The organism is Arthrobacter sp. Y3221157 (assembly GCF_059089865.1).
Map to the genome: position 1 here is coordinate 1 of NZ_JBNHFD010000001.1, position 55,636 is coordinate 55,636.

The 55,636-nt window shown below is 65.9% G+C and carries 54 protein-coding genes and 1 pseudogene (1 of these 55 cut by a window edge); 22 read left to right on the top strand and 33 right to left on the bottom strand.

All coding sequences use genetic code 11. The features are described 5' to 3' along the window. Together AC5RTT_RS00005 and AC5RTT_RS00010 are read right to left on the bottom strand one after the other, a co-directional pair. A pseudogene (locus AC5RTT_RS00005) lies at nt 1-98 on the bottom strand (type II secretion system F family protein); the annotation flags it as partial. Between the two features lie 144 nt (nt 99-242). Beyond that, nucleotides 243-938 (bottom strand): TetR/AcrR family transcriptional regulator, encoded by a 696-nt coding sequence (locus tag AC5RTT_RS00010; protein WP_494143454.1) that lies wholly within the window; start codon nt 936-938, stop codon nt 243-245. A 139-nt stretch (nt 939-1,077) separates the two neighbouring features. On the opposite strand from AC5RTT_RS00010, the gene AC5RTT_RS00015 reads away from it, so the two are divergent. Both AC5RTT_RS00015 and AC5RTT_RS00020 read left to right on the top strand, forming a co-directional pair. Continuing rightward, nucleotides 1,078-2,466, top strand: a complete 1,389-nt coding sequence (locus tag AC5RTT_RS00015; protein WP_494143455.1) for a flavin monoamine oxidase family protein — start codon at nt 1,078-1,080, stop codon at nt 2,464-2,466. A 69-nt stretch (nt 2,467-2,535) separates the two neighbouring features. Then, on the top strand, nt 2,536-3,018 hold the full coding sequence (locus AC5RTT_RS00020; protein WP_494143456.1) for a pyridoxamine 5'-phosphate oxidase family protein: 483 nt from the start codon (nt 2,536-2,538) through the stop codon (nt 3,016-3,018). A gap of 52 nt (nt 3,019-3,070) precedes the next feature. Here AC5RTT_RS00020 and AC5RTT_RS00025 read toward each other — a convergent pair whose 3' ends face one another. Beyond that, nucleotides 3,071-3,673 (bottom strand): DUF6919 domain-containing protein, encoded by a 603-nt coding sequence (locus AC5RTT_RS00025; protein WP_494143457.1) that lies wholly within the window; start codon nt 3,671-3,673, stop codon nt 3,071-3,073. A 66-nt stretch (nt 3,674-3,739) separates the two neighbouring features. Beyond that, a complete protein-coding gene (locus tag AC5RTT_RS00030) occupies nt 3,740-4,342 on the bottom strand; it encodes a hypothetical protein (protein ID WP_494143458.1) in 603 nt (200 codons plus the stop codon). Nucleotides 4,343-4,480: 138 nt separating this feature from the next. On the opposite strand from AC5RTT_RS00030, the gene AC5RTT_RS00035 reads away from it, so the two are divergent. After that, on the top strand, nt 4,481-4,861 hold the full coding sequence (locus tag AC5RTT_RS00035) for a VOC family protein (RefSeq protein WP_494143459.1): 381 nt from the start codon (nt 4,481-4,483) through the stop codon (nt 4,859-4,861). Nucleotides 4,862-4,944: 83 nt separating this feature from the next. Here the strand turns inward: AC5RTT_RS00035 and AC5RTT_RS00040 are convergent, their stop codons facing one another. Beyond that, nucleotides 4,945-5,349, bottom strand: a complete 405-nt coding sequence (locus tag AC5RTT_RS00040; protein WP_133350243.1) for a DUF5997 family protein — start codon at nt 5,347-5,349, stop codon at nt 4,945-4,947. Here AC5RTT_RS00040 and AC5RTT_RS00045 point away from each other — a divergent pair. After that, the gene (locus AC5RTT_RS00045; protein WP_494143460.1) at nt 5,312-6,145 is read left to right on the top strand and encodes a LysR family transcriptional regulator substrate-binding protein; all 834 of its coding nucleotides are present in this window, start codon (nt 5,312-5,314) and stop codon (nt 6,143-6,145) included. The two genes, AC5RTT_RS00040 and AC5RTT_RS00045, sit on opposite strands and share 38 nt — an antisense overlap. Before the next feature lie 210 nt (nt 6,146-6,355). Here the strand turns inward: AC5RTT_RS00045 and AC5RTT_RS00050 are convergent, their stop codons facing one another. The 3 genes from AC5RTT_RS00050 to AC5RTT_RS00060 are packed head-to-tail and all read right to left on the bottom strand — an operon-like array spanning nt 6,356 to nt 8,303. After that, on the bottom strand, nt 6,356-7,018 hold the full coding sequence (locus AC5RTT_RS00050) for a DUF3618 domain-containing protein (RefSeq protein ID WP_494143461.1): 663 nt from the start codon (nt 7,016-7,018) through the stop codon (nt 6,356-6,358). After that, nucleotides 7,015-7,446 carry a phage holin family protein gene (locus AC5RTT_RS00055; RefSeq protein ID WP_494143462.1) on the bottom strand — a complete coding sequence of 144 codons (432 nt, stop codon included), beginning with the start codon at nt 7,444-7,446 and terminating at the stop codon, nt 7,015-7,017. The genes AC5RTT_RS00050 and AC5RTT_RS00055 overlap by 4 nt, the downstream gene beginning before the upstream one ends. Next, complete coding sequence (locus AC5RTT_RS00060) at nt 7,443-8,303, bottom strand: hypothetical protein (RefSeq protein ID WP_494143463.1); 861 nt, start codon at nt 8,301-8,303, stop codon at nt 7,443-7,445. Before AC5RTT_RS00060 ends, AC5RTT_RS00055 begins: the two co-directional genes overlap by 4 nt. Before the next feature lie 260 nt (nt 8,304-8,563). Here AC5RTT_RS00060 and AC5RTT_RS00065 point away from each other — a divergent pair, with 260 nt between their 5' ends. Next, nucleotides 8,564-9,178: a MarR family winged helix-turn-helix transcriptional regulator gene (locus AC5RTT_RS00065; protein ID WP_494143464.1), complete on the top strand. Its 615-nt coding sequence runs from the start codon at nt 8,564-8,566 to the stop codon at nt 9,176-9,178. 52 nt (nt 9,179-9,230) lie between these two features. Here the strand turns inward: AC5RTT_RS00065 and AC5RTT_RS00070 are convergent, their stop codons facing one another. From AC5RTT_RS00070 to AC5RTT_RS00115, 10 genes are all read right to left on the bottom strand, one after another. Next, nucleotides 9,231-10,379: a baeRF2 domain-containing protein gene (locus AC5RTT_RS00070; protein WP_494143465.1), complete on the bottom strand. Its 1,149-nt coding sequence runs from the start codon at nt 10,377-10,379 to the stop codon at nt 9,231-9,233. Further along, entirely contained in the window at nt 10,376-10,591 is a 216-nt protein-coding gene (locus tag AC5RTT_RS00075) for a hypothetical protein (RefSeq protein WP_494143466.1), read from the bottom strand. The genes AC5RTT_RS00070 and AC5RTT_RS00075 overlap by 4 nt, the downstream gene beginning before the upstream one ends. A gap of 105 nt (nt 10,592-10,696) precedes the next feature. Next, nucleotides 10,697-11,032: a hypothetical protein gene (locus AC5RTT_RS00080; protein ID WP_494143467.1), complete on the bottom strand. Its 336-nt coding sequence runs from the start codon at nt 11,030-11,032 to the stop codon at nt 10,697-10,699. 47 nt (nt 11,033-11,079) lie between these two features. Next, nucleotides 11,080-12,336, bottom strand: a complete 1,257-nt coding sequence (locus tag AC5RTT_RS00085) for a D-arabinono-1,4-lactone oxidase (RefSeq protein WP_494143609.1) — start codon at nt 12,334-12,336, stop codon at nt 11,080-11,082. Nucleotides 12,337-13,219: 883 nt separating this feature from the next. Then, nucleotides 13,220-14,980, bottom strand: coding sequence for an amidase (locus AC5RTT_RS00090; protein ID WP_494143468.1), 1,761 nt, complete (start codon nt 14,978-14,980; stop codon nt 13,220-13,222). Then, entirely contained in the window at nt 14,977-16,059 is a 1,083-nt protein-coding gene (locus AC5RTT_RS00095; RefSeq protein ID WP_494143469.1) for an agmatine deiminase family protein, read from the bottom strand. The genes AC5RTT_RS00090 and AC5RTT_RS00095 overlap by 4 nt, the downstream gene beginning before the upstream one ends. A gap of 45 nt (nt 16,060-16,104) precedes the next feature. Continuing rightward, the gene (locus tag AC5RTT_RS00100) at nt 16,105-17,811 is read right to left on the bottom strand and encodes an amidohydrolase (RefSeq protein WP_494143470.1); all 1,707 of its coding nucleotides are present in this window, start codon (nt 17,809-17,811) and stop codon (nt 16,105-16,107) included. After that, entirely contained in the window at nt 17,811-19,043 is a 1,233-nt protein-coding gene (locus AC5RTT_RS00105) for an MFS transporter (protein WP_494143471.1), read from the bottom strand. The genes AC5RTT_RS00100 and AC5RTT_RS00105 overlap by 1 nt, the downstream gene beginning before the upstream one ends. A 105-nt stretch (nt 19,044-19,148) precedes the next feature. Continuing rightward, nucleotides 19,149-19,772 (bottom strand): TetR/AcrR family transcriptional regulator, encoded by a 624-nt coding sequence (locus tag AC5RTT_RS00110; RefSeq protein ID WP_494143472.1) that lies wholly within the window; start codon nt 19,770-19,772, stop codon nt 19,149-19,151. A gap of 27 nt (nt 19,773-19,799) precedes the next feature. Continuing rightward, nucleotides 19,800-20,513 carry an alpha/beta fold hydrolase gene (locus AC5RTT_RS00115; RefSeq protein WP_494143473.1) on the bottom strand — a complete coding sequence of 238 codons (714 nt, stop codon included), beginning with the start codon at nt 20,511-20,513 and terminating at the stop codon, nt 19,800-19,802. Between the two features lie 111 nt (nt 20,514-20,624). On the opposite strand from AC5RTT_RS00115, the gene AC5RTT_RS00120 reads away from it, so the two are divergent. Continuing rightward, nucleotides 20,625-22,199 (top strand): sodium-dependent transporter, encoded by a 1,575-nt coding sequence (locus AC5RTT_RS00120; protein WP_494143474.1) that lies wholly within the window; start codon nt 20,625-20,627, stop codon nt 22,197-22,199. After that, the gene (locus AC5RTT_RS00125; protein WP_082978922.1) at nt 22,196-22,333 is read left to right on the top strand and encodes a methionine/alanine import family NSS transporter small subunit; all 138 of its coding nucleotides are present in this window, start codon (nt 22,196-22,198) and stop codon (nt 22,331-22,333) included. The genes AC5RTT_RS00120 and AC5RTT_RS00125 overlap by 4 nt, the downstream gene beginning before the upstream one ends. 54 nt (nt 22,334-22,387) lie before the next feature. Here AC5RTT_RS00125 and AC5RTT_RS00130 read toward each other — a convergent pair whose 3' ends face one another. After that, nucleotides 22,388-23,845 (bottom strand): arabinan endo-1,5-alpha-L-arabinosidase, encoded by a 1,458-nt coding sequence (locus AC5RTT_RS00130; RefSeq protein WP_494143475.1) that lies wholly within the window; start codon nt 23,843-23,845, stop codon nt 22,388-22,390. A gap of 299 nt (nt 23,846-24,144) precedes the next feature. Here AC5RTT_RS00130 and AC5RTT_RS00135 point away from each other — a divergent pair, with 299 nt between their 5' ends. The 7 genes from AC5RTT_RS00135 (at nt 24,145) to AC5RTT_RS00165 (ending at nt 32,035) form a co-directional block, all read left to right on the top strand. Beyond that, nucleotides 24,145-25,476, top strand: coding sequence for an ABC transporter substrate-binding protein (locus tag AC5RTT_RS00135; protein ID WP_494143476.1), 1,332 nt, complete (start codon nt 24,145-24,147; stop codon nt 25,474-25,476). A gap of 17 nt (nt 25,477-25,493) precedes the next feature. Further along, entirely contained in the window at nt 25,494-26,402 is a 909-nt protein-coding gene (locus tag AC5RTT_RS00140; protein WP_494143477.1) for a carbohydrate ABC transporter permease, read from the top strand. Nucleotides 26,403-26,413: 11 nt separating this feature from the next. Continuing rightward, nucleotides 26,414-27,367: a carbohydrate ABC transporter permease gene (locus AC5RTT_RS00145; RefSeq protein WP_494143478.1), complete on the top strand. Its 954-nt coding sequence runs from the start codon at nt 26,414-26,416 to the stop codon at nt 27,365-27,367. Nucleotides 27,368-27,370: 3 nt separating this feature from the next. Further along, a complete protein-coding gene (locus AC5RTT_RS00150) occupies nt 27,371-28,729 on the top strand; it encodes an arabinan endo-1,5-alpha-L-arabinosidase (RefSeq protein ID WP_494143479.1) in 1,359 nt (452 codons plus the stop codon). Beyond that, the gene (locus AC5RTT_RS00155) at nt 28,722-29,363 is read left to right on the top strand and encodes a YesL family protein (RefSeq protein ID WP_494143480.1); all 642 of its coding nucleotides are present in this window, start codon (nt 28,722-28,724) and stop codon (nt 29,361-29,363) included. The genes AC5RTT_RS00150 and AC5RTT_RS00155 overlap by 8 nt, the downstream gene beginning before the upstream one ends. Before the next feature lie 121 nt (nt 29,364-29,484). Then, nucleotides 29,485-30,990 (top strand): arabinosylfuranosidase ArfA, encoded by a 1,506-nt coding sequence (arfA, locus tag AC5RTT_RS00160; RefSeq protein WP_494143610.1) that lies wholly within the window; start codon nt 29,485-29,487, stop codon nt 30,988-30,990. Nucleotide 30,991: 1 nt separating this feature from the next. After that, nucleotides 30,992-32,035 (top strand): arabinan endo-1,5-alpha-L-arabinosidase, encoded by a 1,044-nt coding sequence (locus AC5RTT_RS00165; protein ID WP_494143611.1) that lies wholly within the window; start codon nt 30,992-30,994, stop codon nt 32,033-32,035. Between the two features lie 2 nt (nt 32,036-32,037). On the opposite strand, the gene AC5RTT_RS00170 is transcribed toward AC5RTT_RS00165, so the two are convergent. The 3 genes from AC5RTT_RS00170 to AC5RTT_RS00180 form a co-directional block, all read right to left on the bottom strand. After that, a complete protein-coding gene (locus tag AC5RTT_RS00170; RefSeq protein WP_494143481.1) occupies nt 32,038-33,066 on the bottom strand; it encodes a LacI family DNA-binding transcriptional regulator in 1,029 nt (342 codons plus the stop codon). A 95-nt stretch (nt 33,067-33,161) separates the two neighbouring features. Continuing rightward, complete coding sequence (rsgA, locus tag AC5RTT_RS00175; RefSeq protein WP_494143482.1) at nt 33,162-34,325, bottom strand: ribosome small subunit-dependent GTPase A; 1,164 nt, start codon at nt 34,323-34,325, stop codon at nt 33,162-33,164. A 237-nt stretch (nt 34,326-34,562) separates the two neighbouring features. Further along, the gene (locus tag AC5RTT_RS00180) at nt 34,563-34,799 is read right to left on the bottom strand and encodes a zinc-ribbon domain-containing protein (RefSeq protein WP_494143483.1); all 237 of its coding nucleotides are present in this window, start codon (nt 34,797-34,799) and stop codon (nt 34,563-34,565) included. Between the two features lie 149 nt (nt 34,800-34,948). Between AC5RTT_RS00180 and AC5RTT_RS00185 the strand changes: the two genes are divergently transcribed. Further along, on the top strand, nt 34,949-36,100 hold the full coding sequence (locus tag AC5RTT_RS00185; protein WP_494143484.1) for a GGDEF domain-containing protein: 1,152 nt from the start codon (nt 34,949-34,951) through the stop codon (nt 36,098-36,100). 35 nt (nt 36,101-36,135) lie between these two features. On the opposite strand, the gene AC5RTT_RS00190 is transcribed toward AC5RTT_RS00185, so the two are convergent. Beyond that, the gene (locus AC5RTT_RS00190) at nt 36,136-37,242 is read right to left on the bottom strand and encodes a LacI family DNA-binding transcriptional regulator (RefSeq protein WP_494143485.1); all 1,107 of its coding nucleotides are present in this window, start codon (nt 37,240-37,242) and stop codon (nt 36,136-36,138) included. 173 nt (nt 37,243-37,415) lie between these two features. Between AC5RTT_RS00190 and AC5RTT_RS00195 the strand changes: the two genes are divergently transcribed. The 5 genes from AC5RTT_RS00195 to AC5RTT_RS00215 all read left to right on the top strand — a co-directional run bounded on the left by AC5RTT_RS00195 (nt 37,416) and on the right by AC5RTT_RS00215 (nt 42,168). Further along, on the top strand, nt 37,416-38,273 hold the full coding sequence (locus AC5RTT_RS00195) for an ABC transporter substrate-binding protein (protein ID WP_494011337.1): 858 nt from the start codon (nt 37,416-37,418) through the stop codon (nt 38,271-38,273). 79 nt (nt 38,274-38,352) lie between these two features. Next, nucleotides 38,353-39,141 carry an amino acid ABC transporter permease gene (locus AC5RTT_RS00200; protein ID WP_494011336.1) on the top strand — a complete coding sequence of 263 codons (789 nt, stop codon included), beginning with the start codon at nt 38,353-38,355 and terminating at the stop codon, nt 39,139-39,141. Continuing rightward, nucleotides 39,138-39,917: an amino acid ABC transporter ATP-binding protein gene (locus AC5RTT_RS00205; protein ID WP_494143486.1), complete on the top strand. Its 780-nt coding sequence runs from the start codon at nt 39,138-39,140 to the stop codon at nt 39,915-39,917. Before AC5RTT_RS00200 ends, AC5RTT_RS00205 begins: the two co-directional genes overlap by 4 nt. Then, on the top strand, nt 39,917-40,960 hold the full coding sequence (locus tag AC5RTT_RS00210; protein WP_494143487.1) for a Gfo/Idh/MocA family protein: 1,044 nt from the start codon (nt 39,917-39,919) through the stop codon (nt 40,958-40,960). The genes AC5RTT_RS00205 and AC5RTT_RS00210 overlap by 1 nt, the downstream gene beginning before the upstream one ends. A gap of 86 nt (nt 40,961-41,046) precedes the next feature. After that, nucleotides 41,047-42,168 carry an NAD(P)/FAD-dependent oxidoreductase gene (locus AC5RTT_RS00215; RefSeq protein ID WP_494143488.1) on the top strand — a complete coding sequence of 374 codons (1,122 nt, stop codon included), beginning with the start codon at nt 41,047-41,049 and terminating at the stop codon, nt 42,166-42,168. A 46-nt stretch (nt 42,169-42,214) separates the two neighbouring features. Here the strand turns inward: AC5RTT_RS00215 and AC5RTT_RS00220 are convergent, their stop codons facing one another. Next, nucleotides 42,215-43,741: a SulP family inorganic anion transporter gene (locus AC5RTT_RS00220; protein WP_494143489.1), complete on the bottom strand. Its 1,527-nt coding sequence runs from the start codon at nt 43,739-43,741 to the stop codon at nt 42,215-42,217. A gap of 289 nt (nt 43,742-44,030) precedes the next feature. Between AC5RTT_RS00220 and mptB the strand changes: the two genes are divergently transcribed. Continuing rightward, nucleotides 44,031-45,614 (top strand): polyprenol phosphomannose-dependent alpha 1,6 mannosyltransferase MptB, encoded by a 1,584-nt coding sequence (mptB, locus tag AC5RTT_RS00225; RefSeq protein WP_494143490.1) that lies wholly within the window; start codon nt 44,031-44,033, stop codon nt 45,612-45,614. 33 nt (nt 45,615-45,647) lie between these two features. Here the strand turns inward: mptB and AC5RTT_RS00230 are convergent, their stop codons facing one another. Together AC5RTT_RS00230 and AC5RTT_RS00235 are read right to left on the bottom strand one after the other, a co-directional pair. Beyond that, nucleotides 45,648-46,907, bottom strand: coding sequence for a glycosyltransferase 87 family protein (locus AC5RTT_RS00230; protein WP_494143491.1), 1,260 nt, complete (start codon nt 46,905-46,907; stop codon nt 45,648-45,650). Nucleotides 46,908-46,935: 28 nt separating this feature from the next. Continuing rightward, nucleotides 46,936-48,222, bottom strand: a complete 1,287-nt coding sequence (locus AC5RTT_RS00235) for a glycosyltransferase 87 family protein (protein WP_494143612.1) — start codon at nt 48,220-48,222, stop codon at nt 46,936-46,938. Between the two features lie 368 nt (nt 48,223-48,590). Between AC5RTT_RS00235 and AC5RTT_RS00240 the strand changes: the two genes are divergently transcribed. Next, nucleotides 48,591-48,794 (top strand): hypothetical protein, encoded by a 204-nt coding sequence (locus AC5RTT_RS00240; protein ID WP_494103650.1) that lies wholly within the window; start codon nt 48,591-48,593, stop codon nt 48,792-48,794. A gap of 49 nt (nt 48,795-48,843) precedes the next feature. On the opposite strand, the gene AC5RTT_RS00245 is transcribed toward AC5RTT_RS00240, so the two are convergent. The 7 genes from AC5RTT_RS00245 to prpB form a co-directional block, all read right to left on the bottom strand. Continuing rightward, entirely contained in the window at nt 48,844-49,101 is a 258-nt protein-coding gene (locus tag AC5RTT_RS00245) for a DUF3072 domain-containing protein (protein ID WP_494143492.1), read from the bottom strand. Nucleotides 49,102-49,751: 650 nt separating this feature from the next. Then, nucleotides 49,752-51,227 carry a Re/Si-specific NAD(P)(+) transhydrogenase subunit beta gene (gene pntB / locus AC5RTT_RS00250; protein WP_494143493.1) on the bottom strand — a complete coding sequence of 492 codons (1,476 nt, stop codon included), beginning with the start codon at nt 51,225-51,227 and terminating at the stop codon, nt 49,752-49,754. After that, entirely contained in the window at nt 51,224-52,777 is a 1,554-nt protein-coding gene (locus tag AC5RTT_RS00255; RefSeq protein ID WP_494143494.1) for a Re/Si-specific NAD(P)(+) transhydrogenase subunit alpha, read from the bottom strand. The genes pntB and AC5RTT_RS00255 overlap by 4 nt, the downstream gene beginning before the upstream one ends. A gap of 103 nt (nt 52,778-52,880) precedes the next feature. Next, on the bottom strand, nt 52,881-53,315 hold the full coding sequence (gene panD / locus AC5RTT_RS00260) for an aspartate 1-decarboxylase (RefSeq protein ID WP_494143495.1): 435 nt from the start codon (nt 53,313-53,315) through the stop codon (nt 52,881-52,883). A 113-nt stretch (nt 53,316-53,428) separates the two neighbouring features. Continuing rightward, entirely contained in the window at nt 53,429-53,659 is a 231-nt protein-coding gene (locus AC5RTT_RS00265) for a hypothetical protein (protein ID WP_494143496.1), read from the bottom strand. Nucleotides 53,660-53,803: 144 nt separating this feature from the next. Next, complete coding sequence (locus AC5RTT_RS00270) at nt 53,804-54,943, bottom strand: bifunctional 2-methylcitrate synthase/citrate synthase (RefSeq protein ID WP_494143497.1); 1,140 nt, start codon at nt 54,941-54,943, stop codon at nt 53,804-53,806. A gap of 27 nt (nt 54,944-54,970) precedes the next feature. Beyond that, nucleotides 54,971-55,636 carry the 3' portion of a methylisocitrate lyase gene (prpB, locus tag AC5RTT_RS00275; RefSeq protein ID WP_494143498.1) on the bottom strand. Its footprint extends 240 nt past the window's final position, so the window shows 666 of its 906 coding nt (coding positions 241-906); the start codon falls outside the window, past its right edge — the gene reads right to left on this strand; the stop codon is at nt 54,971-54,973.

Here is a 55,636-nt window from a genome sequence, read left to right on the forward strand (position 1 = left end):
TCCGCCGCGAGCGCCTTGATGTGGCCCTTGATCTCCGCGCGCTCGCGGATGGTTTCGTTGACCTGGTCCAGGACGTCGGCCAGGTTGCCGCCCACTTGGGACGCCACGTGCCTCCATGCCCTGACGGAGATTGGAGCGGTGATCGATGGCCTGTTGGATGAAGACGCCGATCTGGATGCGGGTATCCTCGGGGACGTCAGCTGCAACATCACGGATGGCAGCGGGACCCCCGGGCGCTAAGGTCAGCCCGCCTGCCCCCGCAGCGCCCCCAGCCCAGAGATGAGCGCCTCCAGCCCCAGGCCGAACGCAGTGTCGGCGGGGCGTGCGGGGCCGGCGGAACTGCGGACGGCGGCGGTGAAATGCGGGTTCGCCTCCGCCATGGACCCTGGCTCGAAAATGTCCCCGGGGGCGGTCACGTCATAGGCGGACCCGAAGATAAAGGACTCCAGGGCTACGATCGCGGACACAATCCGCTCCTCCGGAAAGCCTGCGTCCAGGAACCCCTTGCTCACCGTCTCGTACATCGCCAGGGTCTGCGGGGCGTCCGTCACCGGCAGCACGGCGATGACGGGAATCAGGGGCGTGTGCTCGGCAAAGACATCCCGGTAGCTCCACGCCCAGGTGCGCACGGCATCCTCCCAGGACTTCGAGCCGAACGCCGAGACGTCCACCAGTGACGTCAGGTGGTCTTCCACCAGCAGCAGCACGTCGCGCTTGGACGCCACGTGGTTGTACAGGGCCGACGGCGCCACCTCCAGCTGCTTCGCCAGCGCTGCCATGGTGAGCCCGTCATAGCCCTTCCGGCTGACCAGGTCCAGGGCCGCCGTCGTGATGCCTGCCTTGTCCAGCACCGCCGCCGATGGCCGGCCGGCCCGCCGGCGCCCCGTCCCCGCCCCGGTTCCCGTGGTGTGTCCTTCTTCGGCTGATACTGCCGGCATTCCTGCCCTTTCTTTGGTGGTCCCCAGCATTATTCCACCCGGGCACTTCCCGTCCCGGCCACAAGCAGCTATAGTTCTAATAAATGAACGACATTCATTTAGTGCTCCCGGTCACTTCGCGGGAGGCAGAGAGGACATCATGCTGAACCTGAACCGCGACGTCGTCGTCGTTGGAGCCGGTCCCTCCGGGCTCACCGCAGCCCGGGAGCTAAAAAAGGCGGGGCTATCTGTCGCCGTGCTCGAGGCCCGCGACCGCGTGGGCGGCCGCACCTGTACCGATACCGTGGACGGCGCCATGCTCGAAATCGGCGGCCAGTGGGTCTCCCCGGACCAGACCGTGCTCCTGGACCTCCTCGGCGAGCTCGGCCTGCGGACATACCCCCGCTACCGCCAGGGCGAATCCGTCTACATCGGCTCCGACGGCATTCCCGTCCGCTACACGGGCGACACCTTCCCGGTGGATCCCAACACCAAAGCCGAAATGGAGCGCCTGGTCGCATTGCTGGACGGGCTCGCCGCGGAAATCGGCGCCACCGAGCCCTGGGCCCACCCCAAAGCGCGGGAACTGGACACCATCTCCTTCCACCACTGGCTGCGGCAGAACTCCGCCAATGAGGAAGCCTGCAAGAACATCGGCCTCTTCATCGCCGGCGGCATGCTCACCAAGCCCGCTCACGCCTTCTCCACGTTGCAGGCCGTGCTGATGGCCGCCTCGGCCGGCTCATTCACCCACCTGACGGACGAGGACTTCATCCTCGACCGCCGCGTAGTGGGCGGCATGCAGCAGGTCTCGCTGCTGCTCGCGCAGGAGCTGGGCGACGACGTCGTCCTCAACACCCCGGTGCGCACCATCAACTGGGAGCCGGGCGCCGACGGCGGCCACCGCGTCACCGTCGAATCCGACCGCGCCACAGTCAACGCCCGCTTCGTGATCATGGCCGTCCCGCCCAACCTGTACTCGCGCGTCTCCTTCAACCCGCCGCTGCCTCGCCGGCAGCACCAGATGCACCAGCACCAGTCCCTGGGCCTGGTCATCAAGGTCCACGCCGTCTACGACCGTCCCTTCTGGCGGGACAAGGGCCTGTCAGGTACCGGCTTCGGCGCCAATGCCCTGGTGCAGGAGGTCTACGACAACACCAACCACGGCGACACCCGCGGCACCCTGGTGGGCTTCGTCTCGGACGAAAAGGCCGACGCCGTCTTCGAACTTGCTGCCGAGGACCGCAAGAAGGCAATCCTGGCCTCCATCGCCGGTTTCCTCGGCGACGAGGCACTCACGCCCGAGGTCTACTACGAGTCCGACTGGGGATCCGAGGAATGGACCCGCGGTGCCTACGCCGCCAGCTACGACCTGGGCGGCCTGCACCGCTACGGCAAGGACCAGCTGACCCCCGTCGGCCCCATCTACTGGGCCTCCTCCGACCTCGCCGCCGAAGGCTACCAGCACGTGGACGGCGCCATCCGGATCGGCCGCCAGACTGCTGCCCGGATCGCCGAAGTGGCAAGGGTGGCCGTCGCCGTCGGGTAGCCAATAAGCATGCTTACTAATAGGCTTGCCGGTGGGGAGCGTCCCCTATGCAGACAAGCGAGGTGAGACATGACTGACGCCCAGGGCATCAGCAAGGTTACGGACATCATCAACGGTTCCAAGATCGGGATGTTGACCACCATCAATGAAAAGGGCGCCCTTGTGAGCCGGCCGCTGGCCGTCCAGGAGGTTAAGGACGACGGCGACATGTGGTTCTTCACCGGCCTCGGCACCTCGCAGGTCGCCCACGTCCGGGCCGACGCGCGCGTCAACGTCGCCTTCGGCAAGAACACCGAGTGGGTTTCTGTGGCCGGGACCGCCCAGGTTGTGACCGACCGGGCCAAGATCCACGAGCTGTGGAACCAGGCGGTCGAAGCCTGGTTCCCGGACGGGCCGGACACCCCCGAGGTATGCCTGCTGCACGTCGATTCAGACTCCGCGGAGTACTGGACCAGCCCGGGCGGCACTGCCGCCACAGCGCTGCAGTGGGTGAAGTCCAAGGTCACCAACAGCCGCATGAGCGTCGGCGAAAGCGACACAGTGGAACTGTAAGTTTCCTGAAAGGGTAAAGGCGGGGCGGCAGCCCGCCTTTTTCTTTCCCCCGTTAGTCCCGCCCGGCCAGGGCGCCGAGCACCGCGGGAAGCAGTACGCCGTTGCGTCCCCACACAGGGTCGAGGATCTCCACGTACCAGGAGTCGGCAAGCAGTAGCGCCAGGGCGTCATTGGTCTCGTCGGCCCAATCGCGGATCTGGCCCTCGTCCACCGGGTTCTCGCTGGAGCCCAACACGGTGGTGATTTCCGTTCCGGCCAGGGTGACCGGGATGGACGCGCTGCTGGCCTCTCCCGGAGCGTGGGCCACCGTGACCAGGTCAGTCCGGGTGGACAGCGCCAGCAGGTCTCCGGCAACGGCAGCGCTGCAGAAGCCTGTCACGTACTCCCGCTGTGCAGCAGACTCGGTTTGAACGCCTGGCTGGGACTCCTTGGTGAACAGCCCGTTGCGGTTCAGTTCTGCCAGGGCTGCGGCAATGGGTCCGGTCTCCTCATCAAAGCCGGCCGCAAAGTGTCCGGGCTGGTAGGAGCTGCCGCCCTCGAGCCAGCGGGCGGTGAGCTCACCGGCGGCTTCCAGGGTGGTGGCCTGGCGCCACACCCCGCGGTCCTCGAGCAGCCGGCCGAACTGGTCGCGCTCCGGCAATTCCTCTGGCTTCATCTCCGGATGCTATCGCCGGTGCGGCGGAACCTTCCACCGCCCCGACACACCACTTAACGTCCGGTCCTACGCCTGCCCGGCGCGAATGCCGGCCGCCTGCTCGGCAGCGGCGAGTGAGGCAGCAAGGCGGGTGACGGCGTCGGGATAGTCCTGGTGCGCATGCACGCGCAGCTGGTCCGCGGTCCGCATCGCCTTGATGAACGCCGAGGTTTCCGGCAGGCGCACGTCCGTGAGGGCGGGATAGTCGATGCTGCACGCCGCGTCCAGCTCATAACGCCGCCATCTGGCAACAACTTCGTCGTGCCGCGCCGCGGCTGCCAGGTAGGCGGACTCCTGTTCGCGGCTGTTCTGCCGTGCCTGCCGCCGGCTGAGGTACCGCGGGGTTCCCCGGTAGGCGGCAACCGCTGCGGCCACCCCGGCCCCGCCCAGGAACAGGCCGGTCCAGGGGGAGACCAGCGTGGGGATTAAAAGCGCAGGGACAGCGACGCACGCGCCAAGGAACAGGTCCCAGAAGAGCTGGTCCGACCGTTCCGGCTGCCCGTCCCCGCCGGCAATGGCACGGCGCCGGACCACAAAGACGGTGGCGGCAATACTGCAGACCAGGACAGGCCCCGCAAGCAGCAGCGCCCACACCCCTTGGACCAGACCCTCAAACAAGGATTCCCCCATGGCTGACACCCGACCCTTAACTGCGCCCGGGCCGTGGAATCCCGGGCTGGTCATTTAATTGCACAGTGTCCGGCGTGCGGGGTCAATGGCTGGTCCCTGAGGTTCCCTGAAGCGGTACCGGCACGTACGGTGAGGAACATGAGACTCAAAATGTGCAGCATCCACGTCAAGGACCCCGCCGCCGCCCACACTTTTTACACCGGAACCCTGGGCTTCGAGACCCTGATGGCCATGCCGGAGTACAACCTGTTCATCATCAAGGACCCCGGCGCGGACGCTAGTTCGGTGGGCCTGCTCCTCGAACCCAGCGACAATCCGATCGCAGCCAACTATATGAGCGCGCTGCACGACGCCGGCCTCCCGGCCATCGTCTTTGGCGTCCCCGACGTTCGGGCGGAGTACGACCGCCTGGTCAATGAGGGCGTGGTGTTCCGGGGCGAACCTGCCGAGGATCCCTCAGGCATCAGCGCCGTGTTCGACGACGGCTGCGGCAACTTCGTCCAGCTGCACCAGGACTGACATTCCTTAAAGAACAGAGGCTTGTCCGCGGATCCGAGCCCACAAGGGGCAGACCAGCGGACAAGCCTCTGATGCGGGAGAACCTAGTTAGCCTGCGCGCGCGCTTTCTTTGCAGCCTTCTTCGCGGCCTCTTCCTTCACCCGCTGGGCTTCGGCGCGGACTGCGGCATGCGTGGCGCGCTCGGTGACCAGCCACTGCGGGGGAGCCTGGAGCAGCGCGGTGATTTCCGCCGTCGTGAGCGCTTCCTCAACGCCGCCGCGGGCGAGGCCGCTGATGGAGATGTTCAGCTTCTGCGCCACCACCGGGCGGGGGTGCGGGCCATTGCGGCGCAACTCTGCGAGCCACTCCGGCGGGTTGGCCTGGAGTTCGGCGAACTCCTCCCGGGTGATGGTTGATTCCTGGAACTCCTGCGGTGTTGCGGGCAGGTAGATGCCAAGTTTCTTGGCAACGGTGGCCGGCTTCATGGACTGGGAGTTTGCAGAGGTCATGCTTCAAGGGTATCCGGGCGGGCGGTACTGTGAAGACGTGCCCACTGACAACACCACCCCGCCCGACGCTTCCGAGGACTCCGACGCGGGGGAGCAGGCGGCGCCGCGGACCCTCCGCATTGCCTACGTGCCGGGGGTGACGCCCGGGAAATGGATCCGCCGCTGGGAAGAGCGGATGCCGGACATTCCGTTGCAGGCGTTCATGCACGACGGCGGCGCACACGTTGACGCTGTCCGCGGAGGCCTGGCGGATATGGCCTTTGTCCGGCTCCCCATTGAGCGTGACGGCCTGAGCGTCATTCCGCTCTACGAGGAGCAGCCGGTGGTGGTGGCTCCCAAGGGACACGAGATCTCCGTGTTCGAGGAGGTGGCGCTCGAAGACGTGGAGCAGGAGTCCTTTTTGGATGTTGCTGGCCTCGGCGGGCCGGAAGCCGCGCTCCAGATGGTTGCCGCGGGGGCCGGGCTGGTGGTCCTGCCCATGTCCGTCGCCCGCCATTTCAACGTTAAGGACACGGTGGCCCGCCGGCTCAACGGCGCCCCGGGAACCGGGATCGCCCTCGTCTGGCCAGCGGACGCCACGGACGAGGTCCTGGAGGAGTTCATCGGGATTGTCCGTGGGCGCACCGCCCAAAGCTCCCGCCAGCCGTCCGCCCAGCCGGCCAAGGTAAAGAAGGATCCCAAACCTGACCGCCGGGGCGGGGGAGCCCGGAAGCCGGCACCCAAGGTGGCCCAGCGCTATGCCCCCAACCCGGACAAGGGCCGCGGCAAGGGATCACGCAAAAAGGGCAAGCGCTAGCGCCGGACCGGGGCTAAACCTTAGTACCGGTTCCGCGGGGGAACCCGGCCAGCGCGGGCCTGCCGCGCCTTCCGGGCCCGCATGACGCGGCTAACGATGGTGGGAAGCAGGGCGAAAAGCAGCTTTTTCATGACGTTGTTGCTCCTTGGCTTAGGGCGGTAAAGCGAGGGCCGCCCTTCCGGACGGAAGAGCGGCCCTCGGCGGTTTGTCCTAGGTGTTTTGGACGTTGGTTTTGGCGTCGGTGGCGCGGTCCTTGACGTCGGTGGCGGCGTGCTGGCCTTCGGTTTTGACTGCCTGGGCTGCGTCGGTTGCGGTGGCCTTGACGTTTTCCATCGCTTCCTGGGCCGGTTCCTTGAGGTCCTGGACCATGTCTTTGGCGGCGTCGGTGACCTTGCCGGCCAGGGGCTGGGCTGCGGTTTTGAGCTGGTCCGCGGCTTGGCGTTCTTTCTGGCTCGGCGGGATCAGGGATGACACGAGCATCCCGGCGCCGAAGGCGATCAGACCCGCGGCCAGGGGGTTGCCCTGCGCCTTGGCTTTGACCTGGTCCGGTGCCTGGGAGATTGCGGTGCCGGCATCGGAGAACTTGGCGGAGACGTTGTCCTTGGCGCCGTGGAGGGATTCCCCGGTGCTGTGCAGGGCGTCGCTGGTGTGGCCGGTCCCGGAGTGCATGGTGTCCTGCACGCGGGTGGTGGCGTGGTCTGCTGCTCCCATGATTCTCTCCTTAACCCCGGTCACGGCGTCTTTGACCTTGTCGGTTTGGCGGTTGACGATGTTGGACGGGGTGACCTTGTCCGCGACGGCGTCCACGTTGGTGCCCAGCCGTGCGCGGGTTTCTTCTATGTTCTGGCGGATTGCGTCCGGGTTCTCGCTCATCGGTTGACCTCACCTGGTTTTAGGGTTGGGGGAATTTCGGAGAGTGTTTCGCCGGTCTGCGGCAGACCCTTGATCTGCTTGAGTTCCTTCCGGCCAATGCTGGCCAGGATCGCGGCGATGATGGCCCAGAGGACGGCAACAATCACGGCGGCCCAGCCCAGGGGCATCAGGGCGCCGAGGGCGAACATCAGGGCCAGGGACAGGAAGACCAGGACGAAGTGTCCCGCCACGCCGGCGCCGGCGAGCATGCCGGAGCCTTTCCCGGCGCGGGTGGCGGACTGTTTGAGTTCGGCCTTGGCCAGTTCCACTTCCTGGCGCATCAGGGTGGACAGGTCCCGGGTCACATCACCCAGGAGCTCGCCAAGGGAGGCGTTATCGGCTTTTTGATGCGCCTCCGTCGGCGGCGGCTCAGGAATCTGGCTACTCACAGCTGCCGTCCTTCCGTTGACCGGTAGGTGCCGTCGGCAGCACGGTAGCTGCCGTCCTCGTCCCGGTAAGGGTCATCCTCGAAGCGGAGCGGAGTGTCCTCTCTGGTACCCGCCGGCAGGGTGGAGGTGGATACCGGCGCCCCGCTGCCCACGGTCGGTTCCGTGAAGAGATCGTCGGTGCCCGCGGCGTAGACCGTCTCCTGGCGGAGCCGAGCTACGGGCGGGGTGCCGGAGTACTGCCCGGAAAGGCCGGCGCTGGGTCGTGTTGTCGACGAGGTTTCCGGGGCGCCTGCGGTCAGGCCACGGGTGAGGCGGCCGGCCAGGACGCCGGCACCGGCTGCCAGCAGCAGGAAGGTTCCGGGGCGGTTCCGGGCAAAGCGCTGGACTTCGGTCAGAAGGTCCCCCGGCTCCTTGTTCTCGAGCCAGGTGGCCATGGAGGAGGTGCGCTCAGCAGCCTGCCGGATAAGGTCGCTGGCCATGCCCTGCTGGTCCGGGGCGTCAGCCATGCTCTGCAGCTGGCCGGAGATGGTGCGGATCCCCTCGGCCGCCTTCTGCTGCTGCGTGCCGGCCTGGCTGCTCAGGCCCGTCTTGGCCTGGTGCAGCAGGTCCTGCGCGCTGTTCTTCGCCTCGGCAGCCACATTGGCAGCCTCACTCTTGGCCGTCTGGGCCACGCCCTGGGCTGCCGCTGCTGCGTCGCCTGCAACGTGTGAAGCCTCCTCCTTGGCCGCTTGGGTCTTGGAGGTTCCGGAGGTGTTCGCGGCAGTAGCGGTGAAGCTGGCGTCAGCTCCTGTGGCCTGTGTGGCGTATGGATCGGCCGGCGTGGTGTTCGGGGTCTGGGGCCATTGGTTCTCTGTCATCGGGCTCTCTTTCTCAAGGGTCAGCTGGCGATCAAGAACCAGCAGTGCTGGCGATTAGTAAGCATGGTTACTAACTAGATACTAAGCACACTTTGCTTTTGATGCGCAAGGGGCATTGGTTGCCACTTCTGATTTTTCGGGGGCCGGCACATGGGAGGATAGTAAGCCTACTTGCGAATATGATGCTAAGCATGCTTATTGTAGGAGCGTAGAGAAGCAGGCTCACCCGCCCATTGCCACCTACAGGAAGGCCACGGCCGATGACGAGCAACCTTGATCCCGACGCCCGGAACAGCTACCGCCTCATCACGTTGGCGGCGCGCCTGGTCCAGCGGCGGCAGGATGATGCGCTGGCTCATCTGGGCTTAACCCGGGCGGCTGTCATTGCGCTGGAAGGGCTGGCCGCGGGTCCCCTGAACCAGGAGCAGCTGGCCGAGGCTATCCGGGTGCAAAGCCAGACTCTTGGCCGGATCCTCGCCCGGCTGGAAGCAACGGGCCACATCACCAGGACCCGGCAGGCAACGGACCGCAGGCAGCTTAAAGTTGAACTTACCGAAGCCGGCTTCGCGGCCTTGGAAGCTGCCCGGCACGCCGAGATCAATGCCTACCCGGATGACCCCAGCATTGGCTGGAAAGTGCTACAGGACGAGTTGACCAAATTCGTCACTGCCCTGCCTGCAAGCCGGCACCCGGAAGTAGTCCCCTTCGTGGCACCCGACCACCGGACGCGCAGGCCGCACACGTCCAGGCCGGGGGGCCGGCGGGGTCCTGACCAGCCGCTGCCGTCGGAAGCGGGCCAGCCAATGGAGCCGCACCAGCAGCAAAATCCGGACCAGCAGCATGGACATGCCGCCGGTCCGGAAGGGAAGGCCTAGCACCGGTTGTCGTCCTCTTCCTAAGGCTGCCCGCTATGCTGGTTCAGCCCGGCTACCCGGTGGGTACGCCGGTGGGTACGGCCGGCCCAGTGGACCAGCGAAGCAGTGCGGCAACGTCCACGCCGTCCGGCAGGACGGAGCCGGGGACCAGCAGGACCCGTGCATCCGTCAATGCGGCTGCCCTCAGCAGTGCCGCAGGTGCGGGAACCTTCCCCAGCACTCCAGCGGCCAGGGACTCCTCTTCGGCAGTGGCCACCCAGGGTTCGGCATCAAGCGCCAGCAGGGTCCGCTCCGACAATGCGGCGTCATCCAGGATCAGGACATCCACCTGGGCCTGCTGCAGGGCGTGGACCACAGCCCCGATGCCGGTGGCCGACTCCGGATTCGCCTGGCCTTCCTGCGTGGCCAGCCGGTCCATGACCTCCTGCTGCTCGGCAGCCCAGAGTTCCGCGACGCGCTGGTTCACCTGATCGGTGAGTTGCTGTTCATCGGCCCCTGCCGTGTGCGTGTGGGAGTCGACCATCGAAACCAAGGCCTGCGTGGATTTCGAGAGCTGGTCCTGTACAAGTCCGCGGGCGCGGATGTCGCCTGCCAGGACCACCAGCCTGGCCCCGCTGTCACCGACGATCCTGTCGATCTCGCCGGCGACCTCGTCCGCGTTGCGGCGCCAGACGTCCTCCGTGTGGTGCTGGAACCGGAGGTGGGCCCAGCCCCCGCCCTGGAACTTGCTCACATGCTCTGTCTCACCCTGCACTTCCTGGGTGCTGGCAGGAGCGCCAGAACCGGCGTGGTACAACCTGATCTCCCCGTGTTCGCGGCTTACTTCCGCAACCACGTAAGGGAACTCTTCGGGCCGGTGTTTTACCAGCGGTAGCAGATCGGGAACCGGGTCCACGGAGATCCGTTCCGGCAGGACCAGCTCGCCGGGGAGGACCTCGTTAACCGCCGCCTTGCCCTGGTTGACCAGGACAAAGCGTGCCACCGGGGCCGGAACGCCGGCCGCAGGCGTCACGGCCTGTTCAATGGCGTCCAGATCCTGCGCCGCGGCTCCTTCGGACTGCAGCCGGGTCCGCAGATTGCCGGGCAGGACGTCCCCGGCTTCCAGGGTGTCCACCGTTCCAGTTCCCGCGTTGACGTAGGCGGTGCACCATGGCCCGGGCAGCCGGTACAGGTCAGCGTAACGCTTGAGGCTGCCCGTCACTGTTCTCCCTCCTCATCATCGAGGGGGTCCGGTGCGGCGACGGGGTTCAGTGCCTCCTGGACCTCGGAAGGATCCGTGCTGTCCGGAAACGGCTCGGTTTCGCGGAATTCTTCCGCGTGGGCCGGCTGGTTCCCCCGGACGGCCCCTTGGGTCTCGTGTTGCATCTGGTCATCCAGATTGGAACCGTGTTTGGCGTTGCCTCGTTCGGCCATGACGATCTCCTTCGCGCGTGATTAGTATCACAGGCTTACTAGTTCGTCATTTCACGGTAGCACCGCCGTGCGGGCGACTGAAGGGGGATTCAGCGGGCAATTCGCCTAAGCGGGGCAAGCGTCCTTCAGTGCCTGGACTGACTCTTCCGGCACCTGGTCGCCGGCCTGCGCAATGTCGCCCAGCGGCGTCGTAATTTCCGCGGAAACACCTGCCGCACGGGCTGCGGAGACCAGTCCGGCCAAGACCTGCTTGTCCTCCACGCTCACCAGGCCGTCCTGGACCACCGCACAGATCTGTCGGTTCACTTCGTCCGCGGCCGCCGTGGCAACCTTCGACGCGGCGTCACTGGCGGCATTGGTGGCGGCCTCCTCCACGGCACCGCAGCCGGCAAGCAGCAGCATCAGGGGGACGGCGGACAGGGCGGCAAGGCGGCGTTTCATTCTTCCAGCCTAGCCGCTGCTCCACCGCCGTCCCTGGCCGGGGCGTGTCAGCGCGAACTGGCCGCCGGCACACCGAGCACGCTGTCCAGCAGCCCGTTCCGGAACTTGCCGTCCGGGTCATGTGCTGCTGCCAGCGAGCGGAATCCGGCAAATCGGGGGTACAGCTGCTCCCAGTCGTGGCCGTCGGGTGAGAACAGCTTGCCCCAGTGCGGCCGGGCCCCGAACGGACGGAGCCGGTTCTCAAGTTCGGGAAGGAGGGCTTCCACCTCCGGCTGCAGGGGCTTCCAAGTGAAGTGCAAGGCGACGCTCTGCTGGCGGTAGAACGGGCTGAGCCAGAAATCGTCGGCCGCACCGGTGCGGATTTCCGAGACAAAAAGCAAGGGTGCCAGCTTGTCCGCCAGCCCCCGCAGCGCGTCGATGGCGGCGGGTGCGTGTTCCAGCGGAAGGATGAATTCGCTTTGCAGTTCCTCGCCCTTGCTGGGCGTGAACTCGTGGCGGAAGTGCGGCAACCGGTCAAGCCACGGACCGGCCTCGTCCAGCTGCTGTGTGCAGTTCTCTGCGGACATGTCCGGCAGCGGGTGCCGGGGCCGGGTGGCCGCCGTTGCGCCGAAGAGGTCGGCCAGGGGCGGTTCGTCATCCAGTGCCTTGAGCCAGACCTGACTGATGGCATCGCCGGCGTAGTTGGTGAAGAGGCTTACGCTGTAGGCGCTGGACACCAGGGCGGCGAAGTTTTCCAGCGCCCGGTCCCACGGCAGGTCCTCGAATACCCGCTGGCGCATCCGGAAGCTGGGCTGGACGGACAGCTCCAGGCCGGTGACGACGCCGAATGCCCCCAGTCCCACCACGGCGGCCAGGAACTCGTCGCCGTCCGCGTGGGACAGGGTGGCCACGTCACCGCCGGGCCGGACCAGCTCGATGGCCTGGACGGCGCCCGCCAGGGACTGGTTGCCAACGCCGGACCCGTGCGTGCCCGTCTGCACCGCCCCTGCCACCGATATGTGGGGCAAGGAAGCAAGATTATGGATGGCCAGGCCCTGCCCTTCCAGCGTGCGGCACAGCTCGCCATAACTGATGCCGCCGCTGACGCGGACTGTGCCTTTCGCCGAATCTGGCTCGATCTGCCGGGGCAGGGCGTCCAGCATAACGTGCACGCCGTCCGTGTCGCCCACCCGGTTGAAGGAGTGCCGGGACCCCAGCGCCTTCACCCGGGGCGAGCGGGCAACAACCTCGGCCAGTGCGGCCACGGACCCGGGCCGCTGCACCTCGCGGGATGAGTAGTCGAGGTTTCCTGCCCAGTTCTTCATAAAGTCGGCTTTCGGTCGGCGGGGATGGCTCCCTCCACTGTCAGCGCTAACAATCACGGTGTCAAGGCGGACAGCAGTCCCTCGGCCCTCGGCGCTGGCATGCAGCTGGCTGACGTCGGCCTCGCCATCCGCGGCGAAAAACCTGGCCCGCACCTCCGCGCTGACCTCACGCAGCAAATCCCCGGCCGGGCGGTGAAGCGCGTCCAGGTCCAGGTCCAGCAGGTCCTGGAGTTTCCCCGCGGTCGCGGAGGCCAGCTCTTCCCGCAGTTCCCGCACCTCCGCAGCGGTGTCCGGACTGAACACCCGCGCCTCGGCCTCGGCCAGGTGCCAGAGCATCTCATGCAGCTGCTTCATTATTTTGAAGGCTGTGAACATGGCCGGCGCGGATTCCGGGCTGGCACGCCAGCTGACACCCTGGGACAGGCCCTGGCTGACTGCCTGGCCGGCGCCGAAGCAGTCAAAGACAGTGCAGCCCCGGAAGCCGCGGGGCCGGAGCCGTTCATGGATGGTGCAGGAGAAATCCGCCGCGAGGTTGGGGCACGGCGAGGCCGGTGGTTTGTCGATGGCAAAGTCCGCTGAGCGGGTAAAGCCGAAGGCGGTGCAGCACAGCGCGAAGCAGCGCGAGCAGTCAGCCCGCAGCTGATCCTGTTCTGGGACTGGGGTGTTGGCGCCCGGGGGCAGGGTGTTCATGGTGTCTCCCGACGATGGTTCCGGTTGGGGTGCGGGGAGGAGGGGAACTCGTGGTGGAGTTCCCCTCCGGGGCACGCGGAATCACCGCTCCGAAGGGGAGCGACGGGAGGAAGCGGCGGAGGCTGCGGGTCACAGGCAGGACATGAAGATCACTGCCTCCAGGATATCGCTTTCCGGGAACGACGTCAGGAAATCAGGCGTCAGTGGCAGGGGTGCGCGGCGGCGGGACGCGGCGGCTTCCGGTGGCCTCGAAGGCTGCGGCCAGGTGCAGCAGTGCCGAATCGCTGTACGCCTTGCCGGCGAAGGTGAGGCCAACCGGCATTGAAATGTCCGGGGCCAGCCCCATGGGCACCGTGACCGTGGGAATGCCAAGGTGCCGGGGGACCAGGTTCCCGTTGGCCACCCAGACGCCGTTGCGCCAGGCGAGGTCAGCCGAGGCTTCGTTGACGTCGGCATCCGCCGGGCCGACGTCCGCGGCTGCAGGGAAGACGACGGCGTCCAGGCCAAGCCCGTCCATCCACTCTTCCAGGTCCACCCGCCGCGTTTCCTCCAGCCCCTTCAACCCTTCCTCGAGGTGCGGAATGTCCACGAGGGAGCGAACCCCGTGCTTACGGATCCAGGCGGGGTAGTCGCTGATGTCGTCGTCGAACCCGTCGTACCGGTCCGGCAGGGAACCGTCCGGAGCGGGGAAGATGGCGGCACCGTCGACGTCGGCCAGCCGGTTGAGGTGCGGGTCCCCGTTGGCGTCGAGGAAGTCGTTCCATGACCAGGCGGAGAGGTCCACGATCTCGCGGCGCAGGTACTCCGGCGGTACGAGGCCGCGGGTGGCGATGGTGGGCGCGCCGGGACGGTCGCCCTCATAGTTGGACACCACCGGGAAGTCGACTTCGACGACGTGGGCGCCCGCGGCTTCGAGATCCCGCCGCGCGGCATTCCACAGCTCGATGAAGGACTGCCGTGTTTCGATGCGCTGGCCGGTGGGGCCACCGATCCCGCCGTCGGGTGCTGTTCCGGCCTCTGGGTCCGCGTTGATGTACATCCGTGGGACCCCTAGCCGCTTACCGGCGAGCACATCCCTGGCGGCGGCACTGTCCCGTACCGCGAGGTCCAGGTAGGAGGCCGGGCGGATCTCGGAGGCCTTGGGAATCGGCACCCACTGCTGGACCCGCCAGAAGTCGCCCCGGGTTTCCGCGTCGTCAGCCACCACGGCGTCCAGGACCTCGAGGAGGTCGTCCATGGTCCGGGTGTGCGGCACCACTACGTCCATGGTGGGGACCAGCGGCCAGTTGCCCCGGACGGAGATCACGCCGCGTGAGGGGGTGTAGGCGCAGAGGGCGTTGTTCGACGCCGGCGCCCGGCCTGATGACCAGGTTTCCTCCGCAAGCCCGAAGGCCGCGAAGCTGGCGGCCGTGGCCGTGCCGGAACCGTTGGAGGACCCGGAGGCAAAGGCGGCGGTGAGGTAGTCCGCGTTGTAGGGGCTTTCGGCGCGGCCGTATACGCCGCGCTGCATACCTCCGTTCGCCATCGGCGGCATGTTGGTCAGCCCGATCAGGACGGCACCCCCGGAGCGCAGCCGCTCGATGGTGAAGGCGTCCTTCTGCGCCACCAGGTCCTTGAAGGCGGCGGATCCGGCGGCAACAGTGAGGCCCCGCGCCTGGTAGCTGTCCTTCGCGGTGTAGGGGATACCGTCCAGGGGTCCCAGGGTGGCGTTGCGGGCACGGCGTTCGTCGGATGACCTAGCGTCGGCGAGGGCATCCGGGTTCATCACCACCAGCGCATTCAGATGTATACCGGAGGAGTCATACTTCTCGATCCGCGCCAGATACAGCCGCACCAGCTCCTCGCTGGTGACCTCTCCCGCCTCCAGCGCCGCACGGAGATCGCTGATGGAGGCCTCGACGACGTCGAAGTGGCCCTTGGTGCCCGGCGTGCCGGCTGTTTCGGCGAGCCTCATGCCGCACCTCCCCGCGCGGCCGGCTGCTGCTGGGTGATGCAGTGGATGCCGCCGCCGAAGGCGAAGATGTCGCGTGCGTCCACCAGTTCCACGGTGCGGCCGGGGTAAGCGCGCTCTAGGATGCCGGCGGCGATGGCGTCATTGGGGTCGTTGAAGGCGCATAATACCACCACGTTGTTTGCCACGTAGTGGTTGATGTAGGACCAGTCCACGAAGCCTTCATCATCCTTCAGCGTGGTGGGGGCGGGGACGTCGATGATCCGCAGGGGCCGGCCCTGTGCGTCCAGCTGGCCCGTGAGGGATGCCTTCAGCTGCAGGTAGACAGCGTGGTCCGGGTGGGCGGGGTCGTCCTGGCGGTGCAGCAGGATGGTGCCCGGGCCAGCGAAGGCGGCCACGATGTCCACGTGCCCGCGGGTGCCGAACTCGTCGTAGTCGCGGGTGAGTCCGCGGGGCAGCCAGATGGCCTTGGTGGTGCCCAGCGCGGCGTGGACCTCGGCTTCCACAGATTCCCTGGTGGCTCCCGGGTTGCGGCCAGGATCCAACTGGACGGTCTCGGTCAACAGCACGGTTCCGTCACCGTCCACATGGAATCCCCCACCTTCGTTGACCAGGGCGCTGGACCTGACGGGAACGGAACTTTCAGCCGCGATGATGCGGGCAACGTCCTGGTCCTTGTCCCACGCGGCCCACTCCTGCGCGCCCCATCCGTTGAAGATCCAGTCCACGGCAGCCAGCGAGCCGTCCTGCTGGTGTACGAAGGTGGGCCCGCTGTCCCGGAGCCAGGCGTCATCGAGGGGGACTTCGAGCACCGCGATGCCGTCGCCGAGCCATTCCCGGGCTGCGGTGGCATCGCGGGGATCGGCCACCACAGTAACGGGTTCGTAGCGGGCGATGGTCTGGGCCACCTTCGTCCAGGCGGCGCGGGCGCGGTCCAGGGTTGCACTTCCTACTTCGCCGAAAGTGTCGTTCGGCGGCGGGAAGGCCATCCACGTGCCCTGGTGGGCGTCCCATTCAGCGGGCATGGAGGTTGCCGGTGCGGGTTTCGCTGCGGCTGCGGTGGGGGCGGGAGCGGGTTTCATCGGTATTCCTGGGTCTTTCGGTCTGGCTTGTGGAGGGAAAACGTCTTAGGCGGGCTGGCCCACGCGGGCACCGGTTACGGCGGGACGGTGGGCCGGGGAGGCTCCGGCGTCGTATGCCACCTTGCCGCCTACTACGGTGAGCCGGGTGGAGTTGGTGAGCAGTTCGGCGGCGTCTGCCTGGAGCGGGTTGGTGTCCAGGACGGTGAAGTCCGCCAGGTAGCCTGCCGCGATCCTGCCCTGGCGGTCCTCGGCGCGGCAGGAGTAGGCGGCGTCCCGGGTGGCGTGGCAGAACGCATCAGCAAGTTCCAGGGCGTAGTGGGGCAGGTTTGCCTCCAGCGCGGGGTCAAGGGCGGAGCGGCGGGTGGCGGCAACGTACATGTTGGGCAGCGGCTGGTGCGGCGCCGTCGGCGCGTCGGTGCTCAGTGCAAGCGTGGCGCCGGCTTCCGTGAACTCGGTCCAGGGGAAGGCCCGCTCGCAGCGGTGGTCGCCCAGCATGCTGCGCCAGTTGGCCTGGATGGCAGGGTCGGCGTGGACGGGCTGCATGGAAGCCACGACGCCGAGGGCGGCCAGCCGCTTTACGTTCGCCTCCGTGACTGTTTCCAGGTGTTCGATGCGGTGCCGGCGGTCCCGCGGACCGTTGCGGCGGTACGCCTCTTCCAGCGCATCCAGGGCGATGTCCGACGCTTCGTCGCCGATGGCGTGCAGGGCGATCTGCAGCCCGGCAGCGTCCGCCGCAACCACGACCGGGGTCAGGGATGCGCGGTCCCAGACAGGCTCGGCGCTGCTGCCGTCGGCGTACGGCTCCTTCATGGCGGCGGTGCAGCTGTCAATGACCCCGTCCACCATCAGTTTGATGCCGCAGATCTGCAGCCAGTCATCGTGCAGTTCGGCCGCCAGCCATGCGGCCTTGGCCACCTGTGCCAGATTGTCGGACTCCGCTTCGTGGCGGGCCACCAGGAGGTGTCCCTTGACCCGCATGGGCAGGGTGCCGTTCCGGCGCTGCATGGCGCGGCGGAAAGTGGCAAGGTCGTCGTCCTGCACGGCCATGTCCACGGCACTGGTCACGCCAACGGCCAGGTAGTTGGCGAAGGCCTCCTCCAGCTGTGCGTCGCGGTCCTGGTCCGTGGCCTGCGCCGCAAGGGCGGGCCAGATGATTTGCTGTACTGCCGTTTCATACAGCACGCCGTCAGCCTCGCCCGTCCCAGGGTCGCGGACGATGCGTCCGCCGATGGGGTCCGGGGTGTCTTTGTCGATGCCCAGTTCCGCCAGGGCGGCGCTGTTGACCCAGACGGAGTGCAGGTCATTGGCGTCCAGATAGACGGGACGGTCCGGGACCGCTGCATCCAGCAGCTGGCGGGTAGGGGCCTGCCCGTCGAGGGCGCTGTGGAGCCAGCCGGCGCCGAGGATCCGCGGTGCATTGCTGGCCGCGGCAGAGTCCCGGAGGCGCTGCTGCAGGTCGGCGAGGCTGGCGGCGTCCCGCAGCTGGACCTTCTGCAGGGCCTGGCCCGTCATCAGCAGGTGGGTGTGCGCATCTACGAAGCCGGGCAGGACAAAGCGGCCTTCAAGGTCCACTTCCACAGCGCCTTTCCCTGCCGCGCTGCGGGCGCCGGCTTCGTCTCCCACGTGGATGAACTGTGATCCTTCCACCACGAAGGCTTCCGCGGGAGCGCCATCGGCCGTGAACACGGCGGCGTTGGTATAGAGCGTGCGTGCAGGCAAGGGAGTGCTTTCCTTCAGGTCGGGGAGGGACATTAGACGGTGACCGCCTTGTTGATACTGGTCGAAGGGTTGCCGGCCGCCTCCTGGTCCATCCGCACGGACAAGCGGCAGATCAGGACCAGCGGAACCGCCAGGACCAGGGTCATGCCCGCCAAGACGTAGCCGAGGACGTCATACCCTGCCGAAGCCGAGACGAACGTTCCGAAAAACGGGGCGAACGAGGAGCCGATCAGGTAGACGCCGAGCACCGGCGCGGACCAGCGCCCGGATGCGTCCAAAGCGGCCGCGGTGGCCACAATGTAGATGAAGGCCAGCATGTAGATGGTGTTCCAGGCGATGATCACGGCCATGTACAGGCCCGGATCGGTGACGGTTCCGGACAGCATCTTCAATGCTGCCCCCGCTACCAGCGCCACCGCCAGCGGCGCTGTCCTGCCGAGCCGGCGCCCGGCGAGCCCGATCAGGCCCGAGGCGAGGAGCCCTCCGAGGGTGGAGAGGCTGAGGACCAGGCCCATGCCGGTTTCGTCGAGCTGCGCCTGGTCGGCTCCCATGGTGGCGGCCACAGCCCAGAGGGAGTCCTCACTGAGGGCCCACAGGGCGAAACAGGCCAGAAGGACGAGTCCGGCGAGGGTTGTGGATCGGGATCCCTTGCCCGGCGCGGTGGCTGCCTCTGGTCCGCCTCCGCCTGCACTTATGGCAGGGCTGTTCGGCAGCCATGCGGTGGTGAACAGGGCCGCCAGGGCAAGGCCTGCCAGCAGGCCGAACGCACTGCCCATGCCGGCGCCCAGGGCCGGGATGACAAAGAGAATCACGGAAACGATCACACGGTTGGTGAAGCCGCTTAGGCCCGAGGCGCGGTCGGGGTTGCGGAGGGCACCCAGTGCGGCGCCGCCTGCCGAGACGGCGCCGCCCGCGCCGAGCCCGCCGAGCAAAACACCGGCGACGACGACGGGAACGGACGGGACGAAGGCTGCGGCTGCGAATCCTGCCGCGGCAAGCCCCAGGCCGATGCGCGCCACCAGGTATCTTCCGTTTCCGGCTGCCAGCCTGGATGTCAGCAGGCATGCCACGGCACAGACGAGCAGCGAGCCCGTCATCAGGGTGCCGGCTTCGGTGTCCGAAAAGCCGAGGTCGCCGGTCAGGGCGACAATCATGACGGGAACCAGGTTGGCGGTCATGAAGCCGACAACGCTGATCCCGAAGACGGAAACCGCCCGGCGCGGCGTCAGGGGCACGCGCCCTGTGGTGGGGTCGTCCTGGGACATGGACTTCTCCTTGCTGGGGTGGAGTGAATGCCGTCACAAAATGAATGGCCTTCATTTATTATGGAGATGCACCTCGCCCAGCACAAGTGTTCTAGTGAAAGCCTTTCAGAAACTTATCTTTGTTACCCGCGTGATCCCGGCCACGATGGTCTCCAGTCCGAAAGCGAACGCGGCATCGGAGCGCTCGGCAGGGGAACCCAGCCCGCTGATGGCTGCCGTCAGCGCAGGAAATTCCCCGGGCGGGGGAGACCAGACGACGTCGGGGGCAGTCAGTTCCAGTGCCGAGCCAAGGACCAGGTAGTCCACGGTGGTGATGGCCGGGACGATGACCGAAGGGTCAAGGCCTGCCCTGCCCAGGACAATCGCCATATCCTCATAGATCCGCATCACGCCAAGGTCCTGGACGGTCTGGGTTACCAGGAGCGGCACCAGGCGCGGGTGGTCCACCAGGCAGTCACGGTATTCGTGGGCCAGTGTCCGGAGTGCCTCGTCCCAGGGCAGGCTTGCAGGATCAAGGTGCCTCCGCCCGGCGAACTCCGAGAAGACGAGCCCCCGCATCAGCTCGATAATGTGCTCGCGGTTGTCGATGTGGTTGTAGAGGGAGGCCTGGCTGACGCCAAGTTCCCTGGCCACTTTCGGAAAACTGAAGTCTCCGGTGGCATCAACCAGGGACAGGGCGGCGCGGATGATGCCATCCACGGACAGCAGCGGTGATCGCGGGCGCGGCATGGGAACTCCTAAGCACAGGCGGTCCGTTCAATGTAGCTGGCCGTTCCGGTCCACGGCGGCAAGGATGGCCCGTGCCAGTTCCGCCGGCCTGGTGAACTGCGGCCAGTGGCCTGTGGGCAGGTCCACGTATTCCACGTCCCGGACCCGGGCAAGCTCCGACACGAATGGATGGCCTGCCTCGATCCATTCGCGCAGCATGGCAGAGGGGAATTCGCAGGCGATGACTGTGGCAGGGACGTCGTAGCGCCGCTCGTCGTGCAGGTGCTGCGGATCGTAAGCCACGCCCCTGGGCTGCGGAATCGCCCGTGCGCGGAACTTCCGGCGAAGGCCGTCGTCGAGATCCACCAGGTCCGCGTCTTCGAACCCTTCCCAGGGCGGAAGCGGAACATCCTCGCCGTCTGCCGGCAGTTCATCGTTGATCACGCCGCCCTCACCAAGGGGGCCGCTGTCCACGTAGACGGCCCGCGCAATCCTGTCCGGGCGGGCATCAACCACCCCGTGGATGATGGCCCCGCCGCCTGAGTGGCCCACCAGCACCACCTTTCCCTCGGTGGCGTCCACTTCCGACACCACGGCGTCGATGTGCTGGCGCAGGCCAATCCCGGCACGGTTGGCATCCACAGACTCCAGGCCGGGGAGGGTGAGGGGATGCGTGCGGTGTCCCGCAGCCTCGAGCGCCGGCGTCACCTCCTCCCAGGAGGAAGCGTCCAACCAGAAACCGGGAACCAAGATGATGTCCATGACGGAACCCTACTCTCCGGGGGTGACAAAAGGCCGCCGGCCAGGCCTCCCCGGGTGGGCGCACAGCAGAGGGGGCTTTTGCAGGCGGAAGGGCAGCAGTAAAGTCCGGACATGACTGCTTCCTCCCCAGCGCAGCCCGCCAGTCCGGCCAAGCGCGAAACATTCTCGTCCCGCCGGCTCTTCATCCTCTCGGCCATCGGCTCGGCGGTGGGCCTGGGCAACATCTGGCGCTTTCCCTACATCGCCTACGACAACGGCGGCGGCGCGTTCCTCATCCCGTACCTGGTGGCCTTGCTCACGGCCGGCATCCCGCTGCTGTTCCTCGACTATGCCGTGGGCCATAAGTTCCGCGGCTCGGCGCCGTTGGCCTACCGGCGGCTGCACCGTGTCGCCGAGCCGCTCGGCTGGTGGCAGGTGCTGGTCTGCTTCGTGATTGCTGCCTACTACGCAGTGATCATCGCCTGGTCACTGATGTACACGGTTTTCTCCTTCACAGAGGCGTGGGGTGACGACGCCGAGGGCTTCTTTTTCGGGAACTTCCTCAGCATCGCCGAGGCTCCCGGCCTGGGCTTCGATTACGTGCCGTCCGTGTTCTTCCCGCTGCTTTTGATATGGGCCGCCGTCATCTTCATCATGGTGGCCGGGATACGGAAGGGCATCTCCCGCGCCAACGCCGTCCTGCTGCCGCTGCTGATGATGATGTTCCTCCTCCTGGTGGTCCAGTCGCTCTTCCTTCCGGGTGCGGCTGAAGGCCTAAACGCCTTCTTCACCCCTGATTGGGCGGCGCTCGCGGATCCGGGCGTCTGGGCGGCAGCCTACGGGCACATCTTCTTCTCCCTTTCCGTCGGGTACGGCATCATGGTCACCTATGCCTCCTACCTGAAGCGCCGGACGGACCTGACGGGCTCCGGCATGGTGGTGGCATTCTCCAACTCGGGCTTCGAGATCCTGGCCGGAATCGGGGTCTTTGCCGCCCTGGGCTTCATGGCACAAGCAGCGGGCACTGCGGTGGACGAGGTGGTGACGCAGGGCATCGGCCTGGCGTTTATCGCGTTCCCCACCATCGTGTCCGAGGCCCCGTTCGGAGCTCTCATGGGGGTGCTGTTCTTCGGGTCGCTGGTTTTTGCGGGCATCACGTCCCTGATCTCGGTTCTGGAAGTCATTGTGGCCGCGGTCCAGGACAAGCTCGGCTGGGGCCGGGTCCAGGCGTCGCTGGTGGTCAGCGGTCTGGTGGCGGCGGTCTCGCTGGGACTTTTCCCCACGGCCACCGGCCTCTACCTGCTGGACACCTCTGATGCATTCGTCAACAGCTTCGGCATCACGCTCGGGGCCCTGGTCACTGTCGTTGTGCTCGCGTGGTTCCTGCGCAAACTGCCTCTGCTGTCCGCCCACCTGAACAGGATCTCCACCGTCAAGATGCGGCGCACGTGGATGATCCTGGTGGCCGGCGTCGTTCCACTGGCGCTGATCTACATGGTGTCGAACGAGTTCATCAGCAAGATCACCGCCACCTATGAGGGTTACCCGGAATGGTTTGTGGGCATCTTTGGCTGGGGAATGGCCGGGGCCCTGGTGGTGCTGGCGCTGGCGCTGACATTCATCCCCTGGAGCCACCGGTCCAAGGCCCACCACGACCCCGAATACGACGCCGTCGTGGCCGAAGAGGAAAAGGAGAAGGCACTGTGACGCCGATAGCCATCACCATGATGATCATCGCCATCCTCACCGTTTGGGGCGGCCTGGCCTTGGCCCTGCTGAACCTGAAACGGCATCCGGAGGACGAGGGCGCGCTGCCTGAGGAGCACGCCCCGGAACTCTGATGGAACAAGGTTATGGGGGAGTGCAGCACCGTTGAAGGGCGCTGCACTCCGCCTTCACCTGCCGGGAGGAGCGGGGAAGCCGACGGTGTCAGTGGCAGCCTTGCCGTGGGCGTTCTGGAACACTGCCCGGACCAGAAGGCCGGCATGGTCATTGGCATTAAAGGAAACTTCGAGCGTCGAGCGGTAGGTGCCTTCGTCCGTGCGCTTCGTCACGGGTTGGTGGTCCGCTGGCTGCCAGCTTGCGCCGCCGTCGTTCGACAATTCCCATACTGCTACCGGACCCGGCGTGCCGCCCGCGGTGGCTGTGATAGTGGCGGCACTGCCTGCTGCGGTGGCCCTTGGCTGCTTCAGGATCGACGGCGTTTCCACGCTCTGGTTGAACACCGGCCAGCCGTCAGCCCAGTTAATTTTCTGGATGCCGAGGGTGGGGAAGTACGGAAGGTCCCCGTTGGAACCGTCGTAGTAGTGGAAGGCCAGGTAGTCGCCAAAGACGGATTGACCACCCGGGCCGGTGATCGCGCCGTGCGAATCAAGCACCACGGATCCGCCACCGCCGAACATGTCGCGCCCTTGTTTGTCCAGGTACGGCCCCTTGACAGAGGTGGAACGGCCCACAGCCACCTTGTACGTCGAATCAGCGCCGCGGCAGCAGGCGTCAAACGAGACAAAGAGGTAGTAATGGTCCCCGTGCTTGGTGATGTACGGCGCCTCGATGGGGTTCCCGGGCATGAACCGGTCCGCAATATTCACAGTCTTGGACTCCCATCCGGCAACTGGCTTTCCGCTCGGCCACTCAATGGGGACCAGGAAGATGCCGTACCAGAACGAACCGATAGCCATGTAAGGGGTTCCGTCGGCGTCCTCGATGATGCCGGCGTCGATGGCGTTGAAGGTCTTGGCGGGATTGCCCGGGTCGAGGCCGGTGGCAGGTGAGGAGACGACCAATCCCTGGTCCACCCATTCATAGTCGGGATCGTTTGGGTCAAGGGTGGTGTTGGTGGCAAGGGCCGTCAGTGACTTGTTGCCGCCGAAACGTGACGCCGAGTAGTAAAGGTAGTAGGTGCCGTTGTGTTCGGTGATTTCCGGTGCCCAGAGGTTGCCGGGCAGTTCGCCGTCGGAAAAGTGCTCGTCGATCCACGCCGGGATGCGGTCCCAAACCGTTCCGGTGTACTCCCAGGTTGTCCCGTGGTCGCGGGAACTCCACATCTGAATGGTGCCGCCGTTCTCCCGGTTCACCAGGCCGGTGGAATAGACATACCACGTGCCGTCGTCGGCAATGATCAGCGCCGGATCATGAATGGGCGAGGTCTGTCCCACCACCGTTTTCCCGCCGGGGGGATCGAAAGGGAGCTTCTGCTGGCCCGGGGGCTTTTCCGACTGGCTGACCTGGCTTTGGGCAGCCGGGCTAAGGGCGGGGCCGGGGGCGGCCGCGGTGGGGAGGGCTGCTGCCAGGGCAAGGGTTGCAGCTGCTGCCAATCCTGCGGCGCGCAGCAGCCAGGGACGTGACTTCATCACGTGGTCCTTCCGGGAGAGAGGGGCTGGTCGGCAGCAGGGATGCGCGGCGCCGGGGTGTCTTGCAACGTTGTAAGAAAAATATGGCATGGATCACGTTTCCGGTCAACGACGGCGGAGGCTGGGCCGAAAACAAATCCCCCGCCTCCTCTTGACGGCGCAGGAAACGCTGTGTGAAGGTTCTTACAACGTTGCAAGAAATCGCCCCGGATGCCGGTCCGCCACCGCGGACAGTGGGGCTTTCCGTACCAGCCCACCAATACACTTGTGTGCTCCACCCAACCCGGAAGGACTGCGTGATGATGAAGTCACGTCCCATGGCCGCAACCTTGGCGCTCTTTACCGCCGCCGGCCTGATGCTTGGCGGTTGTTCCGCCCCCTCCGCCGAGGACAGCGGCGAAAAGAAACTCACGTTCATGTTCCGGGGAGGTGAGGACGAGAAAAAGGCCTACGAGAAGGCGGTCTCCCAGTTTGAAGCGGACAACGGGGTGGACGTGGAAATCATTGTCACCACCGCAGACCAGTACGCCACCAAGCTGAAGGCAGCTATTGCCGGCAAACAGGTTCCGGATGTCTTCTACATCGGCCCCGGCGACGTCCAGGCCTACGTGCAGAACGGCATCGTCAAAGACATCACTGAGTACGTTGAGGGTTCGGACACCATCGACCTGGACAACATTTGGGAATACGGCGTGGACAGCTACCGGTACGACGGCGAACGCGTCGGCGAGGGTGCCATCTACGCCCTGCCCAAGGATGTGGGCCCGTTCTCCTTCGGCTACAACAAGACCATGCTGGAAAAGGCAGGAATCCCGCTGCCGGACAAAGACAAGCCGTACACGTTCGACGAGTTCGTGGCCGCCGCGAAAAAGCTCACCCAGGACACTAACGGGGACGGCACCCTTGACCAGTGGGGCACCGGCCTGAACGTCCAGTGGAACCTGCAGCCCTTCGTCTGGTCCAACGGCGGCGACTGGCTCAACGAAGACCGGACAAAGGTGACGGTGGATACGCCCGAGTTCGCCGAATCCCTGCAGTGGTTCGCGGACCTGCAGAACGTCCACGGCGTCACGCCGTCCGTGGCTGAGGCGCAGACCCTGGACACCTACCAGCGCTGGATGAAGGGCGAAATCGGGTTCTTCCCCATCGCCCCCTGGGACCTGTCCACTTACCAGAAGCTGGGCTTCGACTGGGACGTCATCCCCTACCCGGCCGGGGACAGCGGCGAAACCGCCAGCTGGATCGGAACGCTGGGCATCGCCGTCTCCGAAAGCACCAAGCACCCGGAGGACGCCGTCAAGCTCGTGGAGTACCTGACAGCCAACAAGGAGGCCCAGCAGAGCCTGGTGGACGCCGGCATCCAGATCCCCAACCTCAAGGACATGGCCGAGGCCTGGGCTGCGGACACCAGCACCAAGCCGGCCAACAAGGAAGAGTTCCTGCAGATCGTGAAGGACTACGGCCGCGCCCTGCCCGGCGGCAATACTTTCAACGCCGAGTGGTACGACGAACTGTTCACCAACATCCAGCCCGTCCTGGACGGCAAGCAGACCGCCGCCGACTACCTGAAGGAAGCGCAGCCCAGGATGCAGGAATTCCTGGACGCCGCCAACCAGCAGGCCGGAAACTAGCGGGAGGGATCACCGGTATGACAACAACCACCACGCGCCCGCGCCGCTCGCGGCTCCACCGGAAGGAACACCAGGCGGCCCTCGCTTTTGTTGCCATACCGGTGATCGGTTTCCTCCTCTTTACGCTCTTCCCACTTCTTTTCTCGGTCTATGCCTCCTTCACCAACTGGAACGGCATCTCGGCACCGGTCTTCAAGGGTCTGGACAACTACACCAAGATGTTCGGTGACCGCTACTTCATCCAGTCGCTGTGGAACACCCTCTACATGATGATCGGGATTCCCATCGGGCTGGCCATCTCGCTGGGCCTGGCGCTGGCGATGAACCGGAAGATGCGCGGAACCACCTTCTTCCGCACCGTCTACTACCTCCCGGTGATCTCCTCGATCGCAGCCGTAGCGATTCTTTGGCAGTGGGCCTTCAACGGCGACTTCGGTCTGATCAACCAGGGCCTGGCACTGGTGGGGATAGACGGGCCCAACTGGCTCCAGGACACAAACACCGTAAAGCCGGCCCTCATCATCATGGCCATCTGGAAGGGCCTGGGATATTCCATGCTGCTCTACCTTGCCGCCCTCCAGTCAGTGCCCCGGTACCTCTACGAGGCAGCGGCCCTGGACGGCGCATCGGCCTGGCAGCAGTTCCGCCACATCACCATCCCCATGGTCCGGCCGGTCACGTTCTTCCTGATCGTCACCAGCATCATCGGCGGCTCCCAGATCTTCGTGGAAATCAACATCATGACTCCCACGGGCGGCCCCGAGTTCCAGTCCGCTTCCATTGTTTGGTACATCTGGCAGAAGGCCTTCGACAACCTCCAGATGGGGTACGCCTCCGCCATGTCCGTGGTCCTGGGGCTGCTGGTTTTCGCCATCACCTTCATCCAGTTCCGGCTCAACCGCCGCAACCAGTTCTCCATCGATTGAGGCAGGCAGCCATGTCCGCACAGAACGTCATCACCACCCCTCCGCTGGAACCCACGCAGGAACTTCCGGGCGCCAGCGGGGGAGCAAGCTCTTCCGCGTCCCGCACCAAAAGCGGCCGGCCGCGCTCCACCAGGGAAACTCTCCGCCTCGGCAACGTCATCACCACACTGATCCTGAGCGTGGGCGCGATCGTCATGATTGCCCCGCTGGCGTGGACCTTCTCCACCTCCCTCAAGACGAAGGACGGGGTGTTTGCGCTTCCGCCGCAATGGATTCCGGACCCCTTCGTCTGGGAAAACTACGCCCGCATCTGGACTGCCGGCCCGCTCCTCAGCGGCATCCAGAACAGCCTGATTGTGGCCTGCTCGGTGACCATCGTGGGTTCGTTGACGTCCGCGCTCGCAGCCTTTGCCTTTGCGAAGATGCGGATGCCCTTCAAGAACGTCCTGTTCCTGGGGCTCCTGTCCGGCCTCATGATCCCGTTCCCCACCCTGATGATTCCGCAGTTCACCATCTTCGCCAGCATCGGCTGGGTAGACACGCTCCTGCCGCTGATCGTGCCGGGACTCTTCGGGAACATCATCATGATTTTCTTCCTCCGCCAATTCCTGAACAGCATCCCCGATTCCATCGTGGAGGCGGCCCGCATTGACGGGGCCTCCTACCTGCAGATCTTCTGGACCCTCATCATGCCCGCCATCCGGCCGGCCCTGGCCGCGCAGTTCATCCTCTGGTTCATGGCCATGTGGAACGACTATCTGGCCCCCATCATCTACCTGAATTCGCCCGGCACCCAGACGCTGCAGCTGGTGATCGCGAACTTCAATGCCCAGTACGCCATCCAGACGGACTACCCGTTGATCATGGCGGCGTCCTTCGTAGCGCTCCTTCCGGTGCTGATCGTCTTTGTGGTCTTCCAGCGCCAGATCATCGAGTCCATTGCGCTTTCCGGATCCAAGGGCTGAGCCGTGGCTACCGACACTGATCTCTCCCGGGAACTGCTTCCGCTTCCCGCGGGTGCCGCCTCGCCGTCTGCGTCATGGGGCTCCCGCCACGCGCACGACCCCACGGTGGTGCGGGACGACGACGGCACCTACTTCATGTTCTCCACTGACGCCATTGCCAATTCGCAAGACATTCCCGCAGGGGTACATATCAGGACCTCCACCGACCTGGTGGAGTGGACCTACGCTGGTACTGCCTTAGGCGGCGTCCCGCAACCCGCCGCAGCCTGGTCCGGCGCGCAGGGGCTGTGGGCGCCTGACGTGGTCCGCTGGCCCGGCGGCGGATGGCACATGTACTACTCGGCGTCGACCTTTGGCTCCAACACCTCAGCCATAGGCCTTGCTGTTGCTTCGTCACCGGCCGGCCCCTGGGAGGACCGCGGTCTTGTGGCGGCCACCCGCTCCGGCGAACATTCCCAGAACGCCATAGATGCGGCGGTCACCTTCGATGCCGACGCAAAGCCATGGCTCACGTACGGGTCCTTCTTCTCGGGCATCTATACCCTGCCGCTGGACGCCGAAACGGGCCTGGCCCTGGTGGAGGGGGACCTCGGAACGGTCATCGCCCGCCGCCCCAAGTCGGTGGAGGGTGCCGTGGAGGGGGCCTTTGTCCTGTACCGCCCGGAGGAAGATGCGTACGTCCTCTTTTGCTCCTACGACTCGCTGTTCAGCACCTACAACATCCGGGTGGCCCTGGCGGACTCCATCACCGGCCCCTACCGCGACTTCCTGGGCAACCCGATGACCGACCTGGATTCCGCGCCTGCGTCAGTGGGCACCAAGGTTCTGGGCAGCTACCAGTTCGACGGCGGCACGGGCTGGCTCGCGCCGGGCCACAACTCCGTCCTGACCCAGGAGGGGCCGGACGGGCGGACCGAGCATTTCGCGGTCCACCACGTCCGCTTCGCGGCTGATCCCAGCCAGCATGTGGTCCAGCTGCGCCGGATCTTTTTCACCGCATCCGGCTGGCCTGTCGTCTCACCCCAGCCCTACGCAGGGGGAGAACGTGAGGCGCTGTCCGCGTCCGTTCGGGTGCAGGGAACCTGGCAGGTCCTCCGCTTTGCCCCGGAGACATCAGACCTCGTCCCGGCGGTGGCCCTGAGCGTCGAGTGCATTGACGACGCCGGCGCAGTTTCCGCCGGTGCCCCCGCACGGATGAGGCTTCGCGTTGCTGCTCCCGGCGGGTCCGATGGTGCCGTTGAACTTGATGCCGTGGTTTTTGGTTCATGGGACTGGTCCCGCAACCGCCCGGCCCTGTCCTTCAGCGGCCTGGACCAAGACGGGGTGGTTTGGAGCGGAACCCGGGAGTCAACGCATGAATGATCTGCCGCTGGGTTGGGCCGGCCGCGTGATGGGCTGGCTCCGCTTCTCCACGGCTCTGGTCCTGGTCAACGTGCTCTTCGTGGCCGGGACCCTGGCCGGACTCCTGGTCCTGGGTCTGTTCCCTGCGGCCGTGGCTGCGAGCACTGTCCTGGCCAGGCTGCGGGACGGTTCTGCCGGGGACCACCTGGCACGCGACTTCGTCGCCGCCTACCGGTACCAGTTCCGGCACGCCAACCTGGTGGGAGGCGCCTTCTGGATCACCGGCGTCGTACTGGTCCTTAACTTCTGGACCCTGCTGGGTCCGGCAGGGACCACGATGCCCCACGTGGTGCGGGCAGTCCTGCTGGTACTGTCCGCCGTGGCTGCCGCTGTGACCGTTGCTGCAGCCGCCACCGCGGTGTCCATCTGCACCCGATACCGGGACACCGTCAGCAAGACATGGCGGGCGGCGTTCATGCTGCCGGTCATCTCGCCCGTCATGAGCCTTTCCCTCCTGGCAACCCTGGCAGCGGCCACCGTCATCTTTACCGGAATGACGGTGCTGGTGCCCCTGGTCGGCGCGTCGCTTCCCCTGCTCCTGTCCGGATGGCTTGTGGGCCGGAGGCTCAACGGGCTCGCGCCGGCAACCCCCTAAGCCAACCTGCCCCCCAACGCGCTCTTCCACCTTGTCCTTCGCTAGTTCTATAACGTTATAAAGAATAGGATCCACCGTGACCATCACCTCCGCCGCTGCTGAACAGACCGACCTGGCTGTCGTGGCACCCACTGTCATCACCGTGAACCGGGACGCCGTGGTGGCCCCCGTCAACCGCCGGATCTTCGGCTCCTTCGTGGAGCACCTTGGCCGGTGCGTCTACGACGGAATCTACGAGCCCGGACATCCCACGGCCAATGAGGACGGCTTCCGCCTGGACGTCATTGAACTGGTCAAGGAACTTGGCTCCAGCACCATCCGCTACCCCGGCGGCAACTTCGTCTCGGGCTACCGCTGGGAGGACGGCGTGGGCCCCCGTGACCAGCGTCCCGTCCGGCGGGACCTTGCCTGGCACTCGCTTGAGTCCAACCAGGTGGGCCTGGACGAGTTTGCCCGCTGGTGCAAGCTCACCGGCTCGGAGCTCATGATGGCCGTCAACCTGGGCACCAGGGGCATCGAGGCCGCCCTGGACCTGCTGGAGTACACCAACCACCCGTCCGGCACGGCACTCAGCGAGCAGCGCATCGCCAACGGCGCTAAGGACCCCTACAACATCCGCATGTGGTGCCTGGGCAACGAGATGGACGGGCCCTGGCAGATCGGGCACATGTCCGCCGAGGACTACGGCAAGCTGGCCGCCCGTACCGCGTCGGCCATGAAGACGGCGGACAAGAACCTGGAGCTGGTGGTCTGCGGCTCCTCCGGGTCCTCCATGCCTACGTTCGGCGAGTGGGAGCGGGTGGTCCTGGAGCACAGCTACAACTACGTGGACTACATCTCCTGCCATGCCTACTACCAGGAGCGCAACGGCGACCTGGGCTCCTACCTGGCGTCCTCGCTGGACATGCAGTATTTCATTGAGACCGTGGTGGCCACGGCCGACCACGTCAAGCACAAGCTCAAGAGCAAGAAGACCATCCAGCTGTCCTTTGACGAATGGAACATCTGGTACCTGGACGAGCACCAGGCTTCTGACGAGGTCAATGAGGAATGGACACACGCGCCGCGCCAGCTGGAGGATACCTACTCCGTTGCCGACGCCGTGGTGTTCGGCAACCTGCTGATGACGCTCCTGAAAAACCACGACAGGGTTGCCGCAGCCTCCCTCGCCCAGCTGGTCAACGTGATCGCGCCCATCATGACCGAGCCCGGCGGTGACACCTGGCGCCAGACCACGTTCTTCCCGTTCTCCGTCACGTCCCGGCTTGCAAAGGGCGAGGTGCTCCGTCCCCGCATTGAGGCCCGAACCTACACGACGGCGGTGTACGGCGAGGCCCCGCTGGTGGACTCCGTCGCAACCACCGACGCCGCCACAGGAGAGTCCGCCCTCTTCCTGGTCAACCGCAGCCAGACCGAGTCCATCGACGTGACCATCAACGTCGCCGAACTCAACGCCACGGTGGTCACTGAGGCAGTCACCCTGCACGATGAGGACGTCTACGCCAGGAACACCCTTCAGGACCAGAACCGCGTTGGCCTGAAGCAGCTCGACGGCGTTGTCCTGGACGAGGGAACGCTCACCGTGACGCTTCCGCCCGTGTCCTGGTCCGCCGTCGCGCTTGGCTGACGTGCCGTTCCACGCCAAAGGCGCCGCTGCCCGCCGCCCGCCCAGGACATGGCCCGGGGTCTGGCTGGCAGCGGCGCTTGCCGCCGTCGTCCTTCTCCTCGCCGGATGTGCCGCACCCGGCACGGCGACCGAGGCGAAGCCCACCCGGCTCACAGGCGATTTCTTCACCCACGATCCTGCCCTGGTCAAGGGGGAGGAGGGGGAGCCGTGGTTCATCTACTCCACCGGCAACGGGCAGGTGGCGGACGGCAACATTCAGGTGAGGCGGTCCGCGGACGGCGTGGACTGGGAGTATGCCGGTGAAGTGTGGCAGGAAAAGCCGGCGTGGCTTACCGAGGCGGTGCCGGGGGTGGACAACCTGTGGGCGCCGGAACTCTACGAGCATGACGGGACCTGGTACCTCTACTACTCCGCCTCGACGTTCGGCAGGAACCTTTCTGTCATCGCCCTGGCCACCAACACCACGCTGGATCCCGCGGACCCCGACTATGAGTGGGTGGACCGGGGCCAGGTGATCTCGTCCAAGGGGGAGCATTTCAATGCGATCGACCCGGGCATTGCCGAGGACCAGGACGGCACGCCCTGGCTGTCCTTCGGCTCCTTCTGGACGGGGCTGCAGCTGGTGGAGCTTGAGTGGCCCGGCGGCCTGCGGGCAGGGACGGAAGAACCGGTCGCCATCGCGGACCGGAAGGCCCCGCCCAACGCGATCGAAGCGCCCTACATCCTGCCGCATGACGGCGCTTACTACCTCTTCTTCTCCCGCGACTTCTGCTGCAAGGGGCTGGAGAGCACGTACAACATCGCCGTGGGGAGGTCGGACAACATCACCGGCCCCTACGTGGATGCGGACGGCAAGGACCTGCTCGACGGCGGCGGCACGCCTTTGCTGGCATCCGAGGCCGGGCGCGTGGGGCCGGGCGGGCAGTCTGTTTCCGGCAACGTCCTCGCCTTCCACTACTACGCAGAGGAACTGGACGGCGCCTTCCGACTGGGGCTTGCCGAGCTGGAGTGGAAGGACCGCTGGCCAACGGTGCGGTGGGAGTAGGCCTACGCGGGGAGGGCCTGTGCGCGTCCCACTGTTGACTCCCGAGGCACCACCTGGAATGCCGTCTCCACCTCTCGGGGCGGCATTCCGGCCGGGTCCTTGATGCGGTCCATCAGCATCCGGATGGCAGTCTCCGCAATCTCCGTGCGGCCCGGGTCCACGGTGCTGAGGGTGGGAAGGGAGTACCGGGTTTCATCCAGGTCGTCGAAGCCAATCACCGCCACATCGTCCGGCACGCGGAACCCGGCCTCCTGAAGCACCCGCACGGCGCCTTGGGCGAGCGTGTCATTCAACCCGAAGACGGCATCGAACCCGGCCCCGCGGTCAAGGAGGTCGTGCATGGCGGCGGCGCCGTTGGACCGGTGCCAGTCCACCACGTAGGCCACGATGCCGTCGTCGTACGGAATCCCCCTCGCTTCAAGGGCCTCGCGGTAACCCCGCAGGCGGAGGCCGGCGGAACCGATGACCTCACCCTCGTGGGCGCCCACCACGGCGATCCGCTTCCTGCCCAGGTCCAGCAGGTGCTCGGTGGCGGCGCGGGCCGCCGTCACGTTCTGCATGGTGACGTGGTCGGAAGCGCTGCCGAAGATCCGCTCTCCAAGGAGCACTATGGGCACCTCGGCCTTGATCAGGTCCGCGTCCTCCTGCCCGAGCGCCAGCGGGCTGAAGATCAGGCCGTCGGACATCTTCAGCCGTGGACTGGCCATGACCTCAAGCTCCCGGTCGCGGTCCGCGCCGGTCTGCTCGACCAGCACCACCAGCCCGCACTTTGCCGCCGCCTCGATCACGGCGTCGGCCAGCTCGGCGAAGTAGGGAAGGCTCAGCTGGGGCAAAGCGAGCGTGATGGCGCCGGTGTGTCCGGAACGAAGGCTGCGGGCCGTGAGGTTGGGCCGGTAGCCCAGCTCACGGATAGCCTGCTGCACCTTGGCCCGGGTGGATTCCCGGACGTGCGGGTGGTTGTTGATGACGTTGGACACCGTCTTGAAGGACACGCCCGCTACCCGGGCAACATCGTGGAGCGTGGCCGCCATGGATCCCCCTGCAAAAGGTCTGAGGCCCGGAGGCCGGTTACGCTGATTTTACAACGTTGAACGCCTTGAGCGCGCTCCTCCCGGCCCCCGGACCCTCACCGCCGCCGCTTCCGGTCCTTCCCGCCGGCGCGGTCCTGCCGTTCCGCCAGGTCCCGCTCCGCCCAGCGCTGCGACTTCCCGGCTGACACCACCTTCTGGTGCCACTCCCGGTGGTACGCCCGCTGGGCGGCCACGCTGCTGCGCCGGGCCAGGGCGGCAAGCTCGCGCTGCAGCTTCAGGTAGCTGTGCCAGCGCCGCTCGGGAAGGGTGCCGTCCTCAAGGGCCTGCTGCACGGCGCAGCCTGGTTCGCCCTGGTGGGAGCAGTCCGAGAACCGGCATCCCGCAGCCAGTTCCTCCACGTCGCCGAACATCTCCTCCAGGCCGTCCTCGGCGTCGAACAGCCCGAAGCCGCGCACCCCCGGCGTGTCCATCAGCACGGTCCCGTTGGCAAGTGGCACCAGTTCCCGGGACGTGGTGGTGTGCTTGCCCTTGAAGTCGCCGGCGCGCACCGGACCGGTGTGCTGGACCTCGCGGCCCACCAGCGCGTTGATCAGCGTTGACTTGCCTGCGCCGGACGGTCCCAGGAGCACGATGGTGCCGCCCGCAGGGATGTGCTGCAGCAGTTCGTCGATGCCGTCGCCCTTTTCTGCGGACGTGGTCACCACATCCACCCCGGCGGCCTGGAGGATGACTTTCCCGACGACGTCGTCCGCCACGGCGGCGAGGTCGGCCTTGGTGATGATCACCAGGGGAGTGGCGCCCGAGTCCCATGCAGACACAAGGGTCCGCTCCAGCCGGTTGTGGGTCAGGGGCCGGTCCACCGGCACCACCACACCCACCACGTCCATGTTCGCCGCCAGGACCTGTTCCGCGGACGAATCCTCGAAGGCGCGCTTGCGGCTGAGTTCGGACAGGCGCGGCAGGACGGCCAGGATCTGGCGTTCGCCGGCGCGGTTGGGGCCGGTCCACACCCAGTCACCGGTGACGGGAACGCCGCCGGCCAGGGGATAGGGAAGATGCAGGAGGTCGTTGCCGACGGCGACCAGCAGCCGGTTGCGGTCCACCCGGACCACCCGCCCTCGTCCGGTGGCGCCGGGGCAGGGATGTCCGTTGAAATGCCGCGCTACTGGCGCCGCATAGCCAAAGGCGGTGGGGCCTTCGAAAAGTAACTTATTGCTGATTCCAGTACTGTCCAGGGCGTTGCCTGAAGAAGTGTTCACTGTGGTTTCCTCGGGAAGATCTCCCGATGCACCAGAAGCGAATCAGGCGACGCTGGTGCAGGCGGGGGAGTGGGGCTGGTTGATGGATGCGGGGCGCTCCGGGCGCGCGGCAGCTGCAATCATCAAAACCACCTCCATTCCCTCCAGGGGTCCTCTCCGCTCTGCCGGGACGGCAGGGGCGACCGTGTCCCACTCTAGCCGCGGCCGGCGTCGGGGGCCAGAGCCAAAACGGGAAGCTTAGCGCTGCAGTTCCAGGGCCCGCTTCTGCCGGCCGGAGATGGACGAGACGTAGCCGCAGTTTGAGCAGGTGATGTTGTATTTTCGGGACGTGGTGAACACCGGGACGAAGAACAGCGTGAACTTGGTGGCGCGCTCTTCCAGGTGGTGGTGGACGAAGGAGCGGCAGTACTGGCAGGTTGCGGGCTTGCCGGGGAGCGCCTTGAGTACCGTCTTGAAGCCGAAGAGGAGGAGCATGGCGGGGCCTTTCGTGGTCCTGTGCTTATCGAACCACCTTAGGCGGTTTCGCCGCGGTTGTTCATGGGTACGACTGCTGATGCGCGTGCCGTTGCGGTGCAATACTGAGGGTCGGCACAGACATTCGGCGTTGGGGGGACTTCGAAGACATGGTTCTGGACACCACCACGCTCAGGATCGCCTTCGGCCTGATGGCGCTGGTCCTGGTGGTGCTCTTCTACTTCTCCGCCTACCGCATCACGCGCTCGCCGTACAGCGGCTGGTGGTGCCTGGCGCTCGTGTTCTTCCTCGCCGGATCCGCGTGCTTCCTGCTGGACGGGACGGTCCACCAGGTGTGGGCCAACCCGGTGGGAAACGTGATGCTGGTCCACGGCGGGGTAGCGGTGTGGGCAGGTGCCCGGTCGCTGCGGACTGTGCCGCCGCCGAAGTGGGCGTTCACCGGGATCCCACTGGTGGTCCTGGTTGCCTCGGTGTTGGACAGCCCCGCCACGAATACCTGGTCCGGCGGTCCGGTGTTCCTCGCCGCGATGAGTGTCAGCATCGGGCTGGCATCCCGGGAGCTGTGGCGCCTGGAGCCCGGCTACTCGAGGGTCCGGATTCCCATGGCAGTGGCGGCCGGGGGCCTGGCCGCCTTCTACTTCCTCCGGTGGATCGGGTTCCTGGTCGAGGGGCAGCACGGGCCAACCTTCACCACCGTGTTCGGCTCGGCGGTGACCACTCTGGTGACCATGGTGCTGCTGGTAGTGGTGTCCTTCAGCATGGCCGCGCTAAGCAGCGAACAGCAGACCCGCGCCCTCCGCGTGGTGGCCTCCCGTGACGACCTGACCGGGCTGTTGAACCGCAAGGCCTTCATCGACCTTGCCGCCGAGCTGCTCTCCGACCGTGCCATCACCCGCGGCTCCGGCGCCCTGATCCTGGCGGACCTGGACCACTTCAAGGGTGTTAACGACACGTACGGCCACGCCGCCGGGGACAGGGCGCTGCAGCGGTTCGCCCAGTCCTGCACCGAGACGGTCCGCTCCACCGACCTGGTGGGCCGCTATGGCGGTGAAGAATTCGTGCTTTTGATCCCCGGTGCCAGCGCCGAGCGCGCCGAGCTGATCGCTAAGGAGATCAGCCGGCGGCTCGCCGCCGGACCTGCCATGGACGGCATGGAAATGCCCACTGTCAGCTACGGGATCGCCATGTACGACGCCGGGACCTCCGACGTGGAGAGCGTCATCGCCGCCGCCGACGCGGCTTTGTACGTGGCAAAGTCAGAGGGACGCAACCGAACGGCCCGCAGCGACCGGCTCCTGTAGGGAGAGCCAAGCGGGACGCCGCCCCCGCCCGAGGCCTAGTTCAGCCTCGCCGCGAGCTGCTCCTGCGGGGGTTGCCCCACAGTCGGGCAGGGTCCCACCGAACCGCGCCGGACAAGAGTTGCCGTGAATTGTGCCGGTGGGGCAGGTGCAAGGCCCTCCATCTGGCGGATCAGCGCCTTGGCTGCAGCCACACCCATGTTGTAGACCGGCTGGGCGATCACGGTCAGGGGTGGTGTGGTGAGCCGGGTCCAGGGGAAGTCGTCGTACATGAGGAATGAAACATCGGCCGGAATGGACAGCCCAAGTTCCTGGATCGCCTCCACCACGCTGAGGGCGATCAGGCCATCGGAAGCGACCACTGCAGTGGCCTGCTCCGGCCCGCGAAGGACTTCCCGGGTGATGCTGCGGATGGAGTCTGAGTCGCCGGCATTGAGCCGGACGAGGTCCTCCGGGAACGGAAGGCCAGCCGCCAGGAATGCCTTCCGCATTCCCTCCAGCCGGTCTGCGATCTGCGACGAATCCAGCGCCATTCCCGGGGCGTAGGGAGCCTCGGTCCGCAGCGTGGAAATGAAAGCAATCCTGCGGTGGCCGGCGTCGAGCAGATGCTGCGTGGCTTCCAGCGAAATCTTCGCCATATCCACCGCTACCGTCTCCACGCCCAGGTCTCCGCCGGTCCGGTCAATGAAGACCAGGGGGCGGCCCGACTGGTGCACCTGCTGCAGGTGCCCGGTATCCACCGATGATGCGGGGGCAACGATCAGGCCGTCCACGCGCTTGTCCAGCAGGACCCGGACGGCCTCAACTTCGGCCCCCCGGTCTTCGTCAGTGTTGACCAGAATGACGTTGTACCCGGCCTTCTTGGCGGTGTCGGTAATGCCGCGGGTGGCAAGTCCGAAGTGGGGATTTTCGATATCGCCGACCACCACGCCGACGGTGTGGGATTTGCCCGTGTTCATGCTGCGGGCAAGCTCGTTGGGACGGTAGGACAGTGCTTCGGCTGCGGCGAGGACACGTTCACGGACGTCATCGCTGACGGCACCGTAGTTACCCAGCGCCCTCGCGGCCTGGGCCTTGGACACCTGGGCTGCCTTGGCGACGTCGGCAACGGTTACGTCCCGCCGCCTCGTTCCTTCACCGTTCATCTTCACCTTTCGACGGGCTGTTGACGGCCCCTGTGACTTAGGCTACATTTCTATCAATCGATGTGAGTCCGGTCTCAATCCTAGAGGGTGAGACCGGACTCAACAAGAAACATCGGCCACTTTCTTTGGCGGCCCTGACAGCACCGCCTCCCCATCAACGATTGGACAACGCTGTGAAAAAGCTGAACTTCCGCCCCGCCGGCATCGCCGCGGCTGCCCTGGCCGCAGTCCTGGCGCTCTCCGGCTGCGGCTCCACCACCGCCGCCTCCACCACGGAGGACAATCCCTACGGCCTGATCCAGCCCGGCACCATCCGCGTGGCGAGCCTGGGAGACTCGAAGCCCTACACATTTGCCGATGCCTCTGGCAACTTCACGGGATTCGACGTGGAACTCTTCAAGGACGTGGCCCACCGCGCCGGCGTAGACAATGTGGTCTTCACCGGGCAGGACTTCTCCGGGCTCCTGGCCGCCGTGGCCAACGGCCAGTTCGACGCCGGCGTGGCCGCGATCGGCATCACGGACAAGCGCAAGGAGACCGTGGACTTCTCGGATGGCTACCTTGCCGGCTACCTGACCGTGATAACCACGAAGACCTCGGGCATCACCGGCGCCGACGGCCTGGCAGGAAAGCGGCTCGGTGTGGTTCAAGGCACGCTTCAGGAAGCCTATGCCGTGAAGAACTTCACGTCGGCCAGCCTGGTCCGCTTCCCGGACAACAACACCGCGATCGCAGCGGTCAACAGCGGCACCGTGGACGCACACTTCCTGGACTACGAGGCCGCGAAGGCCTACCAGGAACAGCACGGCCTGGTCAGCGCGGCTGACATCCCGTCCTTCGACGCCCCGGCCGGATTCGCCGTGGCCAAGGGCAAGACGGCCTTCAAGGAGGCCCTGAACAAGGGCCTCGCTGAAGCGATGGAAGACGGCACCTGGAAGGAGCTCTACCAGAAGTGGTTCCCGGGCTCCCCGATGCCAGAGCAGTATCTGCCCAAGGCCGAGCAGACCGCCGCAGCTGAGCCGGCCAAGTAGTCCTACGGACATCTGACCGGGCGGGCCGCCTCAAGCGGCCCGCCCGGAACCTCCAAACAATCTACGTCTGAGAGCAACCATGGACTGGTTCAACACCATCATCCGTACCTTCTTCGACTTCGGCGCAATGGCCGAGGTCCTGCCCCAACTCCTGGCGGTCGGCCTTCTCAACACGCTGATCATCTCCATCGCCGCAACCGTCCTTGGCACGGTGCTGGGAATGGTGGTCGCCGTCATGGGCATTTCACCGTCCAAGTGGCTGCGGGTTCCGGCCAGGATCTACACGGACCTTTTCCGCGGCCTGCCCGCCATCCTCACCATCCTGCTGATTGGCCAGGGCTTCGCTCGCCTCAGCCAATCGATTTTTGGTCCTTCGCCCTACCCCCTGGGGATCATCGCCCTTAGCCTCATCGCCAGCGCATACATCGGCGAGATCTTCCGTGCGGGCATTCTCAGCGTGGACAAGGGCCAGGGCGAGGCCTGCCGAGCCCTGGGCATGAGCTACGCCAAGTCCATGGCACTTGTTGTGGTGCCCCAGGGCATCCGCCGGGTGCTTCCGGCGCTGGTGAACCAGTTCATCGCAATCGTCAAGGATTCCTCCCTGGTCTACTTCCTGGGGCTCCTCGTCACCGAACGCGAACTCTTCCGCGTGGGACAGGACGCTGCCGTACTGTCCGGGAACCTTTCCCCGCTGGTCGCTGCCGGCATCCTGTACCTGGTGATCACCGTTCCGCTGACGCACCTGGTGAACTACTTCGACAACAGGTTCCGCACCGGCCGCCGCCGTGCCGCACCGCCCACCAGCGGTTTGAACGAAGTCAAGGAACTCGATGCGGCCTCGCCGCTCATCACCGGGAGCAACACATGAACCTGCCAATAGCCACCAGCAACACCACCTCCCAGGATGTGCAGACGTTCCACGGCTCGAGCCTGGAGCTGCGCAACCTGACCATGGCCTACGGGGACATCGAGGTCCTGCGTAACGTCAGCCTCACGGTTGCCCCGGGCACCACCACCTGCATCATCGGTCCGTCCGGTTCGGGCAAATCCACCCTGCTCCGCGGCGTCAACCGGCTGCACGAACCCAAGAGCGGCGACGTGCTGCTGGCCGGCGAAAGCACCCTCACTGCCAATCCCGATACCCTTCGGACCCGCATCGGTATGGTGTTCCAGCACTTCAACCTATTCCCGGACCACACCGCCCTGGAGAACGTGGCACTGGCGCTATGGAGCGTCAAGGGCATGCCCAAGGCCCAAGCGATGGAGCGCGCCCGCCGCGGACTCGCCGAAGTGGGACTTGCGGAGCGCGCCGACCACCGGCCCAGGGACCTGTCAGGCGGCCAGCAGCAGCGCGTTGCCATCGCCCGTGCGCTCGCCATGGAACCCGAGGTCATGCTCTTCGATGAAGCCACCAGCGCGCTGGACCCGGAACTGGTCAAGGGCGTCCTGAACCTCATGGCAGGGCTTGGCCGCCGCGGGATGACAATGCTGGTGGTCACCCACGAGATGGGCTTCGCCCGCAAGGTGGCCGACCAGGTGGTCTTCATGGACGAAGGCGAAGTAGTCGAAGCAGGAACACCCGCCCAACTCTTCGACAACCCCCGCAGCGAACGCCTGCAGCGGTTCCTCTCGGAGGTGCTCTGATGCGGACCGTTGGAGCGGCACCCATCCGTACTGCCGTCGTCGGCTTTGGAATTTCCGGCCGCGTGTTCCACGCGCCGCTGATCGCCGCGAATCCAGGCTTCTCACTCGACGTCATCGTCACCTCGCACCCGGAGCGGGTGGCCGAGGCAGCCAGGCTCTATCCGCAGGCCCGGATCCTGCCCACCCCGGAGGAACTCTTCGCGGAGGCGGGTAACCTCGACCTCCTGATCCTTGGCACTCCGCCGGACACCCACTTCGGGCTGGCCGCCACGGCCATCGCCCATGGACTGCACGTAGTAGTGGACAAGCCTTTCGTGCCCACGTCGGACCTGGGCGAGGAACTGATCAGCAGGGCAACCGACGGCGGCGTGCAGCTCACCGTGTTCCAGAACAGGCGCTGGGACGCCGACTTCCTGACCCTCCGGAAGGTCCTGGCATCAGGAGCCCTCGGGGAAGTCAGCAGCTTCGAATCACGGTTCGAATGGTGGCGTCCCGAAGGGTTCGGCAACTGGCGGGACACCGTGTCCCTTCCCGAAGGCGGCGGTATCCTGCACGACCTGGGGGCACATCTGATTGACCAGGCCATCCAGCTGTTCGGCCCGGTGGACAGGAGCTACGGGGAGACGGCAAACCGTGGACCCCATCCCGATGCCGCCGACACCGAGGCCTTCGTGTCGCTGCTGCACGCGTCCGGTGTCCGCTCGAGGCTGTGGATGAACGGCATGGCCGCCCAGCCGGGCCCCCGCTTCCACGTCCTCGGCTCCCGCTCCGGCTACACCAAGTGGGGACTGGACAGCCAGGAACCCGCCCTCGCTGCCGGCATGCCGCCGTCGGACCCTGCCTATGGACTTGAACCCCAGGAGCGTTGGGGGCTCCTGGGAGTGGACGGCGAAGCAAAGCCCGTACAACCCGAGCGCGGTGCGTACCCACAGTTCTATGTGCAGCTTTCCGCAGCCTTGCGGGGGGAGGGCCCGCTGCCCGTGAACCCGGCCGAACCACTTGAGGTGCTGAGGGTGATCGAGGGCATCCACGCCCTGGCCTGATTCCGCCGTCCGGTTCCTTCCACCACTCTTCCTCCTTATCGCGTAACAGCGTTCCCATCATCATGTTTTTCACAGAAAGGGACACCATGTCCTCTGCAGCATCCGCCAAGCGCGTCGCCATCATCGGCGGCGGCATCCTGGGAGTCTCCACCGCCGTGCACCTGCTCCGCGAGGGGGCTTCCGTGATCCTGCTCACCGAACGCGGCCTGGCCAGCGAAGCCAGCGGGCGGTCGCTGTCGTGGCTCAACTCCGCAGGCGAGCGGTCCACCCCCTACCACCAGCTGCGCATTGCCGGCGTGGACCGCTACCGCACCCTCTTTGCCGCTGACCCCACCCGGGAATGGCTCCAGTTCGGCGGCGGCCTGATGTGGAACGCGGAAGGACAGCAGGCTGACACCGAGGCCCGGCACGCCTACGAGAAGTCCATCGGCTACGACTCCAAGCTCCTTTCTCCCGGTGACATCGCTTCCGTTACCCCCGGCATCGACGCCGCCGCTGTACCGGACAAGGCGATCTTCAACCCCGGCGAGGGCTGGGTCAGCCTGCCCGACCTCATCGACTTCCTCATGGAGGAATTCCACTCCCGCGGCGGTGAACTCGTCCTGAACGCGGGCAAGACTTCCGTGATGGTGGAGGAGGGACGCGCCACGGGCGTGGAAACGGCCGCCGGCGGGACCTACCCGGCCGACGCTGTCCTGGTTGCATGCGGCGCGGCGACGCCCGCCGTCGTCGAACCCCTTGGCGTCCGGATCCCCAACGGTTCACCGGTGTCGATGCTGGTGGTGACCAAGCAGGTGCAGCACGACGTCGCCGCGGTGCTGAACACCCCCCGCGCCGCGCTCCGGCCCAACCCCGGCGGCACCTTCGCGCTGGACCACGACTGGTACGAGGAGCACATCACCGAGCACGCGGACGGCTCCTTCAGCATCCCGGATGAGGTGGTGCAGGAACTGGCCGACGAGGCGTCGAAGCTGGTTGCCGGCAACCCGGAACTCAAGCCTGCATCCTGGAAGATTGGCTACAAGCCGATCCCCGGCGACGGCGAGCCGGTCCTTGGCGAACTGGGGCAGGTGCCCGGCTGCTTCGTCGCCTTCACCCACTCCGGTGCCACCCTGGGCCTCATTGCCGGTGAGCTCCTGGCCGGGGAGATCCTGACCGGCAGGAAGCACCCCATGCTCGCCACCTTCCGGCCGGGGCGGTTCTCCTAGTCCAGGACGGCCGGCGGGGGAGCCGCAGGGCCCTTTCCGAGGGTACCTAGTTGAGCTTCCCCGCCAGCCGCTCCCGCATCGAGACGCTCGCAGCGTTCAGGCCGATCAGCTCCACCTCGCGGCCGTGGCGCCTGTACTTCTCGGTGACGGCGTCCAGCACGGCGATGGTGGAGGCGTCCCAGAGGTGCGAGGCGTGCAGGTCCACCACCACGCGGTGAATATCCGGTGCCGCGTCCAGGGCGTACTCGAACTGCGTGTAGAGGTCGTTGGAGGAGGCGAAGAAAAGCTCGCCGTCCACGGTGTAGGTGGCCACGTTCTGCCCGTTGACCTCAAGCACCGTGCGTTCCACGGTGACGAAGTGGGCCACGCGGCGGGCGAACATGGCCATTGCGGCCAGCACGCCGACGCCCACCCCGATGGCCAGGTTGTGGGTGGCCACCACCGCGGCCACGGTGATGAGCATGACGGCGGTTTCGGACTTGGGCATCCGCCGGAGGGTCCGCGGCGCGATGGAGTGCCATTCGAACGTGATGGCGGAGACGAAGATCATCACGGCCACCAGCGCGGCCATGGGGATGAGTCCGACGACGTCGCCCAGCACCACCACGAGCAGCAGCAGGAAGACACCGGCCAGGAAGGTGGACACCCGGCTGCGCGCGCCCGACCCCTTCACGTTGATCATGGTCTGTCCGATCACGGCACAGCCGCCCATGCCCCCGAGGAACCCGGTGACGATGTTCGCCACGCCCTGGCCCCACGATTCGCGGGTCTTGTTGGACCGGGTGTCCGTGATGTCATCCACCAGCTTGGCGGTCATCAGGGACTCCAGCAGCCCCACCAGGGCCATGGACAGCGAGAACGGGGCCAGGATCTGGAAGGTCTCCCACGTCAGCGGGACGTCCGGCAGGAAAAGTGACGGCAGGCTCTCCGGCAGCTGGCCCTTGTCCGAGACGGTGGGCACGTCCACGCCGGCCAGGACGGCAAACACGGTGAGCAGGACGATCGCCACCAGCGGCGAGGGCACCGCCGTCGTGATCCGTGGCAGGCCCACCACGATCACCAGGCCCACCGCAACCAGGGGGTAGACCATCCAGGGGACGTCAACCAGCTCCGGGAGCTGGGCCATGAACACCAGGATGGCCAGCGCATTGACGAAGCCGACCATAACGGACCGGGGAATGAAGCGCATCAGCCGGGTCACCCCCGCGGCGGCAAGCAGGATCTGGAACACCCCGGCCAGGATCACCCCGGCAATGAGGTAGTCCAGCCCATGGCTGCGCATCAGGGGAGCGATCACCAGCGCCACGGCCCCGGTGGCTGCCGAGATCATCGCCGGACGTCCGCCGACGAACGCGATGGTCACGGCCATAGTGAAGGACGCGAACAGGCCGATCCTCGGGTCCACGCCCGCAATCACGGAAAAGGCGATGGCCTCCGGGATCAGGGCAAGGGCAACCACCAGGCCGGCAAGGGCCTCGGTCTTCAGCCGGCGCGGGGAGCGGAGCGTGGCCCGGACCGATTGCAGCTGCTGCGGCGGAGGCGCTGCAACCGGAGAAGCGGCAGATACGGCCATGGCTGGCTCCGTTCAGGTTGGGAAGGCGCGTGGTGAGCCTTCAGGTGGTGGGAAAGGGGCGCGGCGGTGCGCTCGAAACTGGGGGCCGGGCGGGGCAAGCGTGCTGCCGAACCGAGCCCCTTCAACTTTACGCGGAACGCACAGCCCGCCCTGTTGCCAAACTGTGCCTTACCGGCCGCCCGCAGCCCGGGGGCGGCCGGAAGGCCTGCTGATAAAATGGCCGGGTTGCAGGGCGGCCTTTCTGCTGGTCCAACCAGCGCCGTATCGAAGTAGGGGACCAGACACAATCATGACTGCAGGCGGGTCACATCTCGGGACTTCGGAGAGCCAGCCGGCAGCGCCGGTCAAGGCCTCCGGGCCCGCGACAGGCCGCGCCTACCTGGCAATCATTGAAGGGTTCGTCGGCGCTCTCATGATGTTCGTCGGTTCCATCGGAACCGGCTGGATCGCCAACGGCTCGCCCATGATCCGCCAGCCCGTGGTCATCGCGCTCCGCACCGAAGGCTGGGGCGTCACCGTCTCCACCGTCCTGCTGACCGTTGGCGCCATGGTGCTGATGCGGTCCTGGCTGCGGCTGGGCCAGCGCCTGGCCGAGTGGGGGAAATCGTCCCTCCGGTCAGTGGTGATCGCCATCTCCGCCTGGTCCCTGCCCCTGCTGTTCTGCGTGCCCGTGTTCTCCCGCGACGTCTATGCCTACACCGGCCAGGGGCGGCTGGTGCAGGAGGGCCAGAACCCCTACCAGGTGGGCATCTCCACACTCAGCAACTGGTTCGCCCTCGGCGCCGACCCCGCCTGGGCGGAGAACCGGACACCCTACGGGCCGTACTTCCTGTGGCTGGCGCGAGGGGTGGTGGGACTGACAGGGGCGCAGCCGGACGTCTCCGTCCTCCTCTTCCGCCTGCTGGCCGGCGTCGGGGTCCTGCTCTGCGTCATCTACGTGCCCAAGCTGGCCGAGCTGCACGGCATCAACGGCGCCCGGGCACTCTGGATCGCCGTGGCCAACCCGCTGTTCCTGATCAGCTTCCTCGCCAGCGCCCACAACGATGCCCTGATGGTGGGCCTTGCCGTGGCCGGCGTCTACTTCGCGGCCACCCGCCGCTACATCCTGGGAATCCTCCTGGTGACCGCGTCGATCGGGATCAAGCCGATCACTGTCCTCCTGCTGCCGTTCCTTGGCGTGATGTGGGCGGGGCCGTCCGCCACCTGGCCGCGCAAGTTCCTGATGTGGGGCGCGACGGCGGGACTCAGCTTCGGGTTGCTGCTCCTGAGCGGCATCCCCTACAACCTGGGCATCGGCTGGACCTGGGCCATCATGGACCCCACCCCCGGCTACACGGGGTATTCGCCGTCCGGCTTCCTGGGCCAGCAGGTGGAAATGCTCGCCAACGCGCTGGGCCTGCCGGGCGGCACGCTCGCCACCTGGCTGCGGACCGGCATGAAATGGGCCGCCATCGCGCTTGTCCTGCTGCTGATGTTCCGCGGTGACTACTCCCGTGCGGTGCGCCGGATGGCCCTGGCGTTCACCGCCGTGGTGATGCTCTCACCCATCATCCAGCCCTGGTACATCCTCTGGTTCCTGCCGTTCCTGGCCGTCACCGGGATCCGCGACGACTGGCAGATCCGGTCCCTGTACGTGGGCGTCACGTTCTTCGTGGTGTTCGGCGCGCAGGACCAGCTGTCCGTATGGTCCTTCGTGGAGCTTCCCATCGATGCGTCCACCCTGGCGTTCTTTACCGCGCTCGCCTTTACGTTCTACCTGCTGTTCCTGGACGTGCACACCCGCAAGCTGCTGATCCAGGGCAAGCCCTGGGACCTCGCCCGGCGCGGCTGGCAGTGGCTGCTCGCTTGGCGGGAACGCGCGGTCAGCCGCTGATCCCTGGGCCTGAGCCCTAGGAGGCCCCGACCCCTATGCGTTCGCGGCGGGAACCGGCACGGCCGATTTCCGGCCCAGTTCCGCCGTCCGCTGCACGGACCACCAGAGCAGCACCACCAGCAGGACGTTGCGGGTGGTGAGGATGGCTGCCATCACGGGGTGGGCGTGGATCAGCGGGGTGTAGAACAGGGGGTAAATCACGAAGGTGGTCATGGCGATGCCCATCAGCAGCGCGGCCGGGACCTTCCAGCGCTCCCAGTCGTGCGTGAGGCCGGCAATGATCACCGGGGCCAGCCAGATGATGAACTGCGGCGAGCCCACCTTGTTGAAGACGATGAACGCGGTGACCATCATGAGGGAGCCTTCGAGGAACAGTTCCTCGCGTTCGGCACCCCGCTTCATGGCGCGGACCAGCAGGATGGCCGCTCCAATGGCGGCGAGGATGAGCAGCGGCTGCATCAGGACCGCGGCGGTGGCGGCGCCGGGACCGTAGACCTCGGTGGAGTTGATGGCGGTGTTGTCCGCCATCTTGGAGCCGGCAATATTGAAGACGCTCAGCCACACCCATGGCGTGGAGAAGGTTGCTTCGAGCTGCATGCCGCGCTCGCCCTGGTTCAGGAGGAAGTCCAGAATGTGCGGCAGGCCGCCGGACAGCCACGTGCCCAGGGTGACGACGGCGGTCACGGCAACGCCGGACAGGACCACCTGGATCCGCTTGTGGCTGGCGATCACGATCGGCGCCAGCACGGCGGCCGGCCAGACCTTGATCCAGGTGGCGATGCTGAGCAGGATGCCGGCCACCACCGGCCGCTCGGCTGCATAGAGCAGTGCGATCAGCACGATGGGTGCGGTGATGCCTTCCACCCGGGCGAAGCTGAGGTAGCCCATGAAGACGGTGAAGAACAGCCACCACCAGGCCGGGGCGATGCCGGTGACCTTCCGCGGGCCGCGGGTCAGGTAGAGGAGCCCGACGGCGTTGAGCCCCGTGATGATCAGGAACCAGGCCAGCAGGTAGAGGTCCGGTCCGGCGATGTTCGCCAGGAAAATGGGGATCTGCGCCAGCACCGGGTAGACCCACGGGCTGATCTTCCCGTCCAGGTCCGCGGGGTTGTACCCGTCCAGGGCCCACTGCCGGTACTGCTCCGTGTCGCTGAACGTGTCGCCGTGCAGGAAGAAGGACGCCATCCAGCCCAAAAAGTAGAGATGGACGACGGCGAAGCCCCACCACACGCTGGAGGGGCGGGCGAACCAGTCCACCACCCGGGCGGGGAGGACTTTGCTGCGGACCGTCACCAGGCGGTCAAAGAACCTCGCGGAAATCTCAGGACTCCTTGAGCGCAGGGGCGGCGGCCGGAGCCTTTTTGCCCAGCAGGTACAGGCGCCGGACGCTCCACAGGAACAGGACCACCAGGAGGACGTTGCGGATGGTGAGCACCAGGGCCATCCACGGGTTGTTGTGGCTGAGCGCGTCGTAGAACAGCGGGTAGATGAAGTACGTGGCCACGGCGATGACGATCAGCATGGCAGCCGGGACGCGCCAGTCGCGCCAGCTGTGGGCCAGGCCGACGGCGACGGCGGGGGCGAGCCACACCATGAACTGCGGCGAGCCCACTTTGTTGAAGACGACGAACGCGGTGGCGAGGGTGAGGGCCCCGGCGAGGAGCAGCTCAGTACGGTCCACGCCGCCGCTGACCTTTCCGTTGTGCTGCTTTCCATTGTGGAGGGCCCAGAAGGTCATGCCGGCCACGAGCAGTGCAGCCAGGATCAGGAGCGGCTGCATGAGGACGGACATGACGGCGGTGCCCGGCCCGTCCACCTGCATGGAGTTGATGGCGGTGTTCATGTACATCCGGGAATCGCCGATGTTCAGGACGGAGAGCCAGAGCCAGGGCGTGGTGAAGGTGGCCTCGAGCTGCATGCCGCGGTCGCCCTGCTGGGTGAGGAAGTTCAGCAGCTTGGGGACGCTTCCTACTGCCGCTGCCAGCGCGACGACGCCCGCCGTCGTCGCAATTCCTGCCAGGACCACCAGGATCCGGTTCCTGACGACGGCGAAGAGGGCCAGCATGACGGCCGCCGGCCAGACCTTCACCCAGGTGCCGATGGCCAGGAGGACGGAGGCGATGAACGGCCGGTTGACACCGTAGGCCAGTGCCACCAGGACCAGCGGGGCGGTGAGGCCGTCCACGCGGGCGAACCCCAGCCAGCCCATGAGAAAGGTAAACACCAGCCACCACCAGCCGGCAGGGATCGCTTCCGCGTGGCGGCCGCGTCCGGTGAGCTTCAGGAGCGCCCAGCCGTTGAGGAGGGTGGTCATCAGGACCCAGAGGAAGAAGAACGGTCCCGGCCCGGCGATGCCTGCGATGGCCATGGGGATGAGCGCCAGGATGGGGTAGACCCAGGGGCTGGGGCCGCCGGTGAGGTTGGCGTCATCGAACCCGGCCATCGCCCAGTCGCGGTAGATGAAGGTGTCACTGAACGCCTCGCCGCGCAGCGAGAGTGACGCGGAGAAGATGAGGAAGACCAGGTGGACCACGATGAATCCGCCCAGCAGTCCGCCTCCCGTGTTCAGCCGGGCCCGGACCGGTGCGGGAAGGATGACATTGCGGATCCTGGTGAGATTGCCGAAGAGAACGTCGGTGGAAATGGCGGGATCCTTGTCAGTTGTGGCACAGGTGTGGTGTTGCGCTGGTGCTTGGTTCTGCCGCGTGGCGGTGTCTGTGGCATCGGAGCCCCGGCTGGAATCAGCGTCCGCCCCGGATTCAACTTTAGTTGACCGCCCATTGGACGCCGTAATCACCGTGCGACGGAAAACGCTATCCGCTCTGACCTGCGGTTATTTTTCTCCAGTTGTTGGCGTTCCGATGATCCGGCATCATGAACGGACGGCACCCAGGTGCCTAGCGTCGTCTGCAGCCTTGGGGAGCGCAGGCGGTTTGCCCTGCCCCTCTCCCCGCAGATCTACCTAAGGCTCTACCCATGAACTTCCCCCTGACCCTCACCGTGGCCGACCGCCAAAGCATGGACAGCGAACTGGACGCTGCCGTCTCCGCCGCCAAGGCACGTGCCCTTGCCGACCGGCGGCACGGCATTTTGGTCACGCGGCATGCCGCCGACAAGTTCACGATTTCCCTGAGCGAGTCCGTGCCCTTCGGCCTCACGCGGGAACAGCAGGCCTGGTAGGCCCCTTCCTGGATGCCGGCCTCTTCCGCCGGCGCTCCAGGTGCCGCCGCTAGCTCGCGGCGCCATCCCCGTCACCCGACACCCGGCCGCTGCGCTGCTGCAGCCGGTCGATGTGCTTGGATGCCTCCGCCTTGCTGAGATCCGCGGGCAGCTCTTCCCCTGCCTCCCGTGCGAGCGTATCGAGATAGCTGCGCTGCGCCGCTGTCATGGGTTCGTCCCCTGTCACCCAGCCTTCCGGGTCCCGGTTGAGGCCTGCGTCCGGCTCGGGGGTAGGGCTGCCGATGGTGTCTTTGCCGTTGTTGTCCATGGCTAGCAGTTTAGGTGCGGGGTGGGACATTTTGGGAAGCATGCTTGCCTTTTGATCCGGCCTCGCCCCTGGGCTGCAGCGTGATTCGTCTGTCAGATATAGATCTAAGACCTGCCTACGACGGCGTCCGGAAATGCCGCAGGGACCCCATTCCGACCCTCTGTACGTAGTTGCCTGACGTCAGCTTTGGGTGTAGTTCAACCGGATTGACGAGAACCCAAGCATCCGCGCACTCCGCCTCTTCCCGGCAAGCGTGAACTTTATAGGTCGCCGAGACTCACTTGTGTTTATCGTCAACCAGCCATTGCCCGGCTTGGCCGGGCAACGGGGTCGCCCTCGACCGGGTCTCGGTCGAGGGCGGTCACGCTACCCCGCTTCGCGGGCACCTTAGGTGAATTACCGGCGCCGGGTTTTCACGTGACATCAGTCCTTGTGCTGCACCAACAGCTCGTGCCGGTGATGGAGCAAGAATTCATGGCGGTAGTGGAGCCCGACCCAGGGGGACGCGCAAAGGTCGTCGATGTTGACGGTTTGCCGTGGTACCGGTCCTTTTTCTGCGCGGGAAGCCTGCTCCCGTAGGCCTGGGGGCAATGCCTTCCGACTGGTGTCATCCTGAAAAACCCGGCGTTTTGGCATCGTCTATTCTTTCGTTAGAACGCTTTGAGGATGTCTTCGACGCGTTGTTTGGCGTCGCCGAAGAGCATCTGGGAGTTGTCGCGGTAGAAGAGCGGGTTTTGGACGCCTGCGTAGCCGGCGGCCATGGAGCGTTTGAACACGATGACGTTTTCGGCTTCCCAGACTTTGAGGACTGGCATGCCGGCGATGGGGCTGCCTGGGTCTTCGGCGGCGGCGGGGTTGACGGTGTCGTTCGCGCCGATGACCAGGACGACGGAGGTGTCGCTGAGGTCGTCGTTGATTTCGTCCATTTCCAGGACGATGTCATAGGGGACTTTGGCTTCGGCGAGGAGGACGTTCATGTGCCCGGGAAGGCGTCCGGCGACGGGGTGGATGCCGAACCTGACGTTCACGCCGCGTTCGCGCAGCTGGTGGGCCAGTTCGGCGACGGGGTACTGCGCTTGGGCGACGGCCATTCCGTAGCCGGGAGTGATGACCACGGACGAGGCGTTGGTGAGCATCTCCGCTGTTGCCTCGGCGGTGATTTCGCGGTGCTCACCCTGGTCAGTGTCTCCTTTGCTGGCGGGGGCGGCGATGCCGAAGCCGCCGGCGATCACGGAGATGAAGGACCGGTTCATGGCTTTGCACATGATGTAGGACAGGTAGGCACCGGAGGAGCCGACCAGGGCGCCGGTGATGATGAGCAGGTCGTTGTTCAGCAGGAAGCCGGCCGCGGCGGCGGCCCAGCCGGAGTAGCTGTTGAGCATGGACACGACCACGGGCATGTCGCCGCCGCCGATGGAGGCGACCAGGTGCCAGCCCAGCCCGAGGGCGAGGACAGTGACGACGATGAGGAGCCAGAGCTGGGAGTCGTTGACGTACCAGACGGTCAGGGCGATGAACGCGGCGAGGGCGCCGAGGTTGATGACATTTTTGCCGGGCAGCATCAGGGGTGAGGATTTCATCCGGGCTGAGAGTTTCAGGAACGCCACGATTGAGCCGGTGAAGGTCACGGCGCCGATGAACACCCCGATGAAGACCTCGGCGTGGTGGATGGCTGTCAGGTCCGGTGACAACGCGGGGGCTTCGAGGTGTCCGTTCCACCCCACGAGCACGGCGGCGAGGCCCACGAAGCTGTGCAGCAGGGCGATCAGCTCGGGCATCCCGGTCATTTCAACCACGCGGGCGCGCCAGAGTCCGATAGCACCGCCGACGGCGACCGCGGCGACCAGCAGGCCCAGGCCGGTCAGGGCGTGGCCGGTACCCCAGGCGCCCTGGAGTGTAAGCCAGATCGTTGCGGCGAGGGCGATGACCATGCCGGTGATGCCGTAGATGACCCCGGCGCGTGCTTTCTCGTGCTTGCTCAGCCCGGCGAGGGACAGGATGAACAGCAGGGCCGCGACGATGTAGGCCGCCCCCGCGATGGAGTCGGCGGTCAACGGACCGGAGACGGTGTCAGTCACGGTGAAGCTCCTCGTAAGTGTTGCTGCTGCGTGCGTGGCGGCGCTCATGAACGGGCCTTTCCGGCCGAGAACATGGCGAGCATGCGCCGTGTGACGGCGAAGCCGCCAAAGATGTTGATGCTGGCCAGCAGGACCGCGACGGCGGCGAGGACCTGCATGACGATGTTCTCGGAGGTGACCTGCAGCAGGGCCCCGACGACGATGATTCCGGAGATCGCGTTCGTGACGGACATCAGCGGCGTGTGCAGGGCGTGGTGGACTTTCCCGATGACGTAGAACCCGACCACGATCGAGAGCATGAGGACCGTGAAGTGCTGCGGCAGCGGCGCCGGGGCAACAGCGTTGATCCCGAACAGCACCGCGATCCCCGCGGCGAAGAGTCCGGCCTTGCCGGCCGTGCTGAGGCCCTGTTTCTTCTTCGGCGCCGTACTTTCGGCGGCCGGGCCCTGGGTTGTGGCTGCGGGTGCGGCGGAGACCTGGACCGGGGGCGGCGGCCAGGTCTTCTCGCCCTCGCGCACCACCGTCACGGAGCGCTGGACAACGTCGTCGAAATCGATCCGAAGCTGACCGTCCTTATCCGGGGTCAGGAGCTTGAGCAGGTTCACCATGTTCGTTCCGTACAGCTGGGAGGCCTGGGCCGGGAGCCGGGCCGGCAGATCCGTGTACCCAAGGATCACCACACCGTTCTCCGTCACGATCCGTTCCCCGGCGACGGAGCCTTCGACGTTCCCGCCTTGGCCGGCTGCCATGTCCACGATCACGCTGCCCGGCTTCATGCTTGCCACGTCTTCGGCGGTGAGCAGCTTCGGTGCCGGACGGCCCGGGATCAGGGCAGTGGTGATGATGATGTCCACATCCGCTGCCTGCTCGGAGTAAATTTCCGCAGCCCTGGCGTTGTACGCCTCGGACGTCGCCTTCGCGTAACCGTCGGAGGACTTCATCTCTTCGGCGACCTCGACCTTGAGATAGGTTCCGCCGATGGACTTCACCTGATCGGCGACCTCGGGCCGCGGGTCCGTCGCCCGGACAATCGCGCCCAGGCTGCTCGCAGCGCCGATAGCAGCCAATCCGGCGACGCCGGCGCCCGCGACCAGGACCTTGGCAGGCGGGACCTTGCCCGCCGCCGTCACCTGTCCCGTGAAAAAGCGGCCGAACTCGTGAGCCGCCTCGATCACGGCACGATACCCGGCAATGTTCGCCATCGAACTGAGCACGTCCATTGACTGCGCCCGCGAAATCCGCGGCACAGCATCCAGGGCCAGCGCCGTGATCGGGCGTGCCGCCAAGACCTCCACCAGGTCCGGGCGCAGGCCCGGGCTCAGCGACCCGATCAACGTCGCCCGCTCAGCCAGCCGGCCAATCTCCTCCTCGGTAGGTGGATTAATCCGCAACACCACTTCACTGCCCCACGCCTCATCCCCACCAACGATCAATGCGCCCGCTTCGGCGTACGCCTCATCACGGAACGACGCGGACTCACCCGCACCCTTTTCGACCACAACCTCGTAGCCCAACCCCAAAAGTTGTTTCGCCGTCGTGGGCGTCGCCGCCACTCTCGTCTCTTGGCCTAACTCGGCCACAATGCCAATACGTGTCACTTTTCTCTCTCTAAGATGTGGTGCCTGCTATTGCGATCTGAAACGCACATACAGAGGGTGCATGATCACGCCGGCAAGCAGAATGATGACGGTTGCACAGCACTTAACGTGGTCGGAGCGCGGCGTAGCCGACGGCGAACGGGGGACGTAGGAGTCCGGGGGTGAGCCCCTCGGCAGGGTCTTTGCCTATTTGTAAAATCCGGTTGTTTTCGTCCACGTGGACCACCCTAGGTTCGTGCTCCTTGGCTTCCTCGGTGGTCATTTGTGCATAGGAAATCAGGATGACAATGTCGTTTTGCTGCACCAGGTGCGCGGCCGGACCGTTGATCCCGATAACCCTCGAGCCGCGTTCACCAGCGATGGTGTATGTCTCCAGACGGGCCCCGTTGGTCACGTCAACGATGGCCACCAGCTCACCCGGAAGGATGTCAGCAGCATCAAGCAGGTCCAAATCAACGGTCACTGAACCCACGTAATGCAAGTCAGCATGTGTAACGGTGGCCCGGTGGATTTTGGACTTAAACATTGTTCGATTCATTGGGAGCTCCGTGCTGGTCCTTATTTCCCCTGCCGGTCCACAGGAAAATTGACAAAACGCTACCCCGCAGGGCGAGGGGTTCGCCTCCTACGGCTGAGCTGCGCCGAAACCTTCTAAGGGTCGCCTGGAGACACATCGGGCGGCAAGAAATGGGTGAACACCTGGTATCCGTCATAGCGGCCGATAATCTGTCTCGGTGACATTCCTTCCGCTGAAATCCAAAGAAGCGAATCGTCAGGCATAACCGCCTCCACTATTCCTCGGCGGACACATTTGCCGTTTTTCCAGATTTCCACACGCTGGCCGATAGCCCGCTGCCAATCTGGTTGCAGGTGAAGGTCCATCCATTTCTCCTCGGTGCTTGATATTTGAAGTAGAGCTCACCATGTCAGTTCAGCGAGACTGCGGTGAGGCGCCTAAAACGTTGCGATAGTTGATGATCCGGGTGATCATCCAGCGCCTCACCGCAGGAATGGGGGACAAGACTCCTACAGCGCGGAACGCTGCTCCTGTCCGTTGTATTCACTGAGGGGGCGGATGAGAGAGTTGGACGCGGCTTGTTCCATGATGTGCGCAGTCCAACCGGTTATGCGGCTGGCCACGAACACGGGAGTGAACGTAGGCGTGTCGAAGCCCATGAGGTGGTAGGTGGGACCGGCGGGGTAGTCGAGGTTGGGTTTGATGGCTTTGGCCTCGTCCATGGCCTGCTCCAGACCGTTGTACAGCCCCAGCAGTTCGGGCCGGCCGTAGTGGGCGATCATCTTGTCCAGCGCAGCCTTCATGGTAGGAACCCGGGAGTCACCGTGCTTGTAGACGCGGTGGCCGAAGCCCATGACCTTCTTCTTTTGCGCCAGGGCGTCTTCCATCCAGGCCTTGGCCCTTGCCGCGGCGTCCTCGAGGGACTCGTCGCTCCGGATGCCAATTTCCTCAAAGGTGTGCATGACGGCTTCGTTGGCTCCGCCGTGCAGGGGGCCTTTAAGGGCACCGATAGCCGCGGTCACGGCCGAGTGGAGGTCCGAGAGGGTGGAGGTGACAACCCTGGCGGTGAAGGTTGAGGCGTTGAAGGAGTGCTCGGCGTACAGGATCATCGAGACATTGAAGGCCTCGATGACTTCGTCCACGGGTTCTTCGCCGAAGGTCATCCAGAGGAAATTGGCGGAGTAGCCAAGGTCGTCCCGTGGTTCGACGATGTCCTGTCCGTGGCGGCGGCGCTGGTCGTAGGCCACGACGGCGGGCATCGCAGAGAATAGGTCGATGGCCTTTTTCATGTTGGCCTCGGGCGACGAATCTTCTGCCAGCTCGTGCCGTGCTCCCAGCACCGAGGCTGCAGTGCGGCAGATATCCATGGGGTGGGCGTCCGTCGGCAAGGCGTCGATGATGGCCTTGAGCGCAGGGTCGAGTGCACGGCCGGCCCGTTCCCGGGCTGTGAATTCGGTGAGCTGTTCCGGGGTGGGCAGTTCGCCGTTCCAGAGCAGGTAGGCGACCTCTTCGAAACTGCATTTGGCGGCGAGCTCCTGGACCGGGTACCCGCGGTAGAGCAGGGAGTTGGTGTCGGGGTTGACCTTTGAGACGGCGGTGTAGTCCACTACGACGCCCGCAAGGCCCTTTTTGATCTCTGTGTCAGTCATGCTGAACTCCTTCGTTGCAGCCCTTTACTAGCGGGTGTGGGGGATCTGGAAGTTAAAGATGCCGGAATCGAACTTGTTGTACGCCTCGTAGTCCACGAGGTCGTAGAGCCGGGCTCTGGTGAGCATTTCAGGAACACGTACTTCTTGGGTTCCCAGACTCTTGAGCGTGTCCAGGACCCGTTCAGCTGCCCCCATGGCGCTGCGGAGCAGGGTGACCGGGTAGATAACCATGTTCACGCCCACGGCCTGCAGCTCTCTCGTCGAGAAGAGGTCGCTTTTGCCGAACTCGGTCATGTTGGCCAGGATGGGCACGTCCACGGCGTCCCGGATGGCCTGGAACTCGCCGAGGTCGCGCATGGCTTCGGGGAAGATCGCGTCCGCGCCCGCGTCCACGAGTGCTTTGGCGCGGTCTTTGGCGGCTTGCAATCCATCTGTGGCGCGGATGTCGGTGCGTGCCATGATGAGGAAGTTCGGGTCGCGGCGGGCGTCCGCTGCGGCCCGGATGCGTTTGGTGGCGGTGTCCAGGTCCACGACGTTTTTGCCGTCGAGGTGACCGCAGCGTTTGGGGTTGAACTGGTCCTCGATGTGCAGTCCGGCCAGGCCGGCGTTTTCGATTTCCTGCACGGTCCGGGCAACGTTCATGGGTTCGCCGAAGCCGGTGTCGGCGTCCACGATGGCCGGGAGGTCCGTCAT

Coding starts and splice junctions, on each gene's coding strand:
- AC5RTT_RS00010 (WP_494143454.1), bottom strand. CDS start 938: ATGCCGGCAGTATCAGCCGAAGAAGGACACACCACGGGAACCGGGGCG.
- AC5RTT_RS00015 (WP_494143455.1), top strand. CDS start 1,078: ATGCTGAACCTGAACCGCGACGTCGTCGTCGTTGGAGCCGGTCCCTCC.
- AC5RTT_RS00020 (WP_494143456.1), top strand. CDS start 2,536: ATGACTGACGCCCAGGGCATCAGCAAGGTTACGGACATCATCAACGGT.
- AC5RTT_RS00025 (WP_494143457.1), bottom strand. CDS start 3,673: ATGAAGCCAGAGGAATTGCCGGAGCGCGACCAGTTCGGCCGGCTGCTC.
- AC5RTT_RS00030 (WP_494143458.1), bottom strand. CDS start 4,342: ATGGGGGAATCCTTGTTTGAGGGTCTGGTCCAAGGGGTGTGGGCGCTG.
- AC5RTT_RS00035 (WP_494143459.1), top strand. CDS start 4,481: ATGAGACTCAAAATGTGCAGCATCCACGTCAAGGACCCCGCCGCCGCC.
- AC5RTT_RS00040 (WP_133350243.1), bottom strand. CDS start 5,349: ATGACCTCTGCAAACTCCCAGTCCATGAAGCCGGCCACCGTTGCCAAG.
- AC5RTT_RS00050 (WP_494143461.1), bottom strand. CDS start 7,018: ATGAGCGAGAACCCGGACGCAATCCGCCAGAACATAGAAGAAACCCGC.
- AC5RTT_RS00060 (WP_494143463.1), bottom strand. CDS start 8,303: ATGACAGAGAACCAATGGCCCCAGACCCCGAACACCACGCCGGCCGAT.
- AC5RTT_RS00065 (WP_494143464.1), top strand. CDS start 8,564: ATGACGAGCAACCTTGATCCCGACGCCCGGAACAGCTACCGCCTCATC.
- AC5RTT_RS00075 (WP_494143466.1), bottom strand. CDS start 10,591: ATGGCCGAACGAGGCAACGCCAAACACGGTTCCAATCTGGATGACCAG.
- AC5RTT_RS00080 (WP_494143467.1), bottom strand. CDS start 11,032: ATGAAACGCCGCCTTGCCGCCCTGTCCGCCGTCCCCCTGATGCTGCTG.
- AC5RTT_RS00085 (WP_494143609.1), bottom strand. CDS start 12,336: ATGAAGAACTGGGCAGGAAACCTCGACTACTCATCCCGCGAGGTGCAG.
- AC5RTT_RS00090 (WP_494143468.1), bottom strand. CDS start 14,980: ATGAGGCTCGCCGAAACAGCCGGCACGCCGGGCACCAAGGGCCACTTC.
- AC5RTT_RS00095 (WP_494143469.1), bottom strand. CDS start 16,059: ATGAAACCCGCTCCCGCCCCCACCGCAGCCGCAGCGAAACCCGCACCG.
- AC5RTT_RS00100 (WP_494143470.1), bottom strand. CDS start 17,811: ATGTCCCTCCCCGACCTGAAGGAAAGCACTCCCTTGCCTGCACGCACG.
- AC5RTT_RS00105 (WP_494143471.1), bottom strand. CDS start 19,043: ATGTCCCAGGACGACCCCACCACAGGGCGCGTGCCCCTGACGCCGCGC.
- AC5RTT_RS00110 (WP_494143472.1), bottom strand. CDS start 19,772: ATGCCGCGCCCGCGATCACCGCTGCTGTCCGTGGATGGCATCATCCGC.
- AC5RTT_RS00115 (WP_494143473.1), bottom strand. CDS start 20,513: ATGGACATCATCTTGGTTCCCGGTTTCTGGTTGGACGCTTCCTCCTGG.
- AC5RTT_RS00120 (WP_494143474.1), top strand. CDS start 20,625: ATGACTGCTTCCTCCCCAGCGCAGCCCGCCAGTCCGGCCAAGCGCGAA.
- AC5RTT_RS00130 (WP_494143475.1), bottom strand. CDS start 23,845: ATGAAGTCACGTCCCTGGCTGCTGCGCGCCGCAGGATTGGCAGCAGCT.
- AC5RTT_RS00135 (WP_494143476.1), top strand. CDS start 24,145: ATGATGAAGTCACGTCCCATGGCCGCAACCTTGGCGCTCTTTACCGCC.
- AC5RTT_RS00140 (WP_494143477.1), top strand. CDS start 25,494: ATGACAACAACCACCACGCGCCCGCGCCGCTCGCGGCTCCACCGGAAG.
- AC5RTT_RS00145 (WP_494143478.1), top strand. CDS start 26,414: ATGTCCGCACAGAACGTCATCACCACCCCTCCGCTGGAACCCACGCAG.
- AC5RTT_RS00155 (WP_494143480.1), top strand. CDS start 28,722: ATGAATGATCTGCCGCTGGGTTGGGCCGGCCGCGTGATGGGCTGGCTC.
- AC5RTT_RS00170 (WP_494143481.1), bottom strand. CDS start 33,066: ATGGCGGCCACGCTCCACGATGTTGCCCGGGTAGCGGGCGTGTCCTTC.
- AC5RTT_RS00180 (WP_494143483.1), bottom strand. CDS start 34,799: ATGCTCCTCCTCTTCGGCTTCAAGACGGTACTCAAGGCGCTCCCCGGC.
- AC5RTT_RS00185 (WP_494143484.1), top strand. CDS start 34,949: ATGGTTCTGGACACCACCACGCTCAGGATCGCCTTCGGCCTGATGGCG.
- AC5RTT_RS00190 (WP_494143485.1), bottom strand. CDS start 37,242: ATGAACGGTGAAGGAACGAGGCGGCGGGACGTAACCGTTGCCGACGTC.
- AC5RTT_RS00200 (WP_494011336.1), top strand. CDS start 38,353: ATGGACTGGTTCAACACCATCATCCGTACCTTCTTCGACTTCGGCGCA.
- AC5RTT_RS00205 (WP_494143486.1), top strand. CDS start 39,138: ATGAACCTGCCAATAGCCACCAGCAACACCACCTCCCAGGATGTGCAG.
- AC5RTT_RS00210 (WP_494143487.1), top strand. CDS start 39,917: ATGCGGACCGTTGGAGCGGCACCCATCCGTACTGCCGTCGTCGGCTTT.
- AC5RTT_RS00215 (WP_494143488.1), top strand. CDS start 41,047: ATGTCCTCTGCAGCATCCGCCAAGCGCGTCGCCATCATCGGCGGCGGC.
- AC5RTT_RS00220 (WP_494143489.1), bottom strand. CDS start 43,741: ATGGCCGTATCTGCCGCTTCTCCGGTTGCAGCGCCTCCGCCGCAGCAG.
- mptB (WP_494143490.1), top strand. CDS start 44,031: ATGACTGCAGGCGGGTCACATCTCGGGACTTCGGAGAGCCAGCCGGCA.
- AC5RTT_RS00240 (WP_494103650.1), top strand. CDS start 48,591: ATGAACTTCCCCCTGACCCTCACCGTGGCCGACCGCCAAAGCATGGAC.
- AC5RTT_RS00245 (WP_494143492.1), bottom strand. CDS start 49,101: ATGGACAACAACGGCAAAGACACCATCGGCAGCCCTACCCCCGAGCCG.
- pntB (WP_494143493.1), bottom strand. CDS start 51,227: ATGAGCGCCGCCACGCACGCAGCAGCAACACTTACGAGGAGCTTCACC.
- panD (WP_494143495.1), bottom strand. CDS start 53,315: ATGAATCGAACAATGTTTAAGTCCAAAATCCACCGGGCCACCGTTACA.
- AC5RTT_RS00265 (WP_494143496.1), bottom strand. CDS start 53,659: ATGGACCTTCACCTGCAACCAGATTGGCAGCGGGCTATCGGCCAGCGT.
- AC5RTT_RS00270 (WP_494143497.1), bottom strand. CDS start 54,943: ATGACTGACACAGAGATCAAAAAGGGCCTTGCGGGCGTCGTAGTGGAC.